The sequence below is a fragment of the Pseudomonas sp. B414 genome (genome assembly GCF_055408445.1).
The window spans coordinates 173,015-230,685 of sequence record NZ_JBUZTQ010000003.1 but is presented as its reverse complement, the minus strand read 5'-3'; the positions used below and the strand labels follow the sequence as shown (position 1 = coordinate 230,685).

45 protein-coding genes and 2 pseudogenes (2 of these 47 running past the window's edge) are annotated in these 57,671 nt (G+C 60.1%); 32 read left to right on the top strand and 15 right to left on the bottom strand.

What is annotated here, in order from left to right; genetic code table 11:
* The 5 genes from ACZRMH_RS04525 to ACZRMH_RS04505 form a co-directional block, all read right to left on the bottom strand.
* Positions 1-555: the 5' portion of a precorrin-2 C(20)-methyltransferase gene (locus ACZRMH_RS04525; protein ID WP_464012357.1), read on the bottom strand. The gene continues 177 nt to the left of window position 1, outside the view; only the first 555 of its 732 coding nucleotides appear in the window; the start codon lies at positions 553-555; the stop codon falls past the left edge of the window.
* Entirely contained in the window at positions 555-1,181 is a 627-nt protein-coding gene (locus ACZRMH_RS04520) for a precorrin-8X methylmutase (RefSeq protein ID WP_046810051.1), read from the bottom strand. The genes ACZRMH_RS04525 and ACZRMH_RS04520 overlap by 1 nt, the downstream gene beginning before the upstream one ends.
* Positions 1,174-2,505, bottom strand: a complete 1,332-nt coding sequence (gene cobG / locus ACZRMH_RS04515) for a precorrin-3B synthase (protein WP_464012356.1) — start codon at positions 2,503-2,505, stop codon at positions 1,174-1,176. The genes ACZRMH_RS04520 and cobG overlap by 8 nt, the downstream gene beginning before the upstream one ends.
* An 82-nt stretch (positions 2,506-2,587) precedes the next feature.
* Complete coding sequence (locus ACZRMH_RS04510; RefSeq protein WP_464012355.1) at positions 2,588-7,789, bottom strand: dermonecrotic toxin domain-containing protein; 5,202 nt, start codon at positions 7,787-7,789, stop codon at positions 2,588-2,590.
* Between the two features lie 103 nt (positions 7,790-7,892).
* On the bottom strand, positions 7,893-12,830 hold the full coding sequence (locus ACZRMH_RS04505) for a dermonecrotic toxin domain-containing protein (RefSeq protein ID WP_464012354.1): 4,938 nt from the start codon (positions 12,828-12,830) through the stop codon (positions 7,893-7,895).
* A 204-nt stretch (positions 12,831-13,034) separates the two neighbouring features.
* Between ACZRMH_RS04505 and cbiE the strand changes: the two genes are divergently transcribed.
* From cbiE to ACZRMH_RS04445, 12 genes and pseudogenes are all read left to right on the top strand, one after another.
* On the top strand, positions 13,035-14,243 hold the full coding sequence (gene cbiE / locus ACZRMH_RS04500) for a precorrin-6y C5,15-methyltransferase (decarboxylating) subunit CbiE (RefSeq protein ID WP_464012386.1): 1,209 nt from the start codon (positions 13,035-13,037) through the stop codon (positions 14,241-14,243).
* Positions 14,236-15,333, top strand: coding sequence for a cobalt-precorrin-5B (C(1))-methyltransferase (locus ACZRMH_RS04495; RefSeq protein WP_464012353.1), 1,098 nt, complete (start codon positions 14,236-14,238; stop codon positions 15,331-15,333). Before cbiE ends, ACZRMH_RS04495 begins: the two co-directional genes overlap by 8 nt.
* A pseudogene (locus ACZRMH_RS04490) lies at positions 15,330-16,049 on the top strand (cobalt-precorrin-6A reductase); the annotation flags it as partial. The gene ACZRMH_RS04495 and the pseudogene ACZRMH_RS04490, both read left to right, overlap by 4 nt.
* A 326-nt stretch (positions 16,050-16,375) precedes the next feature.
* Positions 16,376-16,774: a DUF2946 domain-containing protein gene (locus tag ACZRMH_RS04485; protein WP_464012352.1), complete on the top strand. Its 399-nt coding sequence runs from the start codon at positions 16,376-16,378 to the stop codon at positions 16,772-16,774.
* 47 nt (positions 16,775-16,821) lie between these two features.
* The gene (locus ACZRMH_RS04480) at positions 16,822-17,316 is read left to right on the top strand and encodes a copper chaperone PCu(A)C (protein ID WP_464012351.1); all 495 of its coding nucleotides are present in this window, start codon (positions 16,822-16,824) and stop codon (positions 17,314-17,316) included.
* A gap of 48 nt (positions 17,317-17,364) precedes the next feature.
* Positions 17,365-17,736, top strand: coding sequence for a DUF2946 domain-containing protein (locus tag ACZRMH_RS04475; protein WP_464012350.1), 372 nt, complete (start codon positions 17,365-17,367; stop codon positions 17,734-17,736).
* A 133-nt stretch (positions 17,737-17,869) separates the two neighbouring features.
* A pseudogene (locus ACZRMH_RS04470) lies at positions 17,870-19,891 on the top strand (TonB-dependent copper receptor); the annotation flags it as partial.
* A gap of 141 nt (positions 19,892-20,032) precedes the next feature.
* Positions 20,033-21,409 carry a PepSY-associated TM helix domain-containing protein gene (locus ACZRMH_RS04465; RefSeq protein ID WP_464012349.1) on the top strand — a complete coding sequence of 459 codons (1,377 nt, stop codon included), beginning with the start codon at positions 20,033-20,035 and terminating at the stop codon, positions 21,407-21,409.
* A 165-nt stretch (positions 21,410-21,574) separates the two neighbouring features.
* A complete protein-coding gene (locus ACZRMH_RS04460; RefSeq protein ID WP_464012348.1) occupies positions 21,575-23,701 on the top strand; it encodes a TonB-dependent receptor in 2,127 nt (708 codons plus the stop codon).
* 99 nt (positions 23,702-23,800) lie between these two features.
* Positions 23,801-24,589 (top strand): ABC transporter ATP-binding protein, encoded by a 789-nt coding sequence (locus ACZRMH_RS04455; RefSeq protein ID WP_464012347.1) that lies wholly within the window; start codon positions 23,801-23,803, stop codon positions 24,587-24,589.
* Positions 24,586-25,536, top strand: coding sequence for an ABC transporter substrate-binding protein (locus ACZRMH_RS04450; RefSeq protein ID WP_464012346.1), 951 nt, complete (start codon positions 24,586-24,588; stop codon positions 25,534-25,536). Before ACZRMH_RS04455 ends, ACZRMH_RS04450 begins: the two co-directional genes overlap by 4 nt.
* Positions 25,533-26,543, top strand: a complete 1,011-nt coding sequence (locus ACZRMH_RS04445) for a FecCD family ABC transporter permease (protein WP_464012345.1) — start codon at positions 25,533-25,535, stop codon at positions 26,541-26,543. Before ACZRMH_RS04450 ends, ACZRMH_RS04445 begins: the two co-directional genes overlap by 4 nt.
* On the opposite strand, the gene ACZRMH_RS04440 is transcribed toward ACZRMH_RS04445, so the two are convergent.
* A complete protein-coding gene (locus tag ACZRMH_RS04440; protein ID WP_464012344.1) occupies positions 26,540-29,971 on the bottom strand; it encodes a DUF4329 domain-containing protein in 3,432 nt (1,143 codons plus the stop codon). The genes ACZRMH_RS04445 and ACZRMH_RS04440 overlap by 4 nt on opposite strands.
* Before the next feature lie 361 nt (positions 29,972-30,332).
* Between ACZRMH_RS04440 and urtA the strand changes: the two genes are divergently transcribed.
* The 12 genes from urtA (at position 30,333) to ACZRMH_RS04380 (ending at position 41,704) form a co-directional block, all read left to right on the top strand.
* Entirely contained in the window at positions 30,333-31,598 is a 1,266-nt protein-coding gene (gene urtA / locus ACZRMH_RS04435) for an urea ABC transporter substrate-binding protein (protein ID WP_464012343.1), read from the top strand.
* A gap of 148 nt (positions 31,599-31,746) precedes the next feature.
* Complete coding sequence (urtB, locus tag ACZRMH_RS04430) at positions 31,747-33,249, top strand: urea ABC transporter permease subunit UrtB (RefSeq protein WP_464012342.1); 1,503 nt, start codon at positions 31,747-31,749, stop codon at positions 33,247-33,249.
* Positions 33,249-34,328, top strand: coding sequence for an urea ABC transporter permease subunit UrtC (gene urtC / locus ACZRMH_RS04425; protein WP_464012341.1), 1,080 nt, complete (start codon positions 33,249-33,251; stop codon positions 34,326-34,328). Before urtB ends, urtC begins: the two co-directional genes overlap by 1 nt.
* The gene (gene urtD, locus ACZRMH_RS04420; protein WP_464012340.1) at positions 34,325-35,182 is read left to right on the top strand and encodes an urea ABC transporter ATP-binding protein UrtD; all 858 of its coding nucleotides are present in this window, start codon (positions 34,325-34,327) and stop codon (positions 35,180-35,182) included. The genes urtC and urtD overlap by 4 nt, the downstream gene beginning before the upstream one ends.
* A 28-nt stretch (positions 35,183-35,210) precedes the next feature.
* Positions 35,211-35,909 carry an urea ABC transporter ATP-binding subunit UrtE gene (gene urtE / locus ACZRMH_RS04415; protein ID WP_464012339.1) on the top strand — a complete coding sequence of 233 codons (699 nt, stop codon included), beginning with the start codon at positions 35,211-35,213 and terminating at the stop codon, positions 35,907-35,909.
* Between the two features lie 33 nt (positions 35,910-35,942).
* On the top strand, positions 35,943-36,782 hold the full coding sequence (locus ACZRMH_RS04410) for an urease accessory protein UreD (RefSeq protein ID WP_464012338.1): 840 nt from the start codon (positions 35,943-35,945) through the stop codon (positions 36,780-36,782).
* A 139-nt stretch (positions 36,783-36,921) separates the two neighbouring features.
* Positions 36,922-37,224 carry an urease subunit gamma gene (ureA, locus tag ACZRMH_RS04405; RefSeq protein WP_464012337.1) on the top strand — a complete coding sequence of 101 codons (303 nt, stop codon included), beginning with the start codon at positions 36,922-36,924 and terminating at the stop codon, positions 37,222-37,224.
* Between the two features lie 10 nt (positions 37,225-37,234).
* Positions 37,235-37,768, top strand: coding sequence for an N-acetyltransferase family protein (locus ACZRMH_RS04400; protein WP_464012336.1), 534 nt, complete (start codon positions 37,235-37,237; stop codon positions 37,766-37,768).
* Complete coding sequence (locus ACZRMH_RS04395; protein ID WP_464012335.1) at positions 37,765-38,298, top strand: GNAT family N-acetyltransferase; 534 nt, start codon at positions 37,765-37,767, stop codon at positions 38,296-38,298. Before ACZRMH_RS04400 ends, ACZRMH_RS04395 begins: the two co-directional genes overlap by 4 nt.
* The gene (locus ACZRMH_RS04390; RefSeq protein WP_464012334.1) at positions 38,295-38,603 is read left to right on the top strand and encodes an urease subunit beta; all 309 of its coding nucleotides are present in this window, start codon (positions 38,295-38,297) and stop codon (positions 38,601-38,603) included. The genes ACZRMH_RS04395 and ACZRMH_RS04390 overlap by 4 nt, the downstream gene beginning before the upstream one ends.
* Positions 38,604-38,756: 153 nt before the next feature.
* Positions 38,757-40,457: an urease subunit alpha gene (ureC, locus tag ACZRMH_RS04385; RefSeq protein WP_464012333.1), complete on the top strand. Its 1,701-nt coding sequence runs from the start codon at positions 38,757-38,759 to the stop codon at positions 40,455-40,457.
* 104 nt (positions 40,458-40,561) lie between these two features.
* Positions 40,562-41,704 (top strand): sensor histidine kinase, encoded by a 1,143-nt coding sequence (locus ACZRMH_RS04380; protein WP_464012332.1) that lies wholly within the window; start codon positions 40,562-40,564, stop codon positions 41,702-41,704.
* Positions 41,705-41,815: 111 nt separating this feature from the next.
* Here the strand turns inward: ACZRMH_RS04380 and ACZRMH_RS04375 are convergent, their stop codons facing one another.
* Both ACZRMH_RS04375 and cbpA read right to left on the bottom strand, forming a co-directional pair.
* Positions 41,816-42,121, bottom strand: a complete 306-nt coding sequence (locus tag ACZRMH_RS04375) for a chaperone modulator CbpM (protein ID WP_464012331.1) — start codon at positions 42,119-42,121, stop codon at positions 41,816-41,818.
* 2 nt (positions 42,122-42,123) lie between these two features.
* Positions 42,124-43,035, bottom strand: a complete 912-nt coding sequence (gene cbpA, locus ACZRMH_RS04370; protein ID WP_464012330.1) for a curved DNA-binding protein — start codon at positions 43,033-43,035, stop codon at positions 42,124-42,126.
* A gap of 270 nt (positions 43,036-43,305) precedes the next feature.
* On the opposite strand from cbpA, the gene ACZRMH_RS04365 reads away from it, so the two are divergent.
* Positions 43,306-44,571: an Hsp70 family protein gene (locus ACZRMH_RS04365; RefSeq protein WP_464012329.1), complete on the top strand. Its 1,266-nt coding sequence runs from the start codon at positions 43,306-43,308 to the stop codon at positions 44,569-44,571.
* A gap of 113 nt (positions 44,572-44,684) precedes the next feature.
* On the opposite strand, the gene ACZRMH_RS04360 is transcribed toward ACZRMH_RS04365, so the two are convergent.
* The 3 genes from ACZRMH_RS04360 to ACZRMH_RS04350 form a co-directional block, all read right to left on the bottom strand.
* Positions 44,685-45,695, bottom strand: a complete 1,011-nt coding sequence (locus ACZRMH_RS04360) for an AI-2E family transporter (protein WP_464012328.1) — start codon at positions 45,693-45,695, stop codon at positions 44,685-44,687.
* Between the two features lie 103 nt (positions 45,696-45,798).
* Entirely contained in the window at positions 45,799-46,083 is a 285-nt protein-coding gene (locus tag ACZRMH_RS04355; RefSeq protein ID WP_464012327.1) for a PsiF family protein, read from the bottom strand.
* A gap of 63 nt (positions 46,084-46,146) precedes the next feature.
* Positions 46,147-46,932 carry an AraC family transcriptional regulator gene (locus tag ACZRMH_RS04350; RefSeq protein WP_464012326.1) on the bottom strand — a complete coding sequence of 262 codons (786 nt, stop codon included), beginning with the start codon at positions 46,930-46,932 and terminating at the stop codon, positions 46,147-46,149.
* 97 nt (positions 46,933-47,029) lie between these two features.
* Here ACZRMH_RS04350 and ACZRMH_RS04345 point away from each other — a divergent pair, with 97 nt between their 5' ends.
* Entirely contained in the window at positions 47,030-47,908 is an 879-nt protein-coding gene (locus ACZRMH_RS04345; protein ID WP_464012325.1) for a DMT family transporter, read from the top strand.
* Between the two features lie 110 nt (positions 47,909-48,018).
* Here the strand turns inward: ACZRMH_RS04345 and ACZRMH_RS04340 are convergent, their stop codons facing one another.
* A complete protein-coding gene (locus ACZRMH_RS04340; RefSeq protein WP_464012324.1) occupies positions 48,019-50,085 on the bottom strand; it encodes an AsmA family protein in 2,067 nt (688 codons plus the stop codon).
* Between the two features lie 253 nt (positions 50,086-50,338).
* Here ACZRMH_RS04340 and ACZRMH_RS04335 point away from each other — a divergent pair, with 253 nt between their 5' ends.
* From ACZRMH_RS04335 to ACZRMH_RS04310, 6 genes are all read left to right on the top strand, one after another.
* Positions 50,339-50,611 (top strand): hypothetical protein, encoded by a 273-nt coding sequence (locus ACZRMH_RS04335; RefSeq protein WP_464012323.1) that lies wholly within the window; start codon positions 50,339-50,341, stop codon positions 50,609-50,611.
* 177 nt (positions 50,612-50,788) lie between these two features.
* Positions 50,789-51,421 carry a TetR family transcriptional regulator gene (locus tag ACZRMH_RS04330; protein WP_464012322.1) on the top strand — a complete coding sequence of 211 codons (633 nt, stop codon included), beginning with the start codon at positions 50,789-50,791 and terminating at the stop codon, positions 51,419-51,421.
* 161 nt (positions 51,422-51,582) lie between these two features.
* Positions 51,583-52,083: an urease accessory protein UreE gene (ureE, locus tag ACZRMH_RS04325; protein ID WP_464012321.1), complete on the top strand. Its 501-nt coding sequence runs from the start codon at positions 51,583-51,585 to the stop codon at positions 52,081-52,083.
* The gene (locus ACZRMH_RS04320; RefSeq protein ID WP_464012320.1) at positions 52,080-52,754 is read left to right on the top strand and encodes an urease accessory protein UreF; all 675 of its coding nucleotides are present in this window, start codon (positions 52,080-52,082) and stop codon (positions 52,752-52,754) included. Before ureE ends, ACZRMH_RS04320 begins: the two co-directional genes overlap by 4 nt.
* A 9-nt stretch (positions 52,755-52,763) precedes the next feature.
* Positions 52,764-53,372, top strand: coding sequence for an urease accessory protein UreG (ureG, locus tag ACZRMH_RS04315; RefSeq protein WP_464012319.1), 609 nt, complete (start codon positions 52,764-52,766; stop codon positions 53,370-53,372).
* Between the two features lie 177 nt (positions 53,373-53,549).
* Entirely contained in the window at positions 53,550-54,689 is a 1,140-nt protein-coding gene (locus ACZRMH_RS04310; protein ID WP_464012318.1) for an AGE family epimerase/isomerase, read from the top strand.
* Between the two features lie 114 nt (positions 54,690-54,803).
* Here ACZRMH_RS04310 and ACZRMH_RS04305 read toward each other — a convergent pair whose 3' ends face one another.
* The 3 genes from ACZRMH_RS04305 to ACZRMH_RS04295 form a co-directional block, all read right to left on the bottom strand.
* Entirely contained in the window at positions 54,804-55,709 is a 906-nt protein-coding gene (locus tag ACZRMH_RS04305; RefSeq protein ID WP_464012317.1) for a cation diffusion facilitator family transporter, read from the bottom strand.
* A 70-nt stretch (positions 55,710-55,779) separates the two neighbouring features.
* Complete coding sequence (locus tag ACZRMH_RS04300; protein WP_464012316.1) at positions 55,780-56,547, bottom strand: SDR family oxidoreductase; 768 nt, start codon at positions 56,545-56,547, stop codon at positions 55,780-55,782.
* Positions 56,548-57,369: 822 nt separating this feature from the next.
* Positions 57,370-57,671, bottom strand: partial view of an ABC transporter ATP-binding protein gene (locus ACZRMH_RS04295; protein WP_464012315.1) — the 3' portion only. Its footprint extends 415 nt past the window's final position; the window shows 302 of its 717 coding nt (coding positions 416-717); its start codon lies beyond the right edge, outside the window — the gene reads right to left on this strand; its stop codon occupies positions 57,370-57,372.

The following is a 57,671-nucleotide window of genomic DNA, read 5'->3' as shown; positions in this document are numbered from 1 at the left end:
CCCCAGCTTCATGATCACTGCCGCATCGGCCACCGCCAGGCGCGATTTGAGCTCCTCGTGGGGCAGCACCCCCGAAAGCACCGACAGGCTCTGGTTGCGATACACCAGCGGCACGCCCAGCACCGAAGCGCCACCCAGCATCGAACACACGCCCGGCACCACTTGCGCTTCAAAGCGCTGGGCCAGACGATCGTGCAGGTACATATAGGAACCGTAGAAGAACGGGTCGCCTTCGCAGATCACCGCCACATCGCGGCCGGCGGCCAGATGCTCAGCCACTTCAACAGCGGCCTGATCGTAGAAATCGCTGATCACCTGTTCGTACGACAGGGGCGCAGGCAGCACTTCAGTGGTCACCGGGTACACCAGCGGCATCTGGGTTTGTTCGTCTTGCAGATGGGCCTCGATAATGCCGAAGGCATTGCCCTTTTTGCCCTTGGCGACGAAATACGCCACCACCGGCGACTCGCGCAGCAGGCGCAAGGCTTTAACGGTAATCAGCTCCGGGTCACCGGGGCCAACACCCAGACCGATCAAACGTCCTGGCTGTGCCATTATTCGATCTCCGTTGCCAGGGCGTTGACCGCAGCGGCGGCCATTGCACTGCCGCCACGACGGCCCTGCATGATCACAAACGGCACGCCACGGCTGTCCGCTGCGAGCATCGCCTTGGATTCCGCCGCGCCGACGAAACCGACCGGGAAACCCAGGATCAGTGCCGGTTTCGGTGCCCCGGCGTCGATCATTTCCAGCAGGTAAAACAGCGCGGTCGGCGCGTTGCCGATCACTACCACGCTGCCTTCCAGATACGGACGCCACAGTTCAAGGGCCACCGCCGAACGGGTGTTGCCCTTCTCCAGCGCCAGCTCCGGTACGCCTTCTTCGCGCAGGGTGCAAATCACCGGGTTATTGGCGGGCAGGCGGGTACGGGTGACGCCCTCGGACACCATGCGTGCATCGCACAGAATCGCCGCGCCAGCGGCCAGCGCATCGCGCCCGGCCTTGCCCGCACCCGGCGAAAAGCGCAGGTCTTCGATGGCGTCGACCATGCCGCAGGCGTGGATCACGCGTACGGCGAGTTTTTCCAGATCCGCCGGGATGCTGTCGAGGTTGGCCTCGGCACGAATAATGGCGAACGAGTTGCGATAGATCTCTTGACCATCGCGGATGTAATCAATCATCGGTGTTGCTCCGTTGGCGGGCCTCAAGCCAGGCGCCCGCCGCTTCAATAGTAAGGTTGCGCTCGCGCAGAACACCGAAACCCGGCTGCTCTGGGGCACGTAAATAAAGGTCGTAATGACCGGGCGCCACGGCCAGCAAGGTGACCGGCGCAACATGGGCTGCCGCGCAAGAACGCAGGCAGCCGGTCAGATGAACAGTGTGTGGTTGCACCAGGGCTGCCGCGAGCTGGCGCGCATCCTGTTTGGTGTCCGCCAGGCCCTTGGCACAGGCGCTCGACCCGGTACAGGCAAGCAGATGCGCCAGCGGCTGCGCTGCGCTACAGAGCAGGCCCAACGCCTCCAGCTCGCCGGTAACAGTCAGCGCAGCGTCAGCCCGCACATTGGGCAGCACAACGCTTTGCCAAGGGGTAAAGCGCAACGTACCGTCGCCGAAGGTTTCCGCCAGCTGCGCCAGACCGGCTAGGGTTACGGCATCCAGTCGGCCCAGTGCAGGCACGGCGCCAACATAGACCCGGCCCGGCTCGCGCTGTGGATAAGTACCGATATGCCTCAGCCCTTCAGCATGAGCACGTTGCCATGGGCCCTGCGCTATCAGTGGCACACTGAGGCGCTGCGCCAGCTGAGCCATAAAGTCCCCGATCGGAACTTCCTTGAGCAAATGGCGCATCCGCGTGTATTCCGGGCGGGCCAGGTCGAGAAACAGGTTCAGTACCGCCAGCACCAGCTCATGGCCTTGCTCGACCGGCACCGCAGCCAGTGCCAGGTCATGCCCCGGACACCCGGCCAGCCCGAAGGCCAGCAGGGTCTGGCCCTTGAGGTCAAATGCTGACAGCCACAGGTCATGGGGATGCTCCAGCATGGCCAAGGCTTCGCCACCGTCCAGTTGCACGGCGAACTTGGCCGATAACTCGGCAAACCGCGGCGTGGTTTGCAAACTGGTCAATATCTGCCGGGCCAACGGGCGGGTATCCAACTGCATGTGCCGATCGATCCCGGCACTCGGGCTGAGCATCAGGTTGCGTACATCGTCACCCGCTGCGGTCGCAGGCCCAAGGCCCACTGCCAGCAGTGGTTCGATCAGCTCGCGGTGTTGCGGCCCGACCCCGCGAACCTGCAGGTTGCCGCGATTGGTCGCCTCGATCACACCGCTGGCATAACGCTGTGCTACATCCGCCACGGCCCGGGCCTGCTGTGCGGTAATCGAGCCACCGTCCAGCTTGACCCGGCAGATCCCGCCATCGAGCGCGGCCACGATACGCAGCAACCCCGGGCAAGCCGAAGGGCGCACAGACGTCGTGACAGGCAGTTCAAGTGGCAATGGCAATGGGCTATCCAGGGCAGGCAATGACAGGGCGGCATTATGCCTGCTTTGGGCGACCCCATGAAAAGCCTGCCGGACGGAATACCTACATAAATGGCGGCTGTTCAACAGATACCGGGTGAACACGTCCCAGATGAGTGATCAGCAGCACGACGGTGTCGGCATTGGCCAGCATCAACTCGATACGTTTCAGGGGGTCGTTCATAAACACTTGTCGGGCTTGCTCCAGAGTTTGTACCCCGGCAATTTTTTTCACCCGCCTTTTCGCCGTGCCTCTGGGTAAGTCACTCCACTCCTGGGTATCGGCAGTCAACGTTTGAAACAGCTTGTCAATTTCCAGATAGGGCGAATGGCAATGCTGGGCAAAGTTGCAGAGCTCTTTAAGCTGACGGCCGTAGACCGTGCGCTCATCCAGCAGATCGACATAGGGAAAGCCGGGATTGGAATAAAAAATGTCCTCCGTGTCCAGGATCTGGTGGGTGGTCTCGTGCAACAGGAACGAGGCACGATAGTGCTGGTTGACGGCAAACGGCGGCTCCGTCTGTTTCAAGTACGGGTGGCTTGACGCATAGGGCTGCTCAAACTGGGTGGTGAAAAATCTGTCAGTCAGATAGATGAGCTTTTCCGGGTCGGCCAGGTTGATAAATGCCACGGAGTCGTCACCGAATCGGGATCGACACACCACATACTTGCTTGAGTTCTGCGGCGACATCTCGGGATGTAAGAACCGTGCAAGCAAGGGTTCGACCGTTTGCTTGAGCCGCTCCAGCATCGCCGGATCAATCGTCTCGACACCAAAGAAATCCTCCAGCAACTCACGGTTGAGCATATTCTTCTCTCCCGCTTCATTGAGCGTATGCAGCGCACTTTGACTGCGTTGCAGGTAGGTACTCGCCAGTTCGTGGGCCTCGCGAATCTTCAGCGCCTTGTCAGGAAAGTGCCGTTGAATGCGCCCCATGCCAATGGCATTTATTTCATGGCTAAAGGCATACCCGGCGAGGATGGTTCTGGAGAACACCGGCCCGCCGCCCAACAGCGGCTCACGCAGGTCCAGTACCCACTCCTGACTGTCATTGAGTTTCACCAGCGGGCCATCGTGCTGCTCATCGATAAAAATGCGCCAGCGCTCACGCCAGGCCTTGAGGCGAAATACCTGCCCCGCCAACGGCACATAGTTCAAACCGCTGCGCGGATCGCGGTAAACATGGGTGAGCGGGTCTTTGTGCAGATCCTTGAGGGCCACATCATTGGCCTGAAAACGCTGCAGCCCGGCTTGTTCGCGCGCGGCCAGGCCGGGGAGCAAGCCCTCGCCCTGTTTGCCGCTACGCTGGCCGGTGGCAATCATCAGTAGCGCCTGGGCAAAATCCCCCACCGCTTCGCCCCAGGTGCCGCGCCTGGCCGCAGCCACCCCCTCGCGCAGCGCCCCCATACTTTGCCAGACCACGAGCGGAATACTGAGCCGGGCCGGGAGAAACATCAGTGCGGTCTGGGCAATCAGCGAAAACAGGTACTTGAACGACTCCCAATCGGTTTCAGCCGTGGACTTCGATTGCGCCGCTGCCATGTCCAGCAGCAGGTGATAGTTGTCCCGGTACAACTCGCTGAACAGATTGCCATGGATGGGCCGGCTGGCAAGCGTGGGGGGGCGCGCCTTAAGCAACAAGCCCGGAATGGGTGAGGTGTTGTAACGCGCCAGATGAGGCTCGACAAAACCACCATGGGCGTAGGTCTTGCGACTGAGGTGCGACAGGCGAGACAGCAGCAGGTCTTGTAAATCAGTTGCGGTTTGCAGCTCTTCGAGCAAGTCGGCATCGCTGTCATACGAGCGGAATGTAACGTGCTCGCTGTAGTTGGCCCACAGTATCTGCGGCCCGGCCGCCGGATTTTCGGGGCCGATCAGATACAGCCCCGCCACCCGGTCGGGGTCATCCCCCTCCTCGGCGATCAGCTCGAAGGGCCGAATGATAATGGGGACCGCATCCAGGGGTTCGCGAGCAGAGCCATCGGGCATGTCCATAACATGCCGCAGGTAGCGGTAGACGGTTTCCTTTCTCGGGTCGGCCAGTTTCTCGCGCAATGCCTGTTCGATAACTTGTAGCCGCAGGTGTTCGGCAAATTGTTGTTGGCGCAGGGCCACGCCGTCATTGCCCGGCGCCAGCTTTGTGTTGAGCAATGCACGGTAGTGCCCGCCGATATCCAGCTCCCGGGTTAACTGGCGCACATAGGCGGCATCCAGCGAAACGGGCAAGGCCCGACCATCCTGAGACTGCACGAAAATCGCCCCGGCGTTGAGTCGATAAAAACCGTTCAAGGCAAACTGCGCAAGCGTCTGGCGAGTACGTGTCGTGGCAGCAGGCAAAAAAGACGGGGTATTTCCAGTTGCTACAGGGGCAGCGGTATAGGTATCGACTATCACGTCAATGGCGTCCGGCTCCAGTTCCTGGCCGGGGAAGTCAGTCTCCAGCCGAATCGTGAGCGCTGCTCGCGAGAATTCGGTTATTTGCGGTATGTCGTGCAGGTAACTCTGATCTGGCTGCCCGGCATGTTGGTAGCGTTGCAGGACCTGGGCGTAGTGCAACTGATCGTCAGGCGAGGCGGTTTTCAACCAGTCCGGTAGCAAGTTTTTGAACAGGTGCAGACGTGCCGTATCGATCACCCGATCCAGCATCACACCGGCCCGGCCTTCTACCAGCACGCTCTGTGCAATGTTTTCGAAGCCCTGCGCTGACAGAGGGGTGTCACGGGCCTCGCGGCATACAGCGTCGGTATCAAGCAGCACCTTGTCGATGGCGGTTATCTGGCATTGGCAGAAAAAGTCTTGCTCAATCGGCTCAAAATAAAACCAGCGGTTCTGGCCGACGGTTTTCCAGTCACGAGAGCTGTCCAGGTACTTCGATACACCCGACTGCTCGGCAGTGCCGATATGGGTCAGCAACTCCCAGCGCCGCGCCTTGTCCAGCAAGCGAGCTTCAAGGTGCGCGGTGCACAGGTCCAGAGAGGCAAAACCTTCAAAGCCTGCTGCCGGTGTCCAGACAATGGCACGGCCCGCGTTGGCGGACTCCAGCCCTCCGCGTTCGGTGACCACAAAACAGTTGGCCACACTCATTGCCTCCAATGCGCCATTGAAGGACAGGTTGATGCCATGCACATCCGGCACAAACTGATTTAGTGCCGGGCGCTGATTGCTCACCGGGTATTCCAGCACCGTGGCAAGCGCGCCATGATCGACCGGTGCCAGGCCGTTATCCCGCTGCATAAGCGCCAGGTCGGCACGCAGCACCACCCCCCTCAAGGTGGCGAGCCGGTGTACCAGCGCGTCCGGCCCCTGAGTGCTGTACGGGGTAAAAAAGAATGCCCGGATACGCGCCTTGAACAGCGCGCTGAAATCCATCGCGGCCTGATCCAGGACCGTCAGCACTTTGGTCCCGGCAAGGGTTTTCAGCGGTTTCACTTCATCACTGTGCTCCGATTGCACGGCGGTCTGAATATCCTGCGGATTGAGCGACAGCGCATGAGCGCCTGTGACCCGCTCCAACAGCGCATCAACCAGCGCCACTGCGCGAACGTCCAGGGGGGGCTGGCGTGCCTGAATCACCACCCTGGCAATATCCAGACGCCCATGCCCGGCCCGGGTCATGGGCTCCATCAACCGGGCCTGGGCAAATGACTGTGGCGTTGGCCAATGGCGCAACAGTTCATCACGCTGAGCTTCGATGCTCGGCAATTTCACTGTGAGCAAATCAGCATGCCCTTCACTGCTGACCGGTGTTGGCGTAAAACCGCTGGTGCCCGCTACAAAACGGCTGGTCCAGCGCACGCCACGGTTAATCGCCAACAGCCCGGGGTCGATCAACCTCCGCACATCCAGTGCGTGATCAACCGCCGCCTGCGCCAGATGCCCCAACTGAAACTGGCGTAACAGAAAGTTGAAATCACTGAGCTGCCGGGCACGGATTGACTGCACACAATCAGCAAACACATCGGCAGAAATATTTTCGACACTCAATCGAAGCCTGGACATTGCCGTGAGTGATTCACGTTGATCCAGCGCGATATAGCCCGCGATGGATGCAAAGCTGTGCGGGGCTCTCAGACGGGTGAGAACCCAGCTTTTGAGCCGAGCCCGGTTGTCATGTTTGATCAGTCCCTGGGCGGCGCCAAATGAAAACACCGGAACATCCTGGCGCGGAAAAAACACACAGAACAACCCGTTCAGGGCCACCTCGCCCCTGCCCGGATCAAACACCGACAACCGCGCTGGCTGCACCTGGGCGTTGTCATTCACACCACAGAGCAGTTTTTGCAAGTAATCAAATTGCTCACGGGTGATTTGCCGGTCATCCAGGGCCTGGATTGCCTGGTGATAAAACCGATCACCCAGCCGGGCGACACAATAGTCATAAGGGCTGAGTTGCGCCTCGGCCGCCTCGTGCCAATAAGTATCCAGAGCCGCCTGCACGCGTGCGGGCAAATCCCGGGTCGCATTCGACAGGATGCTAACTAGAGGCGCTAGCACTTCATTGCTGTCGTTCGCAGGTACCCCCAGCAACTCCCGGCTTTGCGCGGCGGGCAACTCACCGGCCAGATAAAAATCCAGCGCCGCCGAGCTCAGGGTGACAGTCGAGACCTCATCTTCCTGGGTGGGATGCTCTGCGCGTTGGCTGCTGCGTACCCACAGGGTGTGAATATCCAGTTGCCTGCCCGGGTATTCGACCGCCAACGCCGCGCGTAACTGCGCGTCAAGAACCGAAGACAACGAGGGCATACGGGTCAGGCTGGCCAATGTTTGGGCCTGGCAATTTTCCAGAAAATCGCTGATGGCCTGACTGGCGTGTTGCATGACGGGTGATGCCAGCTGGCGGCTGTCGAGGGTCAGCGCAGCGGAGCTGACAAGCGCAGCGCGCACGTCCAGAGGGGTAAAGCGCAACAGCTCGCTACGTTGCCCGGGATCGTCCAGTTGCTGTTCAAGAGCCTGACGCAAAACGCTTTCGCTGGCAAAGCGTCGTAACGCTCCCGGCACGTTAAACAGAAACACAGGGCCGCGCGGACGGCTGCTTGCCCTGAACAGCAAAGCCCCTACCCAGTTCACCGGCCGGCATTGCTGGCGAGATAAAAACAGGCGGTGCGCCTGCACGTTCGAGGTCGTGGGTTTTTCCTGCGCTGCGATGGCCAGCGCCGCGTGTTCAGCCGCACTGATGTCACCCGCCAACTCGGCGAGTGACAGACTGTTCATAAAGCTTTCATACAGGGCGTGTTCTGCATAAAACGGGCGTGAGGTCGCGTTCATCGTTCATCTCGCAAGCGTGACGGGTAAGCCTGAGGGCACCCTGAAAATGAACTTGCACGCTATGACACGCCGGCACGGCAAAGGCGTTACATACTTATCGGCCTTACACCGTTGTCACGGCAGGCGGCTTGAAATACCCCAGCCAGGTGATCAACAACGCCAGAGAGTCGGCATTCATCAAGATAACGTCCGCCCGAAATGCCGGATCGCTGAAGAAACGGGAGCGCACCTGGTCAATCGTCTGACAATGGGTCTTTTTCATCAGCACATACTCAAGCCGCAAATCCATCGCAAAGTAGGCTCGACGGTTGGTCGCTTTCTCTTTAAACAGATCGCCCCGGGCAATTTCAGTGGTCAATTGCCGGTAGCGGTTATCCTGCATCTGTCGCTTCAACAGGCTCATCGGCCCACGATAGTTGGCCTCGGGCACCAGCAATTCCTCAAAGGGATGGCTTACGCCCAGGTAGTTGATATCAATGGTGTTCAACGCAACATGGCTGAATTCATGAATCAGGATGGTCGCCGTCGAATGCTTCACCCGGTCAAATTCACGGCCATCCCGGCCCATAACCGCATGCTCAAAAATATCCTCAGCGCGGGCAAAATACCGGTCCCCCAAGAAAACGGCTTTGTATTTGATCACCAACCCCATCTTGCTGGTCATGGCGATGCTGCGTTGGTCGGGGCTGGAGAACAGGGCATAACGGGCTGAATTGACCGGTGAGTATTCAGGTGACTGCAAGGTGGTTAAAATTTTTTCAACGGCACGTTTCAGCTTCCCCAGGACCGATTTCTCAACCACCGCCACGCTGAATACCCGGGCCAGAAAGCGTTGTGTTTCGGCGCTGAACTCACTGACTTCAGTGGCAGATTGCAGGTGCGCCAGGCAATCGCTGGTGTAACGGATCGCCTGTGCGTGAGCTTCCCGAATCACCCGTGCCTTTCGCGGCTGCAGCCGCTCAATCATGCCCATTCCCATGGCCGTGATTGTCCGCCCGCTGGCCGAAGTGACGGATACAGGCGTATCGGACAAGCCGCCAAGCACCTGACCGCCGCCCAACAACGGCTCCTTCAGATCCAGCACCCAGCGCTGCTGATCGTCGCGCCGAACCAGTGGCCCATCGCGCCCTTCACCGATAAAAATTCGCCAGCGCTCTTGCCAGGCAACCACCTCAAAAGTCTGGCCATCCAGTGCAATATAGTGCCGAGCCGTGATGACTTCGGTGTAGAAGCCGGTGCGGCTGTCTTCGAGCAGATCGGCCAGGGACACATGATTGGCCGCATACGGCCGCAAGCCGTTGCGCTGCTCCGGCGTCAGGTGCCCGGCGGGAGGTTCCAGCACCATAAGCGTGGTCGGGGCGACAGGTGTCACGGCGGCGCGAGCCACTTCAATCATCAACAGCGCGTTGGCAAAATCGAACAAGGCTTCGCCCCAGCGGCTCTCTGCCGAGGCCTCAACTGCCGCCTCGACACTTGCCTCGCCTTGCCAGACCATCAAGGGCACGCTCAGTTTGCCGGGCAAAATCAACAGCCCGATATCGGCCAGCAGCGATAACACGAACACCAGAGACGCCCAATCCGCTTCGGCCACGCTGTGAGATTGGCGCCTGGCCAGGGCCAGACGCAGCTCAAGCGTGTCGGTAAACAGCCTGTTCAGCAGATTACCGCTGACTGCATCTGCAGCCAGCGTCGCAGGCGGGTTGGCCTCGGCCGGCGAGCTAAGCGTCGGATCGACATAGCCAATATGCGGTTCGACAAAGCCGTTGTGGGCATAAATCTTTCTGACCCCGAGCGCCAAACGCTCCAGTACCAGCCCCTGAAAATAAGTGCTTTGATGCAAGTGACTTAAAAACGCCTGCTGGTGCGCAAACCCTTTAAGCAGGTAATCCCTGCTGTAAAGCACATACAAAACCTGCGGCCCGGCATCCAGTGACGCAGGCCCGATCAGGTACATGCCCTGGGCCATATCGGGATGACGGCCCGGAATCGCCCGAAAGGCCAAGGGCCGAAACACCAGTTCCAGCCCCTTGAACGGCTCACGGGCCGTAGCATCCGGGCTATTGAACACATGCTTGACGTACGCGTAGGAGGTCTCATCCAGCTCGCCCTTGAGCTTGGCCTGCAAGGCGTGCTCGAGCATCTGCGCAGGCAGCTGCTGACTGAACAGTGCCTGACGACGCGCTACACCGTCGCGCCCCGGCGTCAGCTTTTCGACCAGCAACGCCTGATAGCGTGTCGCCAGATCCAGCGAACGTACCAGCTCGCGTACATAGTGATCATCCAGCCCGGCGGGCAGCGGTTGCGGGCCAATGGATCGGTAGCTGCGCAGGCCCGATTGCAGATTGATAAAATTGCTCAGAGCAAAGTACGTCAGGTTATGGCTCAGCCGCGATACGGCCGCAGACCCGGCAATTTCGCCCCCTGCCGGGCCGCTGAACTGCACCACGCTGATCAGGATGTTATCGGGGTCGAGGGCCGCATCGGGGAAGTCGGCCTTGAGGCGCGCAGCCAGTTGCTCGCGGGCATAGTCCAGCAGCTCGGGCACACCTTCAGAATAGCCTTCGCCTGCGGCCTGGCGAAAGCGCAGCATGAGGTCGGCATAGTCCTGGCGATCGTCAGGGCTGGCGTGCTTCAACCAGTCGGGCAAGCCTTCGTTGAACAGCCAGTCACGCAGCTCCTTTTCAATACCTTGCAGGTTAAAACCGGCCTGCTCTGCCCAGTAACGTGCCACCTGCTGCGTGAGCACTTGCGCCGAGGCGTGGCTCACTATGCCTTGCTGCACCAGCAGCTCGATATCACTGAGGTTCTTTTCCTCGACCTGCTGCTGACAAATGCCAAGCCAGTCGCCCTCAATCACCGTCGGTACCCATAACGCATGGGCTGCGGCCGCCAACACAGCCGGGCGGTGGTAGAGGCTGAGGGTATCGAGCAATGCCCAATGCGGCTCCTGCAACCGGGTTTTCAGCGACTCCAGACAGCGGCTCAGCGAAGCATGGCCTTCAAGGCCGTTTATCGGCGTCCACAGCACTGCCCGCCCGCTGTTATTCGTATCAGTGCCGCCGCGCTCGGTCAGCACAAAACAGTTGCTCAGGCTGACCGCCTGCCGCCTGCCCGGCAGTACCAGCGACAACTCGCACACATCGGGGACAAAGCCATTCAAGGCCCGACGCTCGTGGCGCAAAAGCCGGTCAAGCACGGTGTTGACCATCAGGCTCTCAAGGTCAGTCAGCCGATGCCCGGCACGCTTGATTTGAACTTCATAACGCAGCGCCGAACCTCGCAACCGCGACAACCCGGCTGCCACCTCGCGAAAAAACGCGCGCTGTCGCTGGTTGAGGTCGTCAGTAAAGCCTTGGCCAGCACGGTCCAGCAATGGCAGTAACTGCCTGCCGTCGAGGCTGTCCACAGGTTTGATTTCGGGACTGTTTTTTTGCGCGCCCAGGCGAATATAAGCGCCATCGGCGGGCAAGGGATTGGCACCGGTGACGCGCTCCAGCAGCGTGTCTTGCAGCGAGGCGACATGCAGCGGCTGCTGCGTCTTTCGCCGCGAATATGAAGCGTAGGTCTGCACCTGCAACTGGCTAGGCATTAAAAAACCGGCCCCGGCCGCCGCCAGTTCAGCCTTGAGGCGCACCTGCGCGATACTGTGCAGACTGGGCCGGGCGAACATCAGCAGGTTCACTTGCCCGCCCAATGCTTGCAGTTTGCTCTGGAGCAGCCCGAGCGCCTCGATATGGGGTACTGGCACGGCTGCCACGGTGGTTTCTCGCGCCAGCGCCAGGCCGGTGCTCCAACGACCCTGGGTGCTCAGTGCCAGCAACCTGGGGTCGAGTAAAGTACGCACATCCAGCGCATGATCGACCACGGCATTTGCATCAAGCCCGGTATCTTTCACAGCGTTTATCAGCCACCCAAGGTCACGTACCTGTTTGTCGATAATCGACTGCACGCGGTTGGCGAAAAGATCCCCGTCAATCACTTCGACTTCGACGATCACAGTATGCATACGGCGCAGCACGGGCTGCTGGTCCCGTGAGACATGGTTGAGCAGATTATTGAGCTGCCTGGGGTCTTTGAGTCGTGCCAGCACATCAGCCTTGAGCGCAGCAGGGCTGGCAAAGCACTCAAGGCCGGCACGGGAGCTGAATAAAAACATCTCGCTGCCACCGGCAGGCGCATAGGCATTGAACAATCCGGCCAGAGTCACCTCGGCCGTCTCCTGCTCCAGCAGCGACAATTGCAAAGGCTGCCATTGCCCAATCGGGCCGGGACCGGCAAAGCGTGGCGAGGGGCATAGAGCCTTGAGCCCGTCGAACTGAAGCTGATCAATCCAGCCCAGATGACGGGCCTGCAACAGTTGGTTGAAAAAACGCTCGCCCATCACGTGACGGGCCAGTGCCCGCAAGCTCAGCCCCTCGATTCCCAGCGACCAGAACGCCTCGACCTGCAGCCCCATCCACTCGGGCATTGGCCCGCTCGATGGCTCAAACTGCTGGTGCTGCTGGTTGAGCATGTCGCGCAGGGATGGCAACCCCAGCAAACGATCCCTCATCAACTCAAGGTTATGCAGGCGCAAGTCGATAATCGATTGATAGCGGTTTTCAAACACGCCAGTCTTGATCAGCGCCCGCTGCAGTTTCAGTGAGCGGACCTCTGTCAGTTGCTCGCGCACCTCTATCGGCACAAAGCGCAGCAGGTCTTCACGCAACAGCGGATCGGCCAGACGCGCCTTCAAGATCACAAGCAGGCCACCTGCCCTCGCGACCTTTTCCAGCCCGGCAACAGGTGAATACAGAAACCCGCCCGACAGCGGACTGTCGGTCAGGGTGACGAGAAAATACCCGGCCAGCTCCGCCAACGGGCCGTCGACTGCCGCGACGCGCAGCCGATAAACATCCCGGGGTGGCTCCTGCAGTACTTGCTGCAAACAAATCCGCTCGGCTGCCGTGAGTTCACCCGCCGCGTCAAGCCGGGCCAGGTCCCTTGAAAAACCTGCCTGCATGGCCCGCGCCCAATCGTCGTCCGGGGTGATCTCATTCATGCTTCGCTCCTGGTGATTGCCTTGATGGCAGGGCAAAACATGGCGCAGAACCGGTTCCTTGATGCACTGCATATGCACCACCCGCCCAGTGGCTTTATGCGCAAGGCACCTGCAGGCCAAGGCGCGCTATCATGCGCCCCCTGCCTGCAGGCCTTGCAAACCTGCTGGCAGCTGGATAAATCAGTGTTTACCTTGAGGATCGGCATGTCGCCCTGGCTAACAATTGTGGGAATCGGTGAAGACGGCTTCAGCGGTCTGGGCAAAACTGCGCGGCGCGCGCTGCTGAGTGCGAGCACCGTGGTGGGCAGTCAACGCCAGCTCGACCTGTTGCCGGTTTGCATCCGCGCCAAACGCCAAACCTGGCCAAGCCCGTTTTCATTGGTGCCCGTACTGGCATTGCGTGGCGAGCCGGTATGCGTACTGGCCAGCGGCGACCCCATGCTGTTTGGCGTGGGCGCCAGCCTGGCGCGGGTGATCGCGCGCGATGAAATGCAGGTGCTGTCGGCGCCATCATCTTTCTCGCTTGCTGCCGCCCGCCTGGGCTGGGCGTTGCAGGACGTGGTCACGCTGTCCGTGGTGGCCCGCCCTGTGGCCGCCCTCAATGCCCACTTGCACAGCGGCGTGCGCCTGCTGGTGCTGAGCAACGATGGCAGCAGCCCGGCCATTATCGCGGCGTTGCTGCGCGAGCGCGGTTTTGGGCCAAGTCGGCTGACAGTGCTGGAACATCTTGGCGGCCCGCTCGAGCGCCGCATTGAAGGCTCTGCCGATGACTGGAACGACCCGCCAATCGCCGACCTCAATCTGATCGCCATTGACTGCCTGGCCGATGCCACAGCCCAGCCGCTGTCCCGTGGCGGCCTGCCCGACTCGGCCTTCAAGCATGACGGCCAACTGACCAAACGCGATGTGCGCACCATTACCCTGGCCCGCCTTGCGCCCCTGCCCGGGCAACTGCTGTGGGACGTGGGCGCTGGCAGCGGTTCCATCGGCATCGAGTGGATGCGCGCCTGGCCGAGTTGCCGCACCCTGGCCATTGAAGCCGATGAAGGCCGTCAGCAATTGATCGAACACAACCGCGATGCGCTGGGGGTGCCCGGCCTGCAATTGATTCGCGGCAAGGCCCCGCAAGCGCTTGCCGGGCTGGAGCGTCCGGACGCGATCTTTATCGGTGGCGGCGTCACCCGCGAAGGCGTGCTCGACACCTGCTGGCAGCAACTCAAGCCCGGCGGGCGACTGGTGGCCAATGCCGTGACCCTGCAAAGTGAAATGCTGCTGATGAGCTGGCGCGAACGCCACGGTGGCGAGCTGACCCGAGTTCATATCGCCCAGGCCCAGCCGTTGGGCGAGTTCGATACCTGGCGTCAGGCATTGCCGATAACCCTTCTGGACATGACCAAGCCCCTTGATGCGTGACGAAACTGCCGAACAACCCGCCCCGCTGCGCAGTGGCCTGACCACCGGCAGTTGCGCCACGGCGACCAGCCTGGCTGCGGCCCGCCTGCTCCTCAGCGGCATCAGCCATGATGCAGTCGCCATTACCTTGCCCAAGGGCAAGGTTGTCACCATGCGCCTGGAATTCTGCCGCCTGTGTGCAGAAGGTGCCGAAGCAGGCACCATCAAGGACGCCGGCGACGACCCCGACGTAACCCATGGTGCGTTGCTGTACTCGCGGGTGCGCCTGCGGCCCGAGCCGGGCATCGGTTTTGTCGCCGGGCGCGGCGTCGGCACCGTGACCCGCCCGGGGCTGGTATTGAACGTCGGTGAACCGGCGATCAACCCGGTACCGCGCAAGATGATCACCGACCACTTGCAGCAACTGGCTGCCGAGCTGGGTTACGGCGGCGGTTTTGAAGTGACCGTCAACGTGCAGGACGGTGAAGCCCTGGCGCTGAAAACCATGAACCCACGCCTGGGCATTCTCGGTGGGCTATCGATCCTGGGCACCAGCGGCATCGTGCGACCGTTTTCGTGCGCGGCCTATATCGCCTCGATCCACCAGGGTATCGACGTAGCGAAAACCAACGGCTATCTGCATATCGCCGCCTGCACCGGCAATGCCAGCGAAGACACCATGCGCCGGGTCTATAACCTGCCGGAAATCGCCCTGATCGAAATGGGCGACTTTGTTGGCGCGGTACTCAAGCATCTGCGCAAAGTACCTGTGGATAAATTGAGCATTTGCGGCGGCTTCGGAAAAATCAGCAAGCTGGCCGCCGGGCATATGGACTTGCACAGCCGCCACTCCAGCATCGACCTGCCGCAACTGGCCGAATGGGCCGCTGCCATCGGTGCCGACAACGAACTGCAAGCCGCCATTCGCCAGGCCAACACCAGCCAGCAAGCCTTGGCGATGGCCAGCGCGGCCGGTATCGCCCTGGGCGATGCGGTCTGCCAGCACGCACTGGATTTTGCCCGCAGCGTGGTGCCTGCCCAGGTTCAGATTGAAGTGTTTGCCATCGACCGCCAGGGCGGCATCGTTGGCCATGCCGGAGCCTTTGCATGAAGCGAATTTTATTGCTCGGTGGCGTTACCGAAGCCCTGGCCATAGCCCGCACGCTGGGCCCGCAGCACGTCTACAGCCTGGCCGGAGTGGGCCGCGTGCCCACCGATTTGCGTTGCGAAGTGCGGGTCGGCGGTTATGGCGGCGCTGAAGGTCTGGCCCGGTATATTAGCGAGCAGGGTATCGACTTGCTGCTGGATGCCACCCACCCCTACGCCGCGCAAATCAGCCAGAACGCCGCCCTTGCTGCTGCCGCCAGCGGTATACCGTGCTGGGCCTTGCGCCGACCGGCATGGGTTGCGCAAGCGGATGATAACTGGCGGGAAGTGGCGGACTGGGCAGAGCTGGTTGAAGCGTTAAAGCCATTCAAGCGCCCGCTGTTCACCCTGGGTCGCGAGCCGCTGGAGCATCTGCATGAGATCCCCGAGAACCAGTACTGGACCTTGCGCGCCCTGGACGTCTACCCCGGCAATGATCGCTGCGAAGTGATCGGCGCCCGCGGGCCGTTTCTGCTCGACCAAGAGCGCGAGTTGTTCGAACAACGCCAGATCGATGTACTGATCAGCAAAAACAGCGGCAGCAGCGCCACCGAACCCAAACTGGAAGTCGCCCGTGAACGCAGGGTGCCGGTGTTGATTCTCAGGCGACCGGAGCTGGCGAGGGCTGATCGGGAATTTGGGGCAGTGGATTGCCTGCTTAATGCACTGAAGGTTGAGAATTGTGGGAGCGGGCTTGCCCGCGATGGCATCACTGCTGTTCGCCTGACAGACCGCAGCGCCTGCATCGCAGGCAAGCCTGCTCCCACAGGGTTTGTGGCACCTACAAAATTCAAACTTGGCAGGGAACATTGTGGGAGCGAGCCTGCTCGCGATGGCATCACTGCGGTTCGCCTGACAGACCGCAGCGCCTGCATCGCAGACAATCCCCACAGGTTTGTGGGAACTACGGCTATACCCGCGCGACACTTCGCCACACCTGCTATTTTTACTTACACTGGTCAATCTGGCTAAATAGCCCCTTGATCGCTTCACTCATGGAATTGCTCATGTCCCGACAACGGTTTGCATTTGCTTGGATCGCCTGCTTTGCAGTGCTGTTCAACATGCTCGCCATGTCGACAGCCGGGGCCATGGGCGGCGCGCAGCAAACGTCAACCGAACAATTTATATGGAGCAGCTTCTGCACCTCCACGGGCACCAAGATGGTCGCCGTGTCGCTGGGCAAGATGGATGTCGGCGACAGTCAACAAGACGATCACTCCACCATGCAGCATTGCTGGTGCTGCTCGGGCTCCGCACCGTTGGTGGCACTGCCTGCGCATATCCCCACCTTGTACTTTGCGGCCATCGAACGTGGTCACAGCCTGATCCCCGATCACCTCAAACGCCCCACCCCGCGCCAGCAATGGCCGAGTCTCAACCCCCGCGCCTCCCCCCTGGTCTGATTCTGCCTCGCAACCCCTTTGCGTTTGAATCGTTCCGGAGAATTGCCATGTTGAACTTGCCATTGTTCAAGCACGCCCTGATTGCGGCGGCTGTGTTGCTGCCTGCCTGTTTTGCCAACGCCCACGAATACCAGAGCGGCGCCCTGCAAATCGCCCATCCGTGGTCGCAGGAGCTGCCGCCCAACGCGCCGACTGTGGCCGCGTACTTCATCATCAACAACACCGGCAGCACCGCCGACCGGCTGGTCAGTGTCGACACGCCGATTGCCGAAAAAGCCGAGCTGCATCAGCACATCATGGAAGGCGACTTGATGAAGATGTTGCCCGTGCCCAGCGTCGAAGTCCCGCCGGGCGGCACCGTGACCTTTGCGCCCATGGCGTACCACGTGATGATGTTCGGTCTAAAGGACCGCAGCCTGCTGCAAGACGGCAAGCACTTCCCGCTGACCCTGCACTTTGAAAAGGCCGGCGCCGTGCCGGTTGAAGTCAATGTGCAAAAAGTGGCCCCGGCCGACAGCATGGAACACATGCACGCCCACTAACGGCCAAGGCTTCTGACCCCCGTGCGCGAACCTCGCGCCAGGCACTCCATGTCGCAAATTCGCGGCAGCTGGCTGAGCCTGTTTGCCATGTTGATGATCTTTATCGGCCCGCTGATTTCCCAGGCGATGCCGATGGATCATCACGACTCCATGTCCATGCCCATGTCGACCGGCATGAGCATGGACATGCCTGCGCACGCCGACCATAAACAACCTGCCGCCGACCACCACGCCCTCTGGGAGAAGTGCGGCTACTGCACCCTGCTGTTCAGTTGCCCGGCCCTGCCCGGCAATATTGGCCTGAACCTGTTCGATGCACCGCCGCCCAAACGCTACCTGGCCTCCAACCCCCGCCTGGGTCATGCCCGGCAACCGGTATTCCCCGGCGCCCGTTCCCGCGCGCCACCCGCACTCCTTTAGCTCTCGACACAACACTCACCCGGCCCACCTGCAGGCGCTGCTTTAGACAGCCGCAGGCTTATGGCTGCGTTGTATTCGTCTGAAAATTGGAATGCTTATGTCCCGCTTTACTGCTGCCTCCCCTTTGCCCTTTGCCCTGAGCACCCTGTGCTGCGCATTGTTGGCCTCTACTGTTGTGGCCGACGAGCATGCGGCACACAGCAATGAACTGAGCCCGCTGGTGATCACCGCCATTGCGCCCAGCTCACCCCTGACCGTGGTCACCAACCCCAAGGACCCGCGCCAGCCGGTGCCCGCCAGTGACGGCGGCGATTACCTCAAGACCATCCCCGGCTTTGCTCTGATCCGCAACGGCGGCACCAATGGCGACCCGGTGTTGCGCGGCATGTTCGGCTCACGCCTGAATATCCTCACCAACGGCGGCGAAATGCTCGGCGCCTGCCCCGGGCGCATGGACGCACCCACCTCCTATATCTCCCCCGAAACCTACGACAAGCTCACCGTGATCAAGGGCCCGCAAAGCGTGCTTTGGGGCCCGGGCGCCTCTGCAGGCACCATCTTGTTCGAGCGCGAGCCCGAGCACTTCGGCGAACTCGGTACACGGGTCAATGCCAGCCTGCTGGCGGGCTCCAACGGCCGCTTCGACAAGACCATCGATGCCGCCGCCGGTGGCCCGCTGGGCTATGTACGGGTGATCGGCAATACCGCCCACTCCGACGATTACAAGGACGGCAATGGCGACACCGTGCCCTCGCGCTACGACAAATGGAACGGTGATATCGCCCTCGGCTGGACACCCGACGCCGACACCCTGCTCGAACTCACCGCTGGCAAAGGCGACGGCGAAGCACGCTCCGCCGGGCGCGGCATGGACGGCAGCCAGTACCAGCGCGAAAGCCTGGGCCTGCGCTTTGAAAAATCCAATATCGGCGATGTTCTCGACAAGATCGAAGCACAGGTCTACTACAACTACGCCGACCATGTGATGGACAACTACACCCTGCGCACCCCGTCGGGCACCGGCATGATGGCCGGGCCAATGGCCTCCAACGTCGACCGCCGCACCCTCGGCGCGCGGATCAAGGCCACCTGGCGCTGGGCCGATTACCAGTTGATCAGCGGTATCGACGCGCAGACCAACGAACATCGCAAACGCATGGGTATGGGCATCGATACCTACAAGGAGCAGAACTGGAGCAAAGATGCCGACTTCCACAACTACGGTGCCTTTGGCGAGCTGACCTGGTACGCCGCCGAGCGCGACCGGGTAATTACCGGCGCCCGCCTGGACCGTGCTTCGGCCAAGGATTACCGCGCCCGTCTCGGCTCGGGAATGATGAGCAAACCCAACCCGACCCTGGACCAGACCCGCGCCGACACCCTGCCCAGCGGCTTTGTGCGCTACGAGCATGACCTGGCTGACAGCCCGACCACGCTGTATGCAGGTTTGGGCCACGTGCAGCGCTTCCCGGACTATTGGGAGCTGTTTTCGCCAAGCTCAGGCCCGGCCGGTTCGGTAAATGCCTTCGAGGCAATCAAGCCGGAAAAAACCACCCAGCTCGACGCTGGCCTGCAATACAAAAGTGAAAAAACAGAGGCATGGGCTTCGATGTACGTCGGTGAAATCCGCGACTACATCCTGTTCGACTACAGCGGTGGTGCGTCCCAGGCACAAAACATCAACGCGCGAATCATGGGCGGTGAATTGGGTGCCGCCTACCAACTGACCTCCAACTGGAAAGCCGACGCCACTCTGGCTTACGCCTGGGGCAAGAACACCACTGACGGTAAAGCGTTGCCACAAATGCCACCCCTGGATACACGCATGGGCCTGACCTACAGCGAAGACGCCTGGAGCGCAGGTGCCTTATGGCGAGTGGTTGCGCCTCAGGGCCGTATCGACCGCAACGCGGGCAACGTGGTGGGCAAGGACTTCGACAAGAGCGCCGGTTTTGGCGTGTTCTCGCTTAACGGCGCGTACCGTATCAACAAAAACCTCAAGGTCAGCGCCGGGGTCGACAACCTGCTGGACAAAAACTACAGCGAGCACCTGAACATGGCGGGCAACGCCGGTTACGGCTACCCGGCCAACGACCCGACCCCGATCAATGAACCGGGCCGCACACTGTGGACCAAGGTTGATGTGAGCTTCTAAAAACAACCTGAGTCCCCTGTGGGAGCTGGCTTGCCAGCGATGCAGCCACCCGGTCTATTTATGAGACCGAGGTGATGCCATCGCTGGCAAGCCAGGCTCCCACAAGCTTCAAAACCTATTTAGCCTTGCGGAGCCGCTCACATGAGCCAACCAACACCGTCTTTCTACAACCTGGCCTGGCGCTGGCATTTCTATGCCGGGCTGTTTGTCGCCCCCTTTATGATCCTGCTGGCCCTGACCGGGATTATCTACCTGTTCAAACCCCAGCTTGATCCCCTGCTCTACGACCACCTGCTCAACGTCACGCCTGGCCATCACCGCCTCAGCGCCGACGAGCAACTGCTGCGCGTGCAAGCCACTTATCCACAGGGCCAGATCAGCCAGTACCTGCCGCCCGTCAATCCTCAGCGCAGCGGCCAGTTCGTGATGCTCAACGCTGGGCGCGAGCTCAATGTGTTTATCAACCCCTACAACGGCGAAGTGCTGGGCGAGCAGGATGCCAAGCTCAACCTGCAAGCCATAGCCCGTGCGCTGCATGGCGAGTTGATGATTGGCACCCTCGGTGACCGCCTGGTGGAACTGGCCGCTGGCTGGGGCGTGGTGCTGGTGGTGTCCGGTCTGTACCTGTGGTGGCCACGGGGGCAATCGGCCGCCGGGATACTCTGGCCCCGCCTGAGCCGTCGCGGGCGGGTGCTGTGGCGCGACTTGCACGCCGTCACCGGGTTCTGGGGCGCGGCCCTGCTGCTGTTCATGCTGATCAGCGGCATGACCTGGACCGGTTTCTGGGGCAAGCAATACGCGGATGTCTGGAACCAGTTCCCGGCCGCAATGTGGAACAACGTACCCCAGTCCGACGTTGAAGCCCGCAGCCTCAACACCGCCACCCGCCAGACCGTGCCCTGGGCCATGGAAAACACGCCGATGCCGGTCTCCGGGGCCCACGCCGAACATATGGGCCACGGCGCCATGGCCAGCGGCCCCGCCGCACCCGGCATCAAGTTGCAGGACGTGGTCGACACCGCCAACCTGCGCAAGGTCGAACCCGGTTACAGCATCACCCTGCCCACCACCGCGACCGGCGTATTCACCGTCGCGGTATTTGCCGACGACCCGCGCAACGATGCCACCCTGCATGTTGACCAATACACCGGCGAAGTGCTCGCCGACGTGCGCTGGCAGCATTACAGCAACGTCGCCCGCGCCACGGAAATGGGCGTGATGCTCCACGAAGGCAAGCTGTTTGGATCACTGAACCAGATCGCAATTCTGCTGGTGTGCCTGATGATCCTGCTCAGTTCGGTCAGCGGCCTGGTGATCTGGTGGAAGCGTCGCCCGCAGGGCCGTCTGGGCGTACCGCCGCTGCGTCACGACTTGCCGACCTGGAAGACCGGCGTAGTAATCATGCTCGCGCTGGCCGTGCTGTTCCCGCTGGTAGGCGCATCGCTGATTGGCGTATGGGTACTTGACCGTTTGCTGCTGCTTTTTCGTTCAAAGCCGCAACATGAGCACTCCTCATAACTAACGTGAGTGATCCGAGAGGCGCATTGCAGAGCGATCTCTATACTGGCGCGCCAGTATCAGGCACAAAATAGTTGTTACTATATAACAATCTATTTAAGCTCCATCACCCGCCGCCAGGAGGCAGCGGGCACACCTCTCGAAAAAAGCGACTCACTGCCCCCGATGAACAAGTACCTTTTGTCCAGCCTCTGCCTGCTGGCGCTCAACAACGCCCAGGCCGATGACAGCGCCCCGTCCCTTATGCTGCCCGCAGCCAGTATCACGGCCCCGGAAGTTGACGCTGAGGCCATCGACCTCAAGACCGCCACCAGCGCCGGTTCGCGTTTGAACCTCAACAGCCTGGAAACCCCGGCCAGTGTTGAAAGCCTGACCGGCGCGCAAATCCACGCCCGGGGCGACCGCAGCGTGCAAAGCGCCGTTACCCGCACGACTGGCATCAGCTACACCGGCTCACCGGGCAACGGTGGCGCGGCTTATTCGGCCCGCGGTTTTGTCGGCGAAGGTTCGGTGATGCAGCTTTACGATGGCATACGCATGTACAGCGGCGCAGGCACCGTAACCTTCCCGGTGGACGACTGGTCGGTTGAGCGCATCGACGTACTGCGCGGCCCGGCCTCGGTACTGTATGGCGAAGGCGCCACGGGAGCGGTGATCAACGTGATCCCGAAAAAACCCTTTAGCGGCGAGATAGAAAACCATATCCGCATGGGCTATGGCTCCTACGACAACCAGCAACAGGCGCTGGACAGCGGCGGCTCGCTGACCGACACCCTGAGCTACCGCCTGAATATCAACCACACCCAGAGCAATGGCTGGATTGACCACGGTGATTCAGAAAACGTATTTATCAGCGCCGCCCTGCGCTGGCAGGCCACTGACGACCTGGCGTTTACCCTGAGCCACGACTACGGCGACCAAGAGCCGCAAAACGACTTTGGCGTGCCGTTGATCAATGGCCGTTATCACCAGAGCCTGCGTGACAAGAACTACAACGTGCGTGACGCCAAGCTGCACTACAACGACCAGTGGACGCGCCTGAACAGCGAATGGCAGATCAACGACAACCTCTCTGCCAGCAACGAACTGTATTACCTCAAGGCCCAACGTCGCTGGCAGAACGCCGAAAACCACGCCTGGAGCGAGAGCCAGCAAACCCTGCTGCGCAGCGGCTATTTCAGCATCAAGCATGACCAGGAACAGGTCGGTGATCGACAGACTTTCACCCTCAACCATGACCTCTTTGGCCTTAAAAGCAGAACCCTGGTGGGCGCGGACTACAACCGTATCCACTTCAGTCTGCACAGCAATTCGCCGTATACCGATGTGAATACGGACGGCCAACCGATCGATCTGAACAACCCGGAGCGTGGCGAGTTTGAAAGTGACTCGCCGTACCGCGACCAGTTCACCACCACCACGCAACAAGTGTCGCTGTTCGCTGAAAATCGCACCGAGCTGACCGATCAGCTGTCGCTGGTGACCGGCGTGCGCCGCGATATCGTGCATCTGGACCGCGATGACTTCTACCTCGATAAAGCCACCGAACGCAGCGACCGTAGCCTGTCGGCCAACAGCTGGAAAGTCGGCCTGGTGTACGAGCTGACCCCGGACATGTCGGTCTATGCCCAGCAAGCCACCAGCGTGGACGGTGTGGGCGGTTTGATCAGCCTGAGCCAGAAGCAGCAAAACTTCGGCCTGGCCCATGCGCGTCAGAGCGAAGTGGGCTTCAAGCAGATGTTCTGGGATCAACGTGGCGAGTGGACACTGGCGGCGTATCACATCATCAAGAAAGACTTGCTGACCACCGACCCGTTCAACCCGCAGATTACCCGGCAAGTGGGCGAGCAATCCTCCAAAGGCCTGGAAGCCAGCCTGGACCTGCAACTGCCGAACCGCTGGCAGCTACAGGCCAACGCTTCGGTGGTACGTGCCGAGTACGACACGTTTGATGAAGACGGCGTTTCGCGCAAAGGCAATCGTCCGACCGAAGTACCGCGCCGTACCGCCAACCTGTGGCTGAGCAAGGCCATCAGCGACGATGTGAATGCCGGGGCCGGTGTGCGTTATGTCGACTCGCGTTATGCCGACACCGCCAACAATGTCGAGCTGCCGAGTTATACCGTTGTCGATGCCATCGTGAGCTGGAAAGCCCTGCCCAAAACCACCCTGGGCCTGCGCCTGAACAATTTGTTCGACCGCCAGTACGCCATAAGCCAATACAATGGCGGCCAACAGTGGATCATGGGCGAACCGCGTTCGTTTTTTGTGACAGCTGACTACACCTTTTAACCTGTGGGAGCGGGCTTGCTCGCGATGCAGGCGACGTGGCTTACCGTCAGACCGCACTGCTGCAATCGCTGGCAAGCCAGCTCCCACATTGGAAATTCCATGAGCAATCTCACCCTCACCCAACTCGCCTGGACCCCTCTGGGCCACGGCCATTGCCATCACCAGTTCCAGCTGCGTGATGCCAACCTGCACGTTGCTGCAGGTGAGTTTGTAGGGCTGATCGGGCCTAACGGCAGCGGCAAGACCAGCCTGCTGCGCTGCGCCTACCGCTTCAGCAAGCCCGAGGCCGGCGAAGTCCACCTCGACCGCCACAACCTCTGGCAGCAATCACCGCGCTGGTGCGCCCAGCGCATCGCCGTGGTGTTGCAGGAATTCCCCGATACCTTTGGCCTGACCGTCGATGAAGTGGTCGCCATGGGTCGTACCCCGCACAAGGGCCTGTTCGACGGCGACACCGAAGCCGATCGCCAACTGGCCAGAAACGCCCTCGAATCCGTTGGCCTGCATGGCTTTGAAGACCACGCCTTCGCTACCCTCTCGGGCGGTGAAAAACAACGGGTGATCCTCGCCCGCGCCCTGACCCAGCAACCCGAACTGCTGATCCTTGACGAGCCGACCAATCACCTCGACCCGCGCTATCAGCTGGAGTTGCTGCAACTGGTCAAGCGCCTGAACATCGGCACCCTGGCCAGCATCCACGACCTCAATCTGGCCGCCGCCTTCTGCGACCGGCTGTATGTGATCAACCACGGCAAAATCATCGCCAGCGGCACCCCGCGCGAGGTGCTGACCGTCGAACTGCTGCGCGATGTCTTTGGCGTTGAAGCATTAGTCGACGATCACCCGCTGTGCGGCTACCCGCGCATTACCTGGATAACCCGCCCATGAAGCTGACCCGTCTCGCTCTCGGCCTTTGCGTATTGCTGGGTGCCCAACTGGCCCAGGCCGAGGCCACGAAATACCCGCTGACCGTGAAAAGCTGCAATCGCGACGTGACCTTTAGCGAGGCTCCGAAACACGCAGTCAGCCATGACATCAACATGACCCAGATGATGCTCGCCCTGGGCCTCAAACCACGTATGGCCGGCTATAGCGGCATCAGTGGCTGGAAGTCGGTGACGCCTGAAATGAAGGCCATTCTTGACGGCCTGCCGGAGCTGGCGAGCAAATACCCCTCGGTGGAAACCCTGCTCAATGCCAACGTCGACTTCTTCTTCGCCGGCTGGGACTACGGCATGCGCGTGGGCGGCGACCTGACGCCACAAACCCTGACCCCGCTGGGGATCAATGTGTACGAGCTGACCGAGTCCTGTGCATTTGTGATGAAGCGCCCGCCCGCGAGCATGGAAGACACTTATAACGACCTGCGCAATCTGGGCCAGATCTTCGACGTACAAGACCGCGCCAATGCCCTGATCGCGCAGATGCAGGCAAAAGTCGCCGACGTGCAAAAGGCCCTGCCCGCCTCCAAACCACGGGTTTTCCTGTATGACAGCGGCGAAGACCGCGCCATGACCTCGGGCAAACTGGGCATTCCCCACGCCCTGATCGAAGCCGCAGGCGGCAACGATATCCTCAGTGATATCGACGCCAGCTGGACCCGCATCAACTGGGAAACCGTGGTCGAGCGCAACCCTGAAGTCATCGTGATCGTCGACTACAGCGAAGTCAGCGCGGAACAGAAACAACGCTTTCTGGAAACCAACCCGGCCCTGCAATCGGTAGATGCCATCCGCAATAAGCGCTTTATCGTCATCCCCTATGTGCAGGCCACGCCGGGCATCGACAACGTGCTGGCCATTGAAACCCTGGCCAAAGGTTTCCACCCACAATGATGGCTCGCCGCTACGCCCTGTTGCTGATCGGTCTCGGCGCCTTGCTGCTGGTGTCGTGCGTGGTGTCGCTGGGCTTTGGCCCGGCGCGGGTGCCGGTGGACGCGGTGTGGCACATTCTGCTGAACAAGCTGTTCGGTATCGGTGAGGTGAGCTGGAGCGCGGGCCAGGAACATATCGTGTGGCTGATCCGCGTGCCGCGCATGCTCCTCGGGGCGTTGGTAGGTGCCGGGCTGGCGTTGATCGGCGCAGTGCTGCAAGCCGTCACCCGCAACCCGCTGGCCGACCCCCATCTGCTCGGTGTTACCAGCGGCGCGACGCTGGGCGCGGTGATCGTGGTGCTGCATGTGGGCGAGATCGTCGGCCTGCTAACCTTGCCCATCGCCGCGTTTATTGGCGCCCTGCTGAGCATGCTGCTGGTGCTGGCCATCGCCAGCCGTCATGGCCGGCTCGACAGTGATCGCCTGTTGCTGTGCGGTGTGGCCGTGTCATTTGTGATGATGGCAGTGGCCAACACCCTGCTGTTTTTGGGCGACCACCGCGCCAGTTCCGCCGTGCTGTTCTGGATGCTCGGCGGCCTCGGGCTGGCGCGTTGGGAACTGCTGGCCATCCCCAGCGCCAGCGTACTGCTGGGGCTGGTGTTATTGCTGGGCATGGCCCGCCCGCTGAACGCCTTGATGGCGGGCGAGCAGACGGCCGTGACCCTCGGTTTGAATGCACGCAATGTAAGGCTGCGGGTGTTTCTGATCGCCTCGCTGATGACCGGCGTGCTGGTGGCCATCAGCGGTTCGATCGGTTTTGTCGGTCTGATGATTCCCCATATCGCCCGGCGGCTGGTGGGCGCCGAACACCGCCGCCTGCTGCCCGTTTCGGCACTGCTGGGCAGCGTGTTTCTGGTGTGGGTCGATGTGGCGGCGCGGACCCTGATCGCCCCCGAAGACTTGCCCATTGGCGTGGCCACGGCGGCGATTGGCGGCCTGTTCTTTATCGGCCTGATGCGCAAGCGTTAAAGCTCGTCGCGCAGCGGCCCGATTTTCAGGTCTGCCACCGGCAGTCCCGGCGTCGTACCCTCGTAATCAAACACCTCGGGCTCAACCAGGAGCTTGTGCTCTGAAACAATAATCCCGGCCCGCGGCCAACTGCTGCTGGTCACCAAAACATGCATGCCGCCCGAATTGAGCACACGGGTCAGCATGTCGCTGGGCAGCATGTTCAATGGCGTCGCCTGCCGGTTCTCTTCGAAATAGCCCAGTGCAGACCAGTCAGCGCCCACCACTTTGTTGCACAGCTGGTAAGTGGCCTCCTCGCTCCCCCGCCAATACCTCAACAACCCGCCATCGTCGGTCGACACATACAGGTAGGCGACTCCCTGCCCCCTGAGGTCCAGGGTATGGGTGGCGTAACAGATATCTTCCGGCCACGGCATATTGCGTAGCTGCAGGGTCTCGGCTTCTCCCGCTGCGCTCTGGTTACGCATGTCCCGCGAAAAGTGCAGGCAGGCCAGCTTGAACCCTTCAGGCACAACCGCTCGGGGCGGAGCCGAGCCAGGAATGACGCGGTGGGTTTTAAGCAGGGTTTCTGCCACATTGACCGGCTCGCCATTGACCACAGGATCAAGCGCCACATACGTGTTGTAAGCCGGGTTGTGCAAAAGCCCTCCCAGGATATTGAGCGTATTGGGCCGTTTGATCCGGCCATGTGCAGAGCGGGCCGCATCGTTTGGATAACTGAAAATCGGGCTCGCCGGCAATACCCTGATCGAGCGTTTTGGCCTGACCCCAACCTCCATGTCAAAAGGTCGCCACCCGCCCGACACCGGACCGGCATGCATCCAGACGCCATTGGTTACCAGCACCTCCAGACGCCCCGCCATGGCGACCTGACGTACGTACTCAACGGGAGCCAGGCTGCGCGCCAGCAACTGATCCTTCAACGCTTGCCCCGCGTTTTTGAACAGACCGGCAGCCAGTTGGGCCGCATCCATGGCGCTGAGATAGCGCAGCAAGGCACCGTCTGCCGATGAAATATAAAGGGCCGTATTGCCCCCCAACAAACCGCTCTGTTCCTGAAGATCAATGGCCAGCTGCAATCCTTTCACCAGCTCCACAGGCGAGATAAACGCCTGGTAAACCCGCTTGTCAGGGACATGGCCCTGCAGGTCGATCTGCTCAGGGGCGGCGATATACACAGCTAACGGTTTAAACCCCGCAGGCAACAAGTAGTGGCGGGTCAATTCATCCCGTTGATACAGCCTGTCGATACTGATCTCGCCCCCCTCCAGCGGCAACGTCGCTACATACTCCTCGCTGTGGGTGCTGCGCAGGATCAGCCCGAACTGGGCGGACTGGCGGGGGCCCATCTGCTCATGCACATGGCGCACGGCATCTTCGGACTGGGCAAAAACCGGGCTCAACGCTGGCGGTTGCATGAGCTGCGCACGACTGGCTCCTGGCCGCCACTGTTCAGTCACCTTGCCGGGAGGGCCCCATAAGGGGCTGGCGACTACCACCTGCAAATCCCCGGTTTTGGCCACGAGCGAGACGTACTCGCCGGGCTTTGTCGAATTGCCGCGCAGGGCCATGGCCATGGTGTTGTGCCGCACCCGCTCGGGGTGATCGGCGGGAGGCGAAAGCTGCAGCCCAAACTGGACTTCCTCGAGAAAACCGCTGGGGGTGTACTTGAGCAGAGCACCGTCCTGCGCCGAGAAATATCGAACCGCAGCCCACTCACGATTCTTCATCGCGTCGTAAACCTCATGGGGTTCAAGCATGTTGCGAAACAGTTTCTCTTCATCCTTTGATCGCCACAGCTGCAGCGGATGCACACGATGACTGTGATAAACCGCCACGACTGAACAGCCCTTGGGCACGAATTTGGCCAGTTCATCCGGGTACACCATCGACGCGTCAAACGTCTCGTTCTGGCCCTTCATGGGTTCAGTCGCAACAAAGCGGGAGTCCAGCCGCTGGTAGATCAGACCGCCATAGACACTGCCCGTGCGGCTGACTATCTGTTTATGGACGTAGCGGGCGGCATCGTCCGCAGTCAAAAAAGACGGCCCCATATCTCGCCGATAAAACCCGGCATAGGGTTTCCAGCTGGCATCAACCCGGCCTTCATCGCCCCACAGGTCACTGGTGTGCAGCACGCTCAACTCCCCCGCAGCGGCAAGCTCACGCACATAGGTCGTGCTTTTATAAAAGCCTCCCAGCAGGTTGCGCAGAACCGACAGCCCCCCGCCTTCACCTTCAGGCAGGTGGGCCAGAAATTTCTGCTCCTTCGAGGCAAAGGTCGAGACGTACTGCAACAGGGCACCATCACGGGTCGAGATATACAGTGCCAGTGACCGTTTTGTGGCGGAACCTGCCAGCGTCCGGGCAGCTTTGATACCTTTGGCCAGGGTCTGCGGATAGATGAAGTTCTTGAAAATTGACACTTCTTCGGCAGGCATCAGGCTGGGGTCACGATAAAACCCGTCACTGCAATAAAGCCCCAATACTTCGAACTGCTGCGGTATGCGTGGCTTGCCGGCCGGATCTGCACCAAAGATGCGCAGCAAGGAAAAATCCGTCTCGCCGGTCACCGGCTCCGAGGCGACCACGAACCCCAGGCCCCTGCGCTTGAGTATCACCCCATAGAGGCTCTCGCTGGTTCGGTGAATACGCGCCCTGACATCCTTGAGAGCCAGTTCCACATTGCTGAACACCGGGCCAAAGGCAGGCCGGGCAATGATGACCGGTGCAATGTCCTGCAGGGCCTTGGGAGTGAAAGGCTGATAATCGGCGCCAAGCGGGCCGAGCTTTGCATCCCAGACTTCGCTGGACTGAATCACGCTCAGTTCACCAGCGGCTATGGCTGCTTTCACAAAACCCGTAGCACTGTTGAAGGTTAGAACCCCATTACTCGAGTCCTCGGCGATACGCTCTGCCAATGCCCGCTCCTGGATCGACCCGCTGGCCACATACTTCAGCAGTGAGCCGTTGACCCCTGACAAATAGTGCACCCGGGAAAAATAGGCATTCTGGTTGTTCAACAACAAATCGATGTTGGAAAAGAAATTTACCGCGATATGCACCTGCGCCACTGACCAGCGCGCGAAGCTTCGCTGCATAAATTCATAGTTATCCGGATGAGAGTGATACATGCCATGGCAGGTGTAGCCCGGCGGATGAATAAAGTGGCCTTGCTGGTTGGTGGAAATCACCAGAGTAGGATCAAAAGATCCGGTTTTTCCTTTCACCGGACGGGTCGCGTAGTAGAAGCCCTGCGCGTCTCTCAAAATGGCCCCGCCATATTCATCCGCGCGAAAATCGCCAATCAATCGATGAGCATACCGGGCGGCATCGTCCGGGCTGACAAAAGCCGGGCTCAGGGCGGGTAGCCGGGCCGTGATACCAGGTTTGGCCAGCCGTTTTTCACGGTTTAGATCGTTATTCATAACCATCACTTCCTTGATAAATAGAGGGGATCGGCGCACCCCGATCCCCTTGCATGATCAAGACAGCGACGCCATCAATGGCGGTAGATAGTTAGGCCGTTGCAGAGGGAGGCCGCAGAACCCGTGCATGCTTTCTGAATCGGTCTTAACGAGTATTTCACCGCCTTGGTGCACGCAGCACCAAGGCGGCGCACTTCACGCACCGCCCCGCCTTAAAAGCCCCCATCTGGTGCGCACGCCCGCCTGATTTTCGCGCAAAGCCCCGTTGCAGAGCCTTTTTTCAATCCCGGCACATCCCTTGCAAAAGCCTTCTGCGTATTCGGATCGACCATTAAAAAATCAGATTCCTGGAGATCGCACCATGAAGCGTCGCAGCTTGATCAAAGCCTTCACCCTCTCGGCATCCATTGCCGCCATGGGCATGTCCTGGACTCTTCAGGCCGCCGAAACCATCAAGGTCGGGATTCTGCATTCGCTGTCCGGGACCATGGCGATCTCTGAAACTTCGCTTAAAGACATGGCGCTGATGACCATTGACGAGATCAACGCCAAGGGTGGGGTCAACGGCAAGATGCTGGAGGCGGTGGTGGTCGACCCGGCGTCCAACTGGCCGCTGTTCGCAGAAAAGGGCCGCCAGTTGCTGACCCAGGACAAAGTGGCCGTAGTATTCGGCTGCTGGACTTCGGTATCGCGCAAATCGGTATTGCCGGTGTTTGAAGAACTCAACGGCCTGCTGTTCTACCCGGTGCAATACGAAGGCGAAGAAATGTCGCCCAACGTGTTCTACACCGGTGCCGCGCCTAACCAGCAAGCGATCCCGGCGGTTGAATACCTGATGAGCGAAGACGGCGGCAGCGCCAAGCGCTTTGTGCTGCTGGGCACTGATTACGTGTACCCGCGCACCACCAATAAAATCCTGCGCGCCTTCCTGCACTCCAAAGGTGTCGCCGACAAGGACATTGAAGAGGTTTACACCCCGTTTGGTCACAGCGATTACCAGACCATCGTGTCCAATATCAAAAAGTTCTCGGCGGGTGGCAAAACCGCGGTGATCTCCACGGTCAACGGCGACTCCAACGTGCCCTTCTATAAAGAGCTGGCCAACCAGGGTCTTAAGGCCACCGACGTGCCGGTGATTGCGTTCTCAGTGGGTGAAGAAGAGCTGCGCGGCATCGACACCAAACCGCTGGTGGGCAACCTGGCAGCGTGGAACTACTTCCAGTCGGTAGAGAACCCGGTCAATGACAAGTTCGTCGCCGACTGGAAAGCCTACGCCAAGAAACACAACCTGCCGGGGGCTGACAAGGCGGTGACCAACGACCCGATGGAAGCCACTTACGTAGGCATTCATATGTGGGCGCAGGCGGCAGAAAAAGCCAAGTCCACCGACGTCGACAAGGTTCGCGAAGCGCTGGCCGGGCAGACTTTTGCCGCACCATCGGGCTACACCCTGACCATGGACAAGACCAACCACCATCTGCACAAGCCGGTGATGATCGGCGAGATCCAGCCTGACGGTCAGTTCAGCGTGGTCTGGCAGACCGAAGGGCCGATCCGCGCCCAGCCGTGGAGCCCGTATATCCCTGGCAATGACAAAAAGCCGGATTACGCGGTGAAGAGCAACTAAGCCCCGCCACACTTTTTTGTCTGGTGCGGTCAATGTGGGAGCTGGCTTGCCTGCGATGCAAACAACTCGGTGTCTCTGATACACCGCAGCGATGCCCTCGCAGGCAAGCCCGCTCACACAGCGTCCGTGCATGATCAGGACATTTGTTATGCCTACTGCCCTCTATCGCCTCATTCTGGCGTTGCTGCTGTTGCTGCCATTGGCCGCCAACGCCGATGACGCCAGCGACTTCGCTGCGGCCAATAACAGCCAACAGGCACAACTGCTCGAAAGCTGGGCCGCACAACCCGCTCCTGCCCGCGTCGAGCTGATCAACAGCCTGCAACAGGGCCAGATCAGCGTCGATGGCCAGACTAAAACCCTGCGCCTGAACAACCGCCTGCGCGGACTGATCGATACGGCGCTGGCCAGCCATCAGCTTCTGGCCGTCGACCCCAAGCTGCGCTTAAGCGCCGCACAACAGTTGCAAAAAACCGCCAAACCGGCGCAGCTCAAATTCCTTGACCAACAACTGGCCAGTGAAACCGACAGTGATGTACATGCCGCCCTGAGCCTGGCGCTGGCCAATCTGCAACTGGTCGACCCCGACCCGGCGGTGCGCCTGGCCGCCGTGCGCCTGCTTGGTGAAACCGGCGAGCCACTGGCCCGCACCCGCCTTGAAGCCCTGCTGCAACCCGGCGTCGAAACCGATGCCACAGTGCACACCGCAGCCGAAACCAGCCTGTCGCAAGTCAAACGCAAACTGCTGATCGGTGACCTGCTGGGCCAGGCTTTCAGTGGCTTGTCCCTGGGCTCGATCCTGCTGCTGGCCGCCCTGGGCCTGGCCATCACCTTCGGCCTGCTGGGCGTGATCAATATGGCCCACGGCGAGATGCTGATGCTCGGTGCCTACTCCACCTATTGCGTGCAGTTGCTGTTTCAGCGCTTCGCCCCCGGTGCCATCGAGTTCTACCCGCTGCTGGCCTTGCCAGTGGCGTTTTTCGTCACCGCCGCGGTGGGCATGGTGCTGGAGCGCACCATCATTCGCCATCTCTATGGCCGCCCGCTGGAAACCCTGCTCGCGACCTGGGGCATCAGCCTGATTCTGATCCAACTGGTGCGCGTGCTGTTCGGCGCCCAGAACGTCGAAGTGGCCAACCCGGCCTGGCTGTCGGGCGGGCTGCAAGTGCTGCCCAATCTGGTGCTGCCATACAACCGCCTGGTGATCATCGTGTTTGCCCTGGCCGTGGTGTTCCTGACCTGGCTACTGCTGAACAGGACCCGCCTGGGCCTCAACGTGCGCGCTGTGACCCAAAACCGCAATATGGCAGCCTGCTGCGGCGTGCCCACCGGGCGCGTGGACATGCTCGCTTTTGGCCTCGGATCGGGGATTGCCGGGCTCGGCGGCGTGGCCCTGAGCCAGGTCGGCAACGTCGGCCCGGACCTGGGCCAGGGCTACATTATTGACTCGTTCCTCGTGGTGGTGCTCGGCGGTGTCGGGCAGCTGGCGGGCACGGTGTACGCGGCCTTCGGCCTGGGCATCGCCAACAAGATTCTTGAACCGCAGATCGGCGCCGTATTGGGCAAAATCCTCATCCTGGGGCTGATCATTCTGTTTATCCAGAAGCGTCCGCAAGGCCTCTTCGCGTTGAAAGGACGGGTGATCGACTAATGAATCAGCCTCTGATGGTGACTGCTGCACAAAAGGCCGGGCCGACCGTTACTACGCTGGTGGGCGGTCTGGTCCTGCTGGTTTTGCTGGCCCTGCCGCTGCTCTCGCTGCTGCCCGCCGACAACCCGTTGCAGATCTCGGCCTACACCCTGACGCTGGTGGGCAAGATCCTTTGCTACGCCATTGTCGCGCTGGCACTGGATCTGGTGTGGGGCTATGCCGGGTTGCTGTCCCTGGGCCACGGCCTGTTCTTTGCCCTCGGCGGGTATGCCATGGGCATGTACCTGATGCGTCAGGCCTCGGGTGATGAGCTACCGGCCTTTATGACCTTTCTGTCCTGGACCGAACTGCCCTGGTACTGGATCGGCACCGAGCATTTCTGGTGGGCCATGTGCCTGGTGGTGCTGGCTCCCGGCTTGCTGGCGCTGGTGTTCGGCTTTTTCGCCTTTCGTTCGCGGATCAAGGGCGTGTATTTCTCGATCATGACCCAGGCCCTGACCTTCGCCGGGATGCTGCTGTTTTTCCGCAACGAAACCGGCTTTGGCGGCAACAACGGCTTTACCAACTTTCGCAGCATCCTGGGCTTTGGCATCACCGAGCCCAGCACCCGTGCGGCACTTTTTTTCGCCACCGTACTGTTGCTCGTCACCAGCCTGTTCCTGGGCTGGAAACTGGCGCGCAGCAAGTTTGGCCGGGTACTGACGGCCCTGCGCGATGCGGAAAACCGCCTGATGTTCTGCGGCTACGACCCCCGCGGCTTCAAGCTGTTTGTGTGGGTGCTGAGTGCCGTGCTGTGCGGCCTGGCCGGGGCTTTGTATGTGCCGCAAGTGGGCATTATCAACCCCGGTGAAATGTCGCCGACCAACTCCATCGAGGCCGCCGTATGGGTCGCCCTGGGCGGGCGCGGCACCCTGATCGGCCCGCTGCTGGGTGCGGGTGTGGTCAACGGCATGAAGAGCTGGTTCACCGTGGCCTTCCCCGAGTACTGGCTGTTCTTTCTGGGGGCGCTGTTTATCGTCGTGACCCTGTACCTGCCCAAAGGCGTGATCGGCCTGTTGAAGAAAAGGGCCGACCAATGAGGCATTTCATGCTCGAACCTATCCTCGAACCCACTTTCGATCCAAACAAGGACGCAGGCAGCAGCCGCGATGCCATCGGCCTGGGCCAGGCTGCCGGGGCGGGCCTGAATACCCGTCACGGCACCATCCTGACCCTGGAAGACATCAGCGTCAGCTTCGATGGCTTCAAGGCGCTGAACAACCTCAACCTGTATATCGGCGTGGGCGAATTGCGCTGCATCATCGGCCCCAATGGCGCGGGCAAGACCACCATGATGGACGTGATCACCGGCAAGACCCGCCCCAGCGAAGGGCAGGCCTGGTTCGGCGAAACCCTCGACCTGCGCCAGATGAGCGAAGTGCAGATTGCCCAGGCCGGGATCGGCCGCAAGTTCCAGAAGCCCACGGTGTTTGAAGCCCTGAGCGTGTTTGAAAACCTGGAGCTGGCGCAAAAGACCGACAAATCGGTGTGGGCCAGCCTGCGCGCCACCCTCAGTGGCGAGCAGAAAGACCGCATCGGCGAAGTGCTGCACACCATCCGCCTGACCTCTTCGGCGCATCGGCCTGCGGGCTTGCTGTCCCACGGCCAGAAGCAGTTTCTGGAAATCGGCATGCTGTTGGTGCAAGACCCGCAACTGTTGCTGCTCGACGAGCCGGTGGCGGGCATGACCGATGCCGAAACCGAATTCACCGCCGAGCTGTTCAAAAGCCTGGCGGGCAAGCATTCGCTGATGGTGGTGGAACACGATATGGGTTTTGTCGGTTCGATTGCCGACCACGTCACCGTACTGCATCAGGGCAGCGTATTGGCCGAGGGCTCGCTGGAACAGGTGCAGGCGGATGAACGGGTGATTGAAGTGTATTTAGGGCGCTGAAGAACCGCTGTTGTGGGAGATTCCTAACATGCTTAATGTCGAAAAATTGCATCAGTTCTACGGCGGCAGCCATATCCTGCGTGGCCTGTCATTCGAGGTAAAAGTTGGCGAAGTCACCTGCCTGCTCGGCCGCAATGGCGTGGGTAAAACTACTTTGCTCAAGTGCCTGATGGGTTTGCTGCCGGTCAAGGAAGGCAATGTGCGGTGGGAAGGCAACGCCATCACCACCCTCAAACCTCACCAGCGGGTGCACGCTGGCATCGCCTATGTGCCTCAGGGCCGGGAGATTTTCGGGCGCCTGACGGTGGAAGAAAACCTGCTGATGGGCCTGTCGCGCTTTCCTGGCTCCGAAGCCAAGGAGGTGCCCGGGTTTATCTACGAGCTGTTCCCGGTATTGCTGCAAATGAAGCATCGGCGTGGCGGCGATTTGTCCGGTGGCCAGCAGCAACAATTGGCGATTGGCCGCGCTTTGGCCAGCCGCCCGCGCTTGCTGATCCTCGATGAACCCACTGAAGGTATCCAGCCTTCGGTAATCAAGGAAATCGGCGCAGTGATCAAAATGCTCGCCGCCCGCGGCGATATGGCGATTTTGCTGGTGGAGCAGTTTTACGACTTTGCCGAGGAATTGGCCGACCAGTATCTGGTGATGTCACGAGGCGAAATCGTGCAGCAGGGCCGTGGTGAAAATATGCAAACAGAAGGTGTGCGCGGGCTTGTTACGATTTAATCTGAGTCGTTTTCCAAACGAAAAGTCCTACATATGAACCTGCCGGCGACTACTGCATTGTTCACCCCCAGCTGGCTCGCCGAGCTGGAGCTGGGCTATGGCCGTTTTGCTGACAGCACGCGCCCGACCCTGCGCCGCCACCTCGGCCCGCTACGGGTGCAGAAGCACCTGTACGCTGAAGGCCCCGAGGTGTGCCAGCATATTATCGTCCACCCGCCGGGCGGGATTGCCGGTGGTGACCAGCTCAATATCAGCGCCAGCGTCGGCCCCGATGCCTGGGCACAACTGACCAGCCCCGGCGCCGCCAAATGGTATCGCGCTGCAGGCCCGGCTTATCAGAATGTGCTGTTGAACGTTGCTCCGGGCGCAACCCTGGAGTGGTTGCCACAGGAGACCATCGTGTTCAGCGCGGCCCAGGCCGAACTCACTACCCGCATTGAACTTGAAGGCGATGCCCGGCTGTTTTACTGGGACATGGTGGCACTGGGGCGGCTGGCCAGTGGTGAACGTTTTGAGCGCGGGCACTTTCAATCGCGACTGGATATTCGCCGCGATGGCCAGTTGCTCTGGCATGAGCGCCAGCGCATTGTAGGAGGCGACGGGCTGCTGGATTCGCCGATCGGCCTGGATGGCAACCCGGTGTTTGCCACCTTGCTGGTAACGGGTGAAATCGGTGCCGAACTGCTGGAAACCTGCCGCAACCTGGCCCACCCGGTACGGGGTGATTTGACCCAATTACCGGGTTTACTGGTAGCGCGCTGTCTGGCGGGCGAAGCCTTGCAGGCGCGCAGCTGGCTGATCGATTTATGGCGCCTGCTACGCCCGGTGTTGCTCGGGCGCGAGGCGTTGGCGCCAAGGATCTGGAGTACTTGAGAACAATGCAATTCAACTGTGGGAGCGGGCTTGCTCGCGATGCAGACACCGCGCTCTGCCAGTGAATCCGCGGTGATGCCATCGCGAGCAAGCCCGCTCCCACAGGGCACTTTTAAAATTATTTGATACGGACTCCACCATGGACCTGACCCCACGCGAAAAAGACAAGATGCTGATCTTCACCGCCGGCCTGTTGGCTGAGCGACGGTTGGCCCGGGGTGTAATCCTCAACTACCCGGAAACCATCGCCTATATCTCCGCTGCCCTGCTCGAAGGCGCCCGCGATGGCCGCACCGTTGCCGAACTGATGCACTACGGCACCACCCTGCTGACCCGCGAGCAGGTGATGGAAGGCATCCCGGAAATGATCCCCGATATCCAGGTCGAAGCCACATTCCCGGATGGCACCAAGCTGGTCACTGTCCACCAACCCATCGCCTGAGGCTGCACCCATGTCTTACGTTATTCGTGATGCTGTCGCGGCTGACCTGCCGGCGATTCGCGATATCTACAACGATGCGGTGCTCAACACCCTAGCCATCTGGAACGAGCAAACCGTCGACCTGGCCAACCGCCAGCAATGGTTTGATTCCCGCCAGGCCCAGGGCTATCCGATTCTGGTGATCGTCGATGACGCCAACATCGCCCTGGGCTACGCCTCTTTTGGCGACTGGCGCCCGTTTGAAGGCTTTCGCCACACCGTTGAGCACTCGGTCTACGTCCACCCCGAGCAACGGGGCAAGCGCCTTGGTCCGCAACTGCTGACTGAACTGATCAAACGCGCCCGCTCCTGCAACAAGCACGTGATGGTGGCGGCCATCGAAGGCGCCAATGCGGCATCGATCCATGTGCATAAACAGCTGGGTTTTGTCACCAGCGGGCGCATGCCGCAAGTGGGGATCAAGTTCGGCCGCTGGCTCGACCTGACCTTTATGCAACTGATGCTCAACCCCGGCGCCCTGCCGCCAAAGGAATGCGCGCAATGAACAGCGAACAGGTGGTGCGCGTCACCGCACAGAGCTTTGCCCACTACCGTGAAGACTTGATTGTGCTGCTCCTCGATGCCGTGCAGCACGGTGCATCGGTGGGTTTTATGAACGATCTGGATCTGCCCAAGGCCAGCCGTTACTTCAACGAAGTTCACGCGCAACTGGAGCAAGGCAACCTGCTGCTGTGGGTACTGGTGGAAAATCAGCGCGTGCTGGCCAGTGTGCAACTGATCCTGTGCCAGAAGGCCAACGGCCTGAACCGTGCCGAAGTGCAAAAACTGCTGGTACTCAATGAGGTCCGCCGTCGCGGTTTGGGCCAGGTGCTGATCCACGCCCTGGAGCAAGGCGCTCGCGAGCAAAAGCGTGGCCTGCTGCATCTGGATACCGAAGCAGGTTCCCCCGCAGAGAACTTCTACAGCGCCCTGGGTTACACCCGGGTCGGCGAATTACCCAACTACTGCCAAAGCCCCAACGGCCATTACAGCCCGACCGCCATCTACTTTAAAACCCTGAGTGAGCCGCAATGATTCCAGGCGAATACTGCATTGAATCCGGCGAAATCGAGCTGAACGTCGGTCGCCGCACCTTGAGCCTGAGCGTATCCAACCGTGGTGACCGACCGATCCAGGTGGGCTCGCACTATCATTTTTTCGAAACCAACGACGCGCTGATGTTTGACCGTGGTGACAGCCGCGGCATGCGCCTGAATATCCCGGCCGGCACGGCGGTGCGATTTGAACCGGGGCAAACCCGGGAAGTGGAACTGGTGGAACTGGCCGGATTGCGCCGGGTGTTCGGCTTTGCCGGGCGGGTGATGGGCAATCTGGATTGACCACAACACATCTACCCCCTGTGGGAGCGGGCTTGCTCGCGATTCAGGCAACGCGGTCTTTGAGCACAACCGCGTAAATGCCATCGCGAGCAAGCCCGCTCCCACAACAGGTTTTCGGCGTTAACGATTCGTCTTAATTCTCAGGAATCCACAATGAAAATATCCCGTCAGGCCTACGCCGACATGTTCGGCCCCACCGTGGGCGACAAGGTTCGTTTGGCCGATACCGAACTGTGGATCGAGGTCGAGCAAGACTTCACCACCTACGGCGAAGAAGTGAAGTTTGGCGGCGGCAAGGTGATTCGCGACGGCATGGGCCAAAGCCAGCTGCTGGCCGCTGAGGTGGTCGATACCCTGATCACCAATGCCCTGATCATTGATCACTGGGGCATCGTCAAAGCCGATGTGGGCCTGAAAAACGGCCGCATCCACGCCATCGGCAAAGCCGGCAACCCGGATATCCAGCCCAATGTAACCATCGCCATCGGTGCCAGCACCGAAGTCATCGCCGGTGAAGGGATGATCCTCACCGCAGGCGGTATCGACACCCATATCCACTTCATTTGCCCGCAGCAGATCGAAGAAGCGCTCAACAGCGGCGTGACCACCATGATCGGCGGCGGCACCGGGCCAGCCACTGGCACCAATGCCACCACCTGTACCTCGGGGCCGTGGCATATGGCGCGCATGCTGCAAGCCGCCGACGCCTTCCCGATGAACATGGGCTTTACCGGCAAGGGCAACGCCAGCCTGCCGCAGCCGCTGATCGAACAGGTCGAAGCCGGGGCCATCGGCCTCAAGCTGCACGAAGACTGGGGCACCACCCCGGCCTCTATCGACAACTGCCTGAACGTAGCCGACCTGTACGACGTGCAAGTGGCGATTCACAGCGACACCCTCAACGAATCGGGTTTTGTCGAAACCACCCTGGCCGCCTTCAAGGGCCGCACCATCCACACCTACCACACCGAGGGTGCCGGTGGCGGTCATGCCCCGGACATCATCAAGGCGTGCGGGTTTGCCAACGTACTGCCCAGCTCGACCAACCCGACCCGGCCCTTTACCCGCAACACCATCGACGAACACCTGGACATGTTGATGGTCTGTCATCACCTCGACCCGAGCATTGCCGAAGACGTGGCCTTCGCCGAAAGCCGCATCCGCCGCGAGACCATCGCCGCCGAAGATATCCTCCATGACCTCGGTGCGTTCTCGATGATCAGCTCCGACAGCCAGGCCATGGGCCGAGTCGGCGAAGTCATCACACGCACCTGGCAGACCGCCGACAAAATGAAGAGGCAGCGCGGTCCATTGCCCGAAGATGCTCCGGGCAACGACAACTTCCGCGCCAAGCGTTATATCGCCAAATACACCATCAACCCGGCCATCACCCACGGCGTCAGCCATGAAGTGGGCTCGATCGAGGTGGGCAAGTGGGCTGACCTGGTACTGTGGCGTCCGGCGTTCTTCGGGGTAAAGCCGACGCTGATTCTCAAGGGCGGGGCGATTGCCGCCAGCCTGATGGGCGATGCCAACGCCTCGATCCCGACACCGCAACCGGTGCACTACCGCCCGATGTTCGCCAGTTACGGCGGCTCGCGGCATGCCACCTGCCTGACCTTTATCAGCCAGGCTGCCTATGACGCAGGCGTACCCGCTGCCTTGGGCTTACAGAAGCAGATTGCGGTGGTCAAAGGTTGTCGCGATGTGCAAAAAACCGACCTGATCCACAACGGTTATCTGCCCACTATTGAAGTCGACCCGCAGACCTATCAGGTCAAGGCCGACGGTGTGTTGCTGTGGTGCGAACCTGCTGAGGTGCTACCAATGGCACAACGCTACTTTTTGTTCTGACACTCTCTGTTTGCAGGGGATTGGCGGTTGTGTTGAAAAGCTGCGTTTGACGCTAAGATGCGTCACCTTTCAATACAGCCGCTCTTGCAGCAAGGTTTGTGGCCATGCGCCTATCTGAATTCATCGTGCACAATGTTGACCGTATCGTCGATGAATGGGAGCAATTTGCCGAAACCATCACGCCCGCTGCCGAGTCCATGAACAGCGTGGCGCTGCGCGATCATGCCAAAGAGATCCTGCTGGCCGCAGCGCGGGACATGAACACCGCACAAACCGCCAGCGAGCAGCAGGCCAAGGCCGAAGGTGAAGGCCCCGAGACCAGCCCCGCCCTGGATGAAGCCGCTGCCAGCCACGGCGAACTGCGCCATACCGTAGGTTTTGACCTGGTGCAGATGACCTCGGAATTTCGCCATCTGCGTGCCTGCGTGATCCGCCTGTGGGTGGCCAGTGTCGATACACCCGCCCACTCACATCTGCAGGACATGATCCGCTTCAACGAGGCCATTGATCAGGCGCTGGCCGAGTCCACTGAAGCTTATGCTGAACAGGTCAGTCGTTCGCGCGACATCTTCCTCGCCATCCTCGGCCACGACTTGCGCGCGCCCTTGCAGGCGGTGAGCATGTCCACCGAAATGCTGGAGCGCAAAGCCAGCCTGGCTGCGGATGCGCAGGCCTATGTGCAGGCGATCAAAAATGGCACGCGGCATATGGGCGCGATGGTCAATGACTTGCTGGAATTTGTGCGCAGTCGCCTGGGCAGCAGCTTGCCGATTGAACCCCGGGAGATGAATCTGGCAGACGCCTGTCAGGCGGCGCTGGATGAAGCCTGCGCCGGGCAACCCGACTGCACACCGACGCTGCGCGTTGAGGGCGATATGCAGGGCCACTGGGACCCGCGCCGGCTGGGGCAATTGCTACAAAACCTGATCGGCAATGCGCTGCAACACGGTGCCCGCAAGGGCAGCGTGAGATTGACCCTGAGCGGGGATGCCGACGCCGTAACCTTGTGCATTAACAATCAGGGCCAGCCCATTGCTGCTGATGCAATCGCCACCCTGTTTGACCCGCTGGTACGCAGCCCCAGCGAAGACATCAGCCAGCCGGGCACCTCGACCAGCCTGGGGCTGGGCCTGTTTATCATCAAGGAAGTGGTGGACGCCCATCATGGCAGCATCGACGTGACCTCGACCGAAGCCGCGGGCACGACGTTTACCGTGGTGTTGCCCAGAAACGCCGGGCCCCTGTAAGAGCAACTCTTGTGGGAGCGGGCTTGCTCGCGATGCTGGCGGCTCGGTGTATCTGGCACACCGAGTCGATGCTATCGCGAGCAAGCCCGCTCCCACAGGGTTGGACTGCATTTATTGACTTACAAACCGCCCAAGTTGCTGCTTGAGCCGCTGGTTTTCAGCACGCAACTGCTGCACTTCTTCGAGCAGGTCCAGGGCCAGGGCCACGCCTTCCCACTCCATCTGCAGATCATCCCGCAGCTTGGCCGCGCGCCGGGCGATCACCAGTTCGTAGTCTTCAAAACGCCACACGTCCGGCGTGCGGCCCTGAGGTTCGATAATTCCGTGTTCGACAATCTCTATCACGTAAGTGGCCGGGATATTGGCCTCTTCGCAGAACCTTTCCATGTCCAGCTGAACGATCAGGGTGCTGCTCATGATCAGTTACTCCATTGGGCTCTCGGATCAAATGCTGCTTTATCGGCAAGTTCTTGCCACAGTGCTTTGGTGGCCTCGTCGCCATGGGTTGGCATGACCACTTTCAGTTGCGCATACAAATCACCACGCTGGCCGTGCTTGTCCGCCAGGCCGTGGCCCTTGATGCGCATGCGCTGACCGCTCTGGCTGTCAGGGCGAATGGTCATCATCACCTTGCTGGTCAGGGTCGGTATCGCCACCTTGGTGCCCAGCGCAGCTTCCCACGGTGCCAAAGGCACAGTGATCACCAGGTCATGGCCTTCCACATCAAACTTCGGATGCGGTGCAAAACGGATGATCAGGTACAGATCACCGTTGGCCCCGCCACCCACGCCCGGGCCACCCTGGCCTTTAAGGCGGATACGCTCGCCGTCGGTCACACCGGCCGGAATCTTCACGTTCAGGGTTTTGCTGACCCCGCCGATCTGGAAGCTGATTGGCTTGGACTCACCCGACAGGGTTTCTTCAAGAAAAATCGGCAATTCCATTTCTACATCCTGCCCACGACGGCCCGCACTGCGGCCCGATTGCCCACCAAAACCACCGCCACGCGAACCGAAGATCGAGCTGAAGAAGTCCGAAAAATCGCCATTGTCTTCGAAACCACCGCTGGAACGACCCTGCCAGCCCGGCGGCCCCTGGAACGGTTGGCCATGTTGGCCGTATTTACGAATTTCATCGTATTCAGCACGTTTTTCGGCGCTTTTAAGCGCTTCATAGGCTTCGTTGACGTCCTTGAACTTGCTCTCGGCGTCCTTTTCCTTGCTCACATCCGGGTGATACTTGCGCGCCAGCTTGCGATAGGCGGTCTTGATCGCCTTGTCGTCAGCCGTGGGCTCGACACCAAGGATCTTGTAATAGTCTTTGAAGTCCATGTAAGGATCACCATCCGTTATCAATATCGCGCAGCTCAGGTCACCAGAATGCTCCGGTTGCCCGGCCTGTCATTTGACCGGTCTCAAGAACAGCGCAGCAAATGTTTATCGGCAGCTTAGAAGACTGCCACGCCAATGACTGGAAGTTTGGGGATCAAGGATAGTCTTTCAAGTGGATTAAAACCTGCGATTTAACGATTAGTCGTGCTTCGATTCTGTGGCGGTCTGGCATACACTGCGCGGCCGTTTTTTAACCGGAACACGAAAGACATGAAAAGCGCCTCTCCAGCACGTGCCTGCGGTATCGACTTCGGCACGTCCAACTCCACCGTCGGCTGGCTGCGCCCAGGCGTGGAAACCCTCATTGCGCTGGAGGATGACAAGATTACCCTGCCCTCAGTGGTGTTCTTCAATATGGAAGAACGCCGCCCGGTGTATGGCCGTCTGGCGCTGCATGAGTACCTGGAAGGCTACGAAGGCCGCCTGATGCGCTCGCTCAAGAGCCTGTTGGGCTCCAAATTGATCAAGCACGACACCAGCGTCCTGGGCACGGCGATGCCGTTCAAGGACCTGCTCGGGCTGTTTATCGCCCAGCTCAAGAAACGCGCCGAAGCGACCGCCGGTCGAGAATTTGAAGAAGTGGTGCTGGGCCGCCCGGTGTTTTTCGTCGATGACGACCCCCTGGCCGACCAGGAAGCCGAAAACACCCTGACTGACGTGGCCCGTGCCATCGGTTTCAAGGAAGTGTCCTTCCAGTACGAACCGATCGCAGCGGCATTCGACTACGAGTCCACCATCGAGCGCGAAGAACTGGTACTGATTGTCGATATCGGCGGTGGTACCTCCGACTTCTCGCTGGTGCGCCTGTCGCCCGAGCGTCGTGGCCAGGACAACCGCCAGGACGACATCCTCGCCACCGGTGGCGTGCACGTGGGCGGGACCGACTTCGACAAACAGCTGAGCCTGCAAGGCGTGATGCCGTTGTTCGGCTACGGTAGCCGCATGAAAAGCGGCGCCTATATGCCAACCAGCCATCATATGAACCTGGCGACCTGGCACACCATAAACTCGGTGTACTCGCAAAAATCCCAGCTATCGCTGGGCAGCATGCGCTATGACATTGAGGACACTGGCGGCATCGACCGTCTGTTCAAGTTGATCGAGCAGCGTGCCGGGCACTGGCTGGCGATGGAAATCGAAGAAACCAAAATCGAGCTGACCCACAACGACAGCCGTCACTTGCTACTGGACCGGGTTGAAGCGGGCCTGAGCGTGGACCTGAGCCGGGCGATGTTTGAAGAGTCAATCGATAACCAGCTGGAGCGCATCCGCAACAGCGTGACCAATCTGCTGAGCAGCGCAGGCGTGGGTGTTGAGCAAGTGGATACGGTGTTCTTCACCGGTGGTTCGAGTGGGATTCCGGCGTTGCGCCAGAGCGTGGCGGCCATGTTGCCGAATGCGCAGCATGTTGAAGGCAATATCTTCGGCAGTATCGGTAGCGGTCTGGCGATTGAGGCTAAGAAGCGCTACGGCTAAGACCCTCACCACAACCCTCTCCCTGCCCGCTTCCTGGATTCGTCTGGAGGCACTGCGGAGAGGGAGCTGTTTTGTGGTGCTGCACAACTCTGCTTTTGCCTTTAGTCCCCTGGTTACACCAACCCCACCTGCTTTAACTCGCTCTTCAAATACGCATAGTAAATCGGCCCTGCCACCACACCCGGCAGGCCGAAGGCTGCTTCAAACACCAGCATCGCCAGCAGCAATTCCCACGACTTGGCACTGATCTGCCCACCCACAATCCTTGCGTTAAGAAAGTATTCCAGCTTGTGGATAACAATCAGATAGCCCAACGCCCCCACTGCCACCCAGATCGACAGTGATAGCCCGACGATGGTGATCAGGGTATTGGAGATCAGGTTGCCGATCACCGGCAGCAAGCCCAGCAGGAAGGTCAATACGATCAGGGTTTTGGTCAGTGGCAGGTGCACACCCAGCAGCGGCAGGATCACAGCCAGGAAAATCCCGGTAAACGCGGTGTTGAGCAGCGCGATCTTGATCTGGGCAAAAACGATATTGCGAAAGGCCTGGACCAGCAGGTGCAGACGCTCGAACAGCGCCGCCGACAGCGGCTTGCGACGGCTGATATCGGGAATGGTCTGCAAGGCCATGATGGCGCCCAGCACCATGCCGATCAGCAGGGTCACGAACATATGCGCCGCGTCCTTGCCCACCAGTTGCAGATCACTGAGGTGCTTGTTCATCCACTGGCCAATGGCAATCCGAAACTCGGCAGCACTGGCCGGCAGGTAGCTGTCCAGGAACGGCGGCAATTGCCCGCGCGCACGGTCGACTACGGCCATGAATTTATTCAGTGAAGCGCCCGGATTTTCTGCTTCATGCAGCAAAAAGCTGATGGCTCCGGCAAATAGCAAGGCCAGCACACTGACAATCAGCGTGCCCAGCAACGCTACTGCCAGCCAGCGCGCACGGCGCCCGGCAATCAGGCGCTGCAATTGCGGGGTGAGCATATTGACCAGTTCGAACACCAACAGACCGGCCAGCAGGCTGGGCAACAGACGCAACGGGAAAACCAGCAACAGGCCGCCAGCAATAATGATGTAGCTGGCTAAAATGATGTGACGCTGAGAAAACGATGGCATACAGCCTCAAAACTGACAGCGTGAAAGGACAGGCAGTCTGCCAGCCTTCGGCGGGGAGCACTAGAATTTGTGACTGGTGGGAGCCCGCTCCCACCGGCTGTGGTTATTTTTTCTTCAGGCAATCACTCATAAAGGTCTTGCGTGCGTCCCCTTTGAGGTTCTGGGTACCGGCCGTGGCGTTACAGGTTTTCATCTTGTCCTGTTGCGTAGTGGCCGGCTTGGCTTTGAGGCAGTTACTCATAAAGGCTTTGCGCTCATCGCCCTTGAGGGTTTTGGCACTGGCATCAGCGTTACAAGTGGTCATTTTGTTCTGCTGGGCCGTGGCCGCAAAACCCTGGGAGCACAGCAGCAGACCGATCATCAGCAAAGGAACACGCAGCATCTTCATGGAGTTTTCTCCTTGTTTGCGCACCAGGTTGCAGCGCGATTCTTGAAGTGTAGACAAACTCTGTTACAGCACTCGGGCCTGGCGTCGGTACTGTTCTGGCGTGCAACCGGCCTGGCGTTGAAACATGGCAATAAACGCCGATGAGGTGCTGTAACCCAGATCAAAACCCACCTCCTGCACAGTGCGCACAGACTCCAGCGCCTCGATCGCCGCCAGAAAGCGCAAGCGCTGACGCCACTCGCCAAAGCTCATGCCCAGTTCACGCACAAACAAGCGTGCCAGAGTGCGCTCGCTGACATGCACCTGCTGCGCCCACTGGCCCAGCGAACGGTTATCGCCGGGAGTCTGTTGCAGCGCCTCAAGTACCAACAACAGGCCCGGATGACTGGCATAGGGTAAAAAGCACTGATGCACAGGCGCCTGACGCAATTGGTCGACCAGCACCTGCGCCAAGCGAATATCTGCTTCGCTACGGGGGATATTGATATCGCGACGGGCAAAGTCACTGAGGATGGCCTTGAGAATATCGCTGATGGCCAGGGTGACCGGTGTGGTCGGCAAGTGCTGGCAGTGAATGGCATCCAGATACACCGATCGGTAAACAATCGCCTGGGCGTTGTAGGCACTGTGCTCGGTATTGGGCGGCACCCAGACCGCGTACTGCGGCGGCGACATAAAGCGCCGGCCATCGACTTCATAGCGCATCACCCCATGGGCCACGTAGTCCAGAGAACCCCAGGCATGGGCATGGGGCACGGCATGGCTGTGGGCTTCTATCTCGGCATAGCGAAAGTAAACCGGCGCTGGCAAACCGTCGAATTCGGGTACGTTGATCAGATTCTTGCGCATGCTGTCTGTATTCGGGGTGAGGTTGGCTGGATCGCAGTATAGGCTTGCATACAGACAGGCGGATAATCGCCGCTTATCAATCCCGTGGTTGTTACTGATGCAATACGCTTACCCGCTACTGGCCATTTTTATCTGGGCCGGCAATACCGTTATCAACAAACTGGCGGTAGGGACGATCTTCCCTTCCGAGATCGGCTTTTACCGCTGGCTGCTGGCCGGCCTGCTATTCACCCCTTTTATGCTCAAGCCGATAGTAGCCAACTGGTCGGTTATTCGCCCCAATCTGGGCAAGATCTTTGTGCTCGGTGTGCTGGGCATGGCGGTGTACCAGAGCCTGGCCTACTACGCCGCAGCACGGACCTCGGCGACCAATATGGGCATCATCCTGTCGTTGATGCCGCTAATGGTGCTGACCATGTCGATTATCAGCCTGGGCCAGCGCCTGACCGCCGGGGCCCTGGTGGGCGCTATCGTGTCGTTTGTCGGGGTACTGGTGGTGGTGTCGAGCGGCAGCCTTGCAGCCCTGCTCGATCATGGCCTGAACCTGGGTGACGCGATGATGCTGGTCGCGACTCTGGCCTATGCGATTTACAGCACCTTGTTGAAGAAATGGCAGCTGCGCCTGCCGCCGTTGCAGATGTTGTATCTGCAGGTGCTGGTAGCGATTGTGGTGCTGTTTCCGCTGTATCTGGCCTCGCCCAAGGTCGGGCCGACGGTGCACAACATGGGCTTGGTGCTTTACGCCTGTGTGCTGGCGTCGATGATCGCACCGCTGGCGTGGATGAAGGCCGTGGCCACTCTGGGACCGAGCCGCACGACGCTGTTTTTCAATCTGCTGCCGTTGATTACCGCGCTAATTGCTGCGCTGGTGTTGAAAGAGCAGTTGCACGGCTACCACCTGATTGGCGGGGCGCTGACCCTGGGCGGAGTGATTCTGTCGGAGCGTTGGACTACGCCACTTCGCAAAACCAGATAATTCTGTGGGAGCGGGCTTGCTCGCGATAGCATCAGCGCGTTCTACCTGATAAATCGCATTGCCCGCATCGCGAGCAAGCTCGCTCCCACAGGGGGAAGTGAAGGCGGCTTTTACTTCACCGTCTTAGGCACTTTGCCCTGTTGCATCTGTTGCAACAGCGGCGCGCACTGATTCGGTTCGCCACCGCTTGGCGCCACCAGTGCCAGCAGCCCCGCCGCCGGCCCTGCAATCACACCCAGTGCCACCATGCCTGCACCGCGCAACAGCAGCGGCACGGCTTGCACCCCTGCCGACGGGTTGGCAAAGGTGCCGCGCACATACAGCGGTGAACGCAGCGAGAACAGGCGCAGGCCCTTGGACTCCGGGGTGATTTTCAAGTCGAGCTGTTCAGTGGCCAGATTGACCGTGCCGTCGATATAAATAATCGCGTTCTCGGTATCGAACACAAACAAGCGCGTACTGGCCAGCCCGTTGGTGATCCCCAGGTCCGCTGCCGCGCAGTTGATCTTGACGTCTTCGTCGCCAAAAATCTTGCCCACCACATAATTGCCCACGTTCAAACCGGCGATTTCCATCAGGCTGCGGCTGATGGCGCCATCGTTGACGATCATCTTCAAATCGCCATTGGCGGTGCCCAGCAGCTTGGCCACCGAGTTGCCAGTACCGGAAATCGTGGCATCGCCATTGAGTTCGCCGAAACTGGTTTTCATCGGTTCAAAAGTGGGAAACAACTGCTTGAGCTTGAAGTTGCGCGCAGTCAATTTGGCGTTGCCTTTTAACGGCGCAGCACGGCCGTTGAGGCGGATCTGCGCATCCAGCTTGCCCCCGGCCACACCAAAGCGCAGCGGCTCAAGGCTCAACTCGCCATCATTGAGCACCAGGTGAGTATAGAGGTCGGTAAACGGTAGCTCGGCGCTCTGCACGATGCGTTTGCCGGTCAGCTCAACGTCGGCATCCATATCGCGCCAGCGCTCGGTGCGAAACTCTTCGACCGGCAGCACCTTGCCCGCAGGCTGTTTGCTCTCGCTGCCCCGGGCCTTTTGCTTGGTATTGGAGTCGGCACCGATCAACGGCCCCAGGTCAGCCATCAGCAACTGGTTGGACACCAGCTTGCCGCTCAGTTTTGGTCGCGGCTGGCTGGCCACGTATTTCAAGTCACCGTGGATATCACTGCTGCCGATCTTGCCGTTGAAGTTTTCATAGGTGAAGGTCGCGCCGCTGGACTCACGCAACTTGGCAATCAAGTGGCCATCGGTGGAGTACGGCGGCGAATCCGGCAGGGTCACGCCGGTCAACGGGTAAAGATTGCTCAGGCTGGTGCCGGCCAGCTTCAGACGCAGGTCAAGCGCGCCCAGATTCAGCGGGTCGGTCAAGGTGCCGGCAAGTGCAACTTGAGTATCAGCAATATTGACCTGGGCTTGCAACGGGAAGGGTTGAGTCGCGCCCTGCAACGCCAGCAGGCCGCCCATTTTACCGCTGCCATTAAGTTTCTGGCCGTGGTACTGGCCTTTGACCTTGAGGGCGAACGCATAGTCTTGTGGCTTTGCACCTTTCTCCAGTGCCTTTTTAGCGTCTGCTTCGCCGACGATCTCGCTAAAAGGGATGGGTTTGCCCAGCGAATCAATCAGTACATCGAGTTGGGTCTTGAGGATCTGATCATTGAAGGTCACATGACCCTTGTCGAAACCAATGGCGCCGATATCCAGGGTCCAGCTGGACGGCTCGGCGTTCGGGTCTTTGGGGTCGAAGGTAAAGGTCCAGTTCGCCCGGCCATCGGCCAGGCGCTCAAGGCTGGCGCTGGGCTCAGTGAGGTTGATCCGCGGGATATTCACCGTTTGGGTCAGCAGTGCCAGCGGCGACAGGCGCAGTTCGACTTTTTTCAGGCTGGCCATTTGCGGGGTTTTCGCCCACTCGGGGTTGCCCAGGGTCAGGTCCTGGGCAATCACATGGGGCCACGGCACCCAGGCACGCCAGCCGCCCTGGTCCTCTTCACGCTGCCAACGCACGGCCAGATCACCATTAATGGCGAACGGGCGGTGGAGCATTTCGGAAACCTGAGTGTTGATCGTCGGCTTGAGCCGGTTCCAGTCGAAGGTAGCGAGGATCACCACCAGCACGGCCACCAGCAGAACGAAAATACCGCCTGCCCAGGCAAGGGTCTTACGGGTGCGCGTCATGTCACGGCTCCTTGAATTCGACTGAACGTCCCAGTTACGACGCCATAAATGTACGACTGGCAAAGACGCCGGAAGGTTTAACCCCGGTACGGCTTTCGTATAAATAATTCCAAGAGCCTCAGGCTAGAGCCTCCCGGCATGAACAATCAATTCTGTCGATTATCACCATTGGCCGTATGAACTTTGATATCCGGCAGCCAAGCGTAGCATTGCCATCACCCCTACTTAGTTGCATTGCTACGGAGCACACACCATGAAACGCCCAGTATTGTTCGGTCTTTCCCTTTCACTGATGGCCTTCAACGCCTTCGCCATGCCGGCCGATGAAGAACCAACGCCAATGGTGCAACCAGCATCGAGCACCCTCAGCCAACCGCTCAACCCGGTTGCCGAAGACGGCGCACAACGTACCCTGGACCAGCAAAACAGCTATGCCGAAGATGGCTACGAGCGCACCCCGAGCAGCCAGTTTGTCGCCGAAGGCGGTGCTGATCGTCTGGCAGAAAGAAATCAACATGCCAGCTAAGCGAGAACTTGTGGGAGCTGGCTTGCCAGCGATAGGATCACTGCAGTGCTTCAGATAGACCGCATCGCCCGCATCGCTGGCAAGCCAGCGCCCACACAGTTTGTGTTGTGATCACTACTGTCATCAAAGCCGATTTGCTAGAGTGCGCCGCTGTACTTGTCTGGAATACCAGCTCCGATGCTGCCTCGCGCCGAACAGAAACAACAAACCCGCCTTGCGCTGATGGACGCTGCCCGCCACTTGATGGAATCGGGTCGCGGCTTTGGCAGCCTGAGCCTGCGCGAAGTCGCCAGAACAGCTGGCATCGTGCCTACCGGGTTTTACCGCCACTTCAGCGATATGGACCAACTGGGCCTGGCCCTGGTCAGTGAAGTCGGCCAGACCTTTCGCGAAACCATTCGCCTGGTACGTCACAACGAGCTGTTTATGGGCGGTGTGATCAATGCCTCGGTGCGTATCTTTCTCGACGTGGTAGAGGCCAACCGCTCGCAGTTCCTGTTTCTGGCCCGCGAGCAGTACGGTGGTTCCCAACCGGTGCGTCAGGCTATTGGTGCGCTGCGCGAAGACATCACCTCGGATCTGGCAGCCGATCTGGGCTCCAAGCCCAAGTTGCAGCACCTGGACCATGCAGGCCTGACTGTGATCGCCGATCTGGTGGTCAAAAGCGTGTTTGCCGCCCTGCCCGACGTGATCGACCCGCCGGCCGATACCCTGCCCGATCACCTGCAACCCCAGGCCAAGATCAGTCAGCAACTGCGCTTTATCTTTATCGGGCTCAAGCACTGGAAAGGTCTGGGCAGCACCGAATAAGCACTGGCGCACCCTCTTAGTGCGTCAGTGCAGCCATTGCGCACTTATTTAGAACATCTTCATCTTCCTGCACCCTTTTTGGGCCTACATTTGCGGCCTTGACCCGGGTTGGCAAGACCCTTGCTCTGACTCGGGTATTGTCTATTGCAGGAAGCCTTCCGATGCTGGTGATTCATCGCAGAGTCCAGTCCCACCCGGTGTGGAGCGCCGAGCTACACTTAAACTTCGAAGCCCGCAGCAAAAGCCGCTTGCGCTGCTTCAGCAGCAGCGGCGAAGACGTTGGCCTGTTCCTGGAACGCGGCCAGGCGCCCTTGTATGACGGCGAGTTTCTCCAGGCTCAGGACGGGCGCATCGTGCGCATCTGTGCCACCCCCGAAAAACTGCTGCATGTCACCTGCAGCAGCGCCTTTGAGCTGACCCGTGCCGCCTATCACTTGGGTAATCGTCACGTTGCCCTGCAAGTGGGTGATGGCTGGCTGCGCCTGCTCGATGACTACGTGCTCAAGGCCATGCTGGAACAGTTGGGTGCCAGCACCGAAGCCATTGAAGCGCCATTTCAGCCCGAGCACGGCGCCTATGGTGGCGGTCATCATCACTCCCGTGCAGGTGAAGAAGACTTCAATTACGCACCGAAGCTGCATCAATTTGGTGTGCGCTTGTGAATCCTGCCTGGGCGCTATTGCGCCTGGCCAGCCCACAGCTGCCCATTGGCGGCTACAGCTATTCCCAAGGGCTGGAAATGGCCGTCGACAATGGCCGCGTGAGTGATCCGGCCACGGCTGCGCGCTGGATTCGCGATCAGTTACTGCTCAATCTGGCCCGCTTCGAAGCGCCGCTGTTGCTCGCTCATTGCCAGGCCGCATCTGATCAGGACTGGAGTGCCTTGCAGCGCCTGTGTGATGAACATCGCGCCAGCCGTGAAACCCGTGAACTGCATCAGGAAAGCCGGCAAATGGGCTACTCCCTGCAGCAACTGCTGACCGGTTTGCCGGAACTGGACGATCCCGCCCGCTTGTTTCTCACACAGCAGACTGAGCCCCATCTGGCGCTGGGCTGGGCCTTGGCTGCCCGCGCCTGGGTTATCAAGCCACAGGATGCGCTGGCCGCCTGGCTCTGGAGCTGGCTGGAAAACCAATTGGCGGTGCTGATGAAAACCCTGCCACTGGGCCAACAAGCGGCACAGCGCATAACCAGCGAGTTGTCGCCCGCCTTACAGCAGGCCCAGCAACACGCCAGCACCCTCGACTTATCCCACTTGGGCAGCGCCGCTTTCGGCCTGTCGTTGGCGAGCATGGCCCACGAGCGCCAGTACAGCCGCCTGTTTCGTTCCTAGGAGAAAGTAATGAACACACAGCCTTTGCGTGTTGGCATCGGTGGCCCGGTGGGCTCTGGCAAAACCGCGCTTACCCTGGCCTTGTGCCTGGCGTTGCGGGAGAAGTACAACCTGGCCGTCGTCACCAACGATATCTACACCCGTGAAGACGCTGACTTTCTGGTGCGCAACGAGGCACTGGCCCCGGAGCGCATTATCGGTGTCGAAACTGGCGGTTGCCCGCACACGGCGATTCGTGAAGATGCCTCAATCAATCTGGAAGCTGTGGATCAATTGAACCGGCGTTTTCCGGGGCTGGACCTGATTCTGGTGGAATCGGGAGGGGATAACTTGTCGGCTACTTTCAGCCCGGAACTGTCTGACCTGACGATCTACGTGATTGATGTGTCTGCCGGAGATAAATTGCCACGCAAGGGCGGCCCGGGGATCTGCAAATCCGACTTGCTGGTGATCAACAAGATCGACCTGGCGCCGCTGGTAGGCGCCTCCTTGGAGCTGATGGACAGCGACACCAAACGCATGCGCGGCGGCAAGCCGTTTGTGTTCAGCAACCAGAAAACCGGGCATGGCCTGGACACCATCGTGGCGTTTATCGAGCGTCAGGGTTTGTTGATTTAACCTGTGGGAGCGAGCCTGCTCGCGATGGCATCACTGCGGTTTGCCTGAAGTACCGCATCGTTCCCATCGCGAGCAGGCTCGCTCCCACATTCCCGACCCCACATCAGAGTTGAGATCATCCAGGGAATCACGGTGTATCATGTCGCGCAAACGCCCCAGCCGTGACGACACCCGCCGATGCCTGATGTAGCCAGCTCCGACTTCCCGCTTGAACTGACCGCCACCTTTGCGGCAGTGCAGCAGCATTTCCGCCAGGTCATTGTGCCGCTCTGGCAAGGCCCCGGCTGGAATGCCGAACTGGCGCTGCCCTATGAGGCGCTCAGCCCCGAGCATCAGCCGTTGCCACCCCAGCGCTATCGCGCCATGGCCTGCGCACGGCAGCTGTACCTGTTCGCCAGCCTGATCGACGACCCGGCCTTCCCTGGCGCTGCCGAGCGCGCAGCGGCGCTGTTCCGCTCGCTGCACCAGCATTTTCATGACGCCGAGCACGGCGGCTGGTACTACAGCATCGGCCCCGACGGCGCGCCGCTGGATCAGCGCAAAGACCTCTACACCCACGCCTTTATCATCTTCGCCTGCGCCCATTACTGGGCCAAGGTGCGCGAGCCGCTGGTGGCCTCGGCGCTCAATGGCGCGCTGGAAGTGGTGACCGAGCGTTTCAGCGATGGCACTGGTCTGTACGAAGCCAGCCTGGAGCGGGACTGGTCGTCACTGGGCAGCGGCCCGCTGCAAAACCCGCTGATGCATTTGGCCGAAGCGTTTTTGGCCACTCTGTCGGTGCGAGACGATGGCCCGGTGCATGCCGCACTGCTGGCACTGGCCGATGGCATGCAGCAACGGTTTATCGAGCCTGTGCATAACGTCATGCTCGAAAAACCCCTTGGGGCTGTGGATAACTGGTTTGAACCGGGCCATCAGTTTGAGTGGTTCTTCTTGCTGCAATCTTCGCCCCTGCTGCGCCAGACGCCGCTGCATACGTCGCTGGACCGCGCGTTCGGCTTTGCCGAGCAAGTCGGTGTCGACCCGCAAAGCGGCGCGGTATGCGGCATGCTCGCACCCGATGGCAGCCTGCGTGACGGCACCCAGCGTATCTGGGCGCAAGCCGAGTACCTGCGCGCCCTGACCTTGCGCCCGGACAGCCAGCCACGCCTGCAGCGCCAACTGCTGGCGTTGCAGCAGCAGTTTCTGCATGCCGGTGGCTGGTATGAGTGTCGGGACGGCGTGGGCAAGGTCAGCCGCGAGGATATGCCGTCGACCACGCCGTATCATCTGGCGACCTGCTATAGCGGGTTGGCGCAATACTTCAGCAAACACTAACAACTGTGGGAGCGGGCTTGCTCGCGATGGCATCGACGCGGTTGTTCAGATACACCGCGCTGCCTGAATCGCGGGCAAGCCCGCTCCCACAATTCAAGCTTCATCAAGGCAGGGTTAGGCAATCCACTTGCGATCCCCGGTAAAACTGATGGTCAGCCAGCGCGCACTGTCAGCTTTACCCAGCAGCGCGGAAATCTCTTCGCGCAATGCATCAAGGGTCTTCACGCTGGCCAGTGGATAACCCGCCGGCAACACGATATGTATCTCGATAAACCGCGCGCGCCCGTGCTTTTGCACATAGGTCTTGTAGCCCTCAAAACCATGCCGGGCCGACATGTCTTCGAGCACATCGCGCACCTTGTCATCCAGCGCATCAGGGGCAATACCCAGTACGTCGCGCAAGGCCGGCTTGAGGATCTTGTAAGCCGGGGCCAACATGCTTAGCGCTAGCAGAATCAGAATCGACGGGTCCACATAAGCCGCCCACTGTGCATAACCCTGCTGTTTCAACACCAGCGCCGTGACAAAACTTATCAACAGCCCCACCGACAGCATGGCGTCCACCAGCCAGCTGACGTTGTCGAACTGAATCAGGGTTGATTTGAGCTTGCGGTTTTTGCGCCGTACCCAGAAGTAGTAGGCAAATTCGATAACAGTAAACACCGCCGCGTAGACGATGACCAGGCCCAGCTCGATATCACGCCCGCCATTGAGAATGCCGAACACGCCATTGAGAAAGGCATAGATCGCAATCAAGAACAGGAAACTGCCTTCAATCAGCAGCACCATCGGCTCCAGGTGCCAGAAGCCGAACTGGAAACGCTGGTTGCTTTCCTTGGCGATCAGCTGCGCCGTAATCAGCATCAGCACTTTGATAAAGGTTGCGATCAAGGAAAAAAAGCCATCAAACAGGATGGATTCAGAACCCGAAATAAAACCCGTAACGATGCCCGCAATGGCCACCGCAAACATTAGAACGGTCGATTGTTTGAGCAGTTGCTGCTCACCACGGTTACTCACAAAAACTCCTTTTCAGCCCGATTGAATGCGACCCCCTCAGGAGGTCGCGGGTGGGCTGCCAGGGGGGAGTTTACTCCTTGGCGTTGCGCTCGATGGCGAAACCGCTCCAGGACTGAGTCACGGGCATCAACTCAAGACGGTTGATATTGACGTGGGCCGGGGTGTTGAGCACCCAGAAAATGGTCTCGGCAATGTCTTCTGGCTGGATCGGCTCGGCACCCTGGTAGGTCGCGTCGTAACGTGCCTTGTCACCGGCGAAACGCACCATCGAGAACTCGCTTTCGCACAAGCCTGGCTCAACGTTGCTGACCCGCACGCCCGTGCCCTGCAAGTCGCAGCGCAGGTTAAGGGAAAACTGTTTAACGAAGGCCTTGGTGCCGCCATACACATGGCTGCCAGGGTACGGGTAGCTGCCAGCGATAGAGCCCAGGTTGACGATCCCGGCACCGCGGCCGTAGGCAATCAGCCGTGGCAGCAGCAAACGTGTGGTGTAGAGCAGGCCCTTGATATTGGTATCGACCATGGTTTCCCAATCGTCGAGGTCGCACTTGGGCGCCGGGTCGGTACCCAGCGCCAGGCCGGCATTGTTGATCAGTCCGCGCAGCTTGCTGAACGAAGGGGGCAGACCGGCAATGGCCGCTTCCATCGCAGCGCGATCGCGTACGTCCACCACCAGGCCGTGTACTTCAGTCTGCTTGGACAACTCTTCACACAGTGCCTTCAAGCGCTCTTCGCGTCGGCCCGTGAGCACCAGTTTCCAGCCTGCCTGTGCAAACTTGCGCGCACACGCCTCACCAAAACCGGAAGTCGCGCCCGTAATAAACAGGGTGGAAGTCATCGTGTTCTCCTTGGCTGGCGGGCATTGGCCGCCGTTGAATGGGACGTTGCGCAGAATGCCCTGAGCAGGGGGCCAGCGGCAACCCGCGGTATTTTTCGGCCAGAGCTGTACAAAAAACAACCAACAGCCGCAACCCCACGCAGCATAAGGCCTTCAGCCATATGCGCTCACCTTATCCACAGGCCCGTCCACAGTCTTTGGGTGTAACTCGATAATACTCAATGCCGCGATCCACAAGGCATAGAGCACAGCGAGAGGTGTTTTTGACTTGACCCGGAGACTCTCCGCATGCAGGCGCCCCAAAAAGGTGCAACCTTGGGAAACCCGTCAGATAGCCAGAGGCCAGTAATTACGCCGCCTTGGGCATTCTTTCCAGAGTTTAACCACAGACTTATCCACAGGTTAGTCATTGTTTCCAGGCGCTCTTTATAACCAAACAAACCTGTTGACAAATTCCCGCAGCGGCTCAGCAAAAGCCGCTGGTCGAAAAACAACCACCTGGCTGGACACCACGTAAACAAAGGGCTACAGCCAACTACTCCCACGTTACCCACAGCCACCTCCACAGCAATCGGGGACAAGTCAAAATGGTGACAAAACAGAGAATTACAGCGGCTTTATGTCGCGGTTTCACAGAGTTGCAATATTGTTTTCCACAATTTGCGACCAGGGGTGTGAGATAGATAATTGTCGAACAAATAGACACTCTCCGCCCATGTGGGAGCGGGCTTGCTCGCGATAGGATCAACTCGGTTCAAATGACAGACCGTGTTGCCTGAATCGCGAGCAAGCCCGCTCCCACAGGGAGATGTCAAATGCCTGCTAGTGCCCGCCCAGATATGCGTTGCGCACTTCTTCGTTGCTCAGCAGCTCCTTGCCGGTGCCGGTCAGGCGGATTTCACCGTTGACCATCACATAGGCACGATCCGACAAGCGCAGGGCATGATTGGCGTTTTGCTCCACCAGAAAGATGGTCATGCCAGTGGTGGCCAGCTCACGCAGGGTGGCAAAGATCTGTTTCACCACAATCGGCGCCAACCCCAGGCTGGGCTCATCCAGCAGCAGCAGCTTGGGCCGGCTCATCAAGGCACGGGCGATGGCGAGCATTTGCTGCTCGCCCCCCG

Coding starts and splice junctions, on each gene's coding strand:
- ureA (WP_464012337.1), top strand. CDS start 36,922: ATGGACCTGACCCCACGCGAAAAAGACAAGATGCTGATCTTCACCGCC.
- ACZRMH_RS04365 (WP_464012329.1), top strand. CDS start 43,306: ATGAAAAGCGCCTCTCCAGCACGTGCCTGCGGTATCGACTTCGGCACG.
- cbiE (WP_464012386.1), top strand. CDS start 13,035: ATGTCGCCCTGGCTAACAATTGTGGGAATCGGTGAAGACGGCTTCAGC.
- ACZRMH_RS04480 (WP_464012351.1), top strand. CDS start 16,822: ATGTTGAACTTGCCATTGTTCAAGCACGCCCTGATTGCGGCGGCTGTG.
- ureE (WP_464012321.1), top strand. CDS start 51,583: ATGCTGGTGATTCATCGCAGAGTCCAGTCCCACCCGGTGTGGAGCGCC.
- ACZRMH_RS04395 (WP_464012335.1), top strand. CDS start 37,765: ATGAACAGCGAACAGGTGGTGCGCGTCACCGCACAGAGCTTTGCCCAC.
- ACZRMH_RS04475 (WP_464012350.1), top strand. CDS start 17,365: ATGTCGCAAATTCGCGGCAGCTGGCTGAGCCTGTTTGCCATGTTGATG.
- ACZRMH_RS04330 (WP_464012322.1), top strand. CDS start 50,789: ATGCTGCCTCGCGCCGAACAGAAACAACAAACCCGCCTTGCGCTGATG.
- urtB (WP_464012342.1), top strand. CDS start 31,747: ATGCCTACTGCCCTCTATCGCCTCATTCTGGCGTTGCTGCTGTTGCTG.
- ACZRMH_RS04355 (WP_464012327.1), bottom strand. CDS start 46,083: ATGAAGATGCTGCGTGTTCCTTTGCTGATGATCGGTCTGCTGCTGTGC.
- ACZRMH_RS04350 (WP_464012326.1), bottom strand. CDS start 46,932: ATGCGCAAGAATCTGATCAACGTACCCGAATTCGACGGTTTGCCAGCG.
- ACZRMH_RS04510 (WP_464012355.1), bottom strand. CDS start 7,789: ATGAACGCGACCTCACGCCCGTTTTATGCAGAACACGCCCTGTATGAA.
- urtE (WP_464012339.1), top strand. CDS start 35,211: ATGCTTAATGTCGAAAAATTGCATCAGTTCTACGGCGGCAGCCATATC.
- ACZRMH_RS04300 (WP_464012316.1), bottom strand. CDS start 56,547: ATGACTTCCACCCTGTTTATTACGGGCGCGACTTCCGGTTTTGGTGAG.
- ACZRMH_RS04390 (WP_464012334.1), top strand. CDS start 38,295: ATGATTCCAGGCGAATACTGCATTGAATCCGGCGAAATCGAGCTGAAC.
- ACZRMH_RS04375 (WP_464012331.1), bottom strand. CDS start 42,121: ATGAGCAGCACCCTGATCGTTCAGCTGGACATGGAAAGGTTCTGCGAA.
- ACZRMH_RS04450 (WP_464012346.1), top strand. CDS start 24,586: ATGAAGCTGACCCGTCTCGCTCTCGGCCTTTGCGTATTGCTGGGTGCC.
- ACZRMH_RS04310 (WP_464012318.1), top strand. CDS start 53,550: ATGCCTGATGTAGCCAGCTCCGACTTCCCGCTTGAACTGACCGCCACC.
- cbpA (WP_464012330.1), bottom strand. CDS start 43,035: ATGGACTTCAAAGACTATTACAAGATCCTTGGTGTCGAGCCCACGGCT.
- urtC (WP_464012341.1), top strand. CDS start 33,249: ATGAATCAGCCTCTGATGGTGACTGCTGCACAAAAGGCCGGGCCGACC.
- ACZRMH_RS04345 (WP_464012325.1), top strand. CDS start 47,030: ATGCAATACGCTTACCCGCTACTGGCCATTTTTATCTGGGCCGGCAAT.
- ACZRMH_RS04495 (WP_464012353.1), top strand. CDS start 14,236: ATGCGTGACGAAACTGCCGAACAACCCGCCCCGCTGCGCAGTGGCCTG.
- urtD (WP_464012340.1), top strand. CDS start 34,325: ATGAGGCATTTCATGCTCGAACCTATCCTCGAACCCACTTTCGATCCA.
- urtA (WP_464012343.1), top strand. CDS start 30,333: ATGAAGCGTCGCAGCTTGATCAAAGCCTTCACCCTCTCGGCATCCATT.
- ACZRMH_RS04465 (WP_464012349.1), top strand. CDS start 20,033: ATGAGCCAACCAACACCGTCTTTCTACAACCTGGCCTGGCGCTGGCAT.
- ACZRMH_RS04380 (WP_464012332.1), top strand. CDS start 40,562: ATGCGCCTATCTGAATTCATCGTGCACAATGTTGACCGTATCGTCGAT.
- ACZRMH_RS04445 (WP_464012345.1), top strand. CDS start 25,533: ATGATGGCTCGCCGCTACGCCCTGTTGCTGATCGGTCTCGGCGCCTTG.
- ACZRMH_RS04410 (WP_464012338.1), top strand. CDS start 35,943: ATGAACCTGCCGGCGACTACTGCATTGTTCACCCCCAGCTGGCTCGCC.
- ACZRMH_RS04485 (WP_464012352.1), top strand. CDS start 16,376: ATGTCCCGACAACGGTTTGCATTTGCTTGGATCGCCTGCTTTGCAGTG.
- ACZRMH_RS04360 (WP_464012328.1), bottom strand. CDS start 45,695: ATGCCATCGTTTTCTCAGCGTCACATCATTTTAGCCAGCTACATCATT.
- ACZRMH_RS04340 (WP_464012324.1), bottom strand. CDS start 50,085: ATGACGCGCACCCGTAAGACCCTTGCCTGGGCAGGCGGTATTTTCGTT.
- ureG (WP_464012319.1), top strand. CDS start 52,764: ATGAACACACAGCCTTTGCGTGTTGGCATCGGTGGCCCGGTGGGCTCT.
- ACZRMH_RS04505 (WP_464012354.1), bottom strand. CDS start 12,830: ATGAATGAGATCACCCCGGACGACGATTGGGCGCGGGCCATGCAGGCA.
- ureC (WP_464012333.1), top strand. CDS start 38,757: ATGAAAATATCCCGTCAGGCCTACGCCGACATGTTCGGCCCCACCGTG.
- ACZRMH_RS04460 (WP_464012348.1), top strand. CDS start 21,575: ATGAACAAGTACCTTTTGTCCAGCCTCTGCCTGCTGGCGCTCAACAAC.
- ACZRMH_RS04440 (WP_464012344.1), bottom strand. CDS start 29,971: ATGAATAACGATCTAAACCGTGAAAAACGGCTGGCCAAACCTGGTATC.
- ACZRMH_RS04520 (WP_046810051.1), bottom strand. CDS start 1,181: ATGATTGATTACATCCGCGATGGTCAAGAGATCTATCGCAACTCGTTC.
- ACZRMH_RS04400 (WP_464012336.1), top strand. CDS start 37,235: ATGTCTTACGTTATTCGTGATGCTGTCGCGGCTGACCTGCCGGCGATT.
- ACZRMH_RS04455 (WP_464012347.1), top strand. CDS start 23,801: ATGAGCAATCTCACCCTCACCCAACTCGCCTGGACCCCTCTGGGCCAC.
- ACZRMH_RS04335 (WP_464012323.1), top strand. CDS start 50,339: ATGAAACGCCCAGTATTGTTCGGTCTTTCCCTTTCACTGATGGCCTTC.